The 57,671-nt window shown below is 58.6% G+C and carries 52 protein-coding genes, 1 tRNA gene, 1 pseudogene and 1 riboswitch (2 of these 55 cut by a window edge); of the genes and pseudogenes, 37 read left to right on the top strand and 17 right to left on the bottom strand.

The genetic code is table 11. The annotated features are described in order from the left end of the window. From H8K20_RS05605 to H8K20_RS05590, 4 genes are all read right to left on the bottom strand, one after another. Positions 1-232, bottom strand: the start of a protein-coding gene (locus H8K20_RS05605) for an EamA family transporter (RefSeq protein WP_186487725.1). 662 nt of this gene lie to the left of the window's left edge; the window shows 232 of its 894 coding nt (coding positions 1-232); its start codon is at positions 230-232; its stop codon lies beyond the left edge, outside the window. Positions 233-1,752: 1,520 nt separating this feature from the next. Then, positions 1,753-2,448: a putative ABC transporter permease gene (locus tag H8K20_RS05600; RefSeq protein WP_186487724.1), complete on the bottom strand. Its 696-nt coding sequence runs from the start codon at positions 2,446-2,448 to the stop codon at positions 1,753-1,755. 584 nt (positions 2,449-3,032) lie between these two features. Next, positions 3,033-4,385, bottom strand: a complete 1,353-nt coding sequence (gene mgtE / locus H8K20_RS05595; RefSeq protein ID WP_186487723.1) for a magnesium transporter — start codon at positions 4,383-4,385, stop codon at positions 3,033-3,035. A 408-nt stretch (positions 4,386-4,793) separates the two neighbouring features. Continuing rightward, positions 4,794-5,414 carry a trimeric intracellular cation channel family protein gene (locus tag H8K20_RS05590; RefSeq protein ID WP_164998149.1) on the bottom strand — a complete coding sequence of 207 codons (621 nt, stop codon included), beginning with the start codon at positions 5,412-5,414 and terminating at the stop codon, positions 4,794-4,796. A gap of 298 nt (positions 5,415-5,712) precedes the next feature. Here H8K20_RS05590 and H8K20_RS05585 point away from each other — a divergent pair, with 298 nt between their 5' ends. Further along, positions 5,713-6,951, top strand: a complete 1,239-nt coding sequence (locus H8K20_RS05585; protein ID WP_186487722.1) for a uracil-xanthine permease family protein — start codon at positions 5,713-5,715, stop codon at positions 6,949-6,951. A 59-nt stretch (positions 6,952-7,010) separates the two neighbouring features. Here the strand turns inward: H8K20_RS05585 and H8K20_RS05580 are convergent, their stop codons facing one another. Continuing rightward, on the bottom strand, positions 7,011-7,988 hold the full coding sequence (locus H8K20_RS05580) for an RluA family pseudouridine synthase (RefSeq protein WP_186487721.1): 978 nt from the start codon (positions 7,986-7,988) through the stop codon (positions 7,011-7,013). Between the two features lie 262 nt (positions 7,989-8,250). Between H8K20_RS05580 and H8K20_RS05575 the strand changes: the two genes are divergently transcribed. From H8K20_RS05575 to cls, 3 genes are all read left to right on the top strand, one after another. Further along, a complete protein-coding gene (locus H8K20_RS05575) occupies positions 8,251-9,291 on the top strand; it encodes a lipid II:glycine glycyltransferase FemX (protein WP_186487720.1) in 1,041 nt (346 codons plus the stop codon). A 99-nt stretch (positions 9,292-9,390) separates the two neighbouring features. Further along, complete coding sequence (locus H8K20_RS05570; protein ID WP_186487719.1) at positions 9,391-10,827, top strand: M20/M25/M40 family metallo-hydrolase; 1,437 nt, start codon at positions 9,391-9,393, stop codon at positions 10,825-10,827. Between the two features lie 173 nt (positions 10,828-11,000). Then, the gene (cls, locus tag H8K20_RS05565) at positions 11,001-12,536 is read left to right on the top strand and encodes a cardiolipin synthase (RefSeq protein ID WP_105204382.1); all 1,536 of its coding nucleotides are present in this window, start codon (positions 11,001-11,003) and stop codon (positions 12,534-12,536) included. Between the two features lie 661 nt (positions 12,537-13,197). On the opposite strand, the gene H8K20_RS05560 is transcribed toward cls, so the two are convergent. Continuing rightward, positions 13,198-14,712 carry a S41 family peptidase gene (locus H8K20_RS05560; RefSeq protein WP_186487718.1) on the bottom strand — a complete coding sequence of 505 codons (1,515 nt, stop codon included), beginning with the start codon at positions 14,710-14,712 and terminating at the stop codon, positions 13,198-13,200. Positions 14,713-14,946: 234 nt separating this feature from the next. On the opposite strand from H8K20_RS05560, the gene udk reads away from it, so the two are divergent. The 10 genes and pseudogenes from udk to H8K20_RS05510 all read left to right on the top strand — a co-directional run bounded on the left by udk (position 14,947) and on the right by H8K20_RS05510 (position 23,109). After that, entirely contained in the window at positions 14,947-15,567 is a 621-nt protein-coding gene (gene udk, locus H8K20_RS05555) for a uridine kinase (protein WP_186487717.1), read from the top strand. Positions 15,568-15,597: 30 nt separating this feature from the next. After that, positions 15,598-16,773: a M20 metallopeptidase family protein gene (locus tag H8K20_RS05550; protein ID WP_186487716.1), complete on the top strand. Its 1,176-nt coding sequence runs from the start codon at positions 15,598-15,600 to the stop codon at positions 16,771-16,773. A gap of 10 nt (positions 16,774-16,783) precedes the next feature. Continuing rightward, positions 16,784-17,377, top strand: a complete 594-nt coding sequence (locus H8K20_RS05545) for an HD domain-containing protein (protein WP_186488209.1) — start codon at positions 16,784-16,786, stop codon at positions 17,375-17,377. Between the two features lie 22 nt (positions 17,378-17,399). After that, a complete protein-coding gene (locus H8K20_RS05540) occupies positions 17,400-18,047 on the top strand; it encodes an HAD family hydrolase (protein WP_186487715.1) in 648 nt (215 codons plus the stop codon). 55 nt (positions 18,048-18,102) lie between these two features. Then, positions 18,103-18,291, top strand: coding sequence for a DUF6440 family protein (locus H8K20_RS05535; RefSeq protein WP_105204388.1), 189 nt, complete (start codon positions 18,103-18,105; stop codon positions 18,289-18,291). 43 nt (positions 18,292-18,334) lie between these two features. Next, positions 18,335-18,883: a nucleoside 2-deoxyribosyltransferase gene (locus H8K20_RS05530; RefSeq protein ID WP_154865406.1), complete on the top strand. Its 549-nt coding sequence runs from the start codon at positions 18,335-18,337 to the stop codon at positions 18,881-18,883. 288 nt (positions 18,884-19,171) lie between these two features. Beyond that, positions 19,172-20,563: an MATE family efflux transporter gene (locus H8K20_RS05525; RefSeq protein ID WP_341480820.1), complete on the top strand. Its 1,392-nt coding sequence runs from the start codon at positions 19,172-19,174 to the stop codon at positions 20,561-20,563. 943 nt (positions 20,564-21,506) lie between these two features. Continuing rightward, positions 21,507-22,079, top strand: a complete 573-nt coding sequence (locus H8K20_RS05520) for a DUF3793 family protein (protein ID WP_186487714.1) — start codon at positions 21,507-21,509, stop codon at positions 22,077-22,079. 56 nt (positions 22,080-22,135) lie between these two features. Next, a pseudogene (locus H8K20_RS05515) lies at positions 22,136-22,567 on the top strand (flavodoxin). 296 nt (positions 22,568-22,863) lie between these two features. Beyond that, positions 22,864-23,109, top strand: coding sequence for a glycine zipper domain-containing protein (locus tag H8K20_RS05510; protein WP_105204392.1), 246 nt, complete (start codon positions 22,864-22,866; stop codon positions 23,107-23,109). Between the two features lie 145 nt (positions 23,110-23,254). On the opposite strand, the gene H8K20_RS05505 is transcribed toward H8K20_RS05510, so the two are convergent. Then, positions 23,255-24,025, bottom strand: coding sequence for a sulfite exporter TauE/SafE family protein (locus tag H8K20_RS05505; RefSeq protein WP_186487713.1), 771 nt, complete (start codon positions 24,023-24,025; stop codon positions 23,255-23,257). A 284-nt stretch (positions 24,026-24,309) separates the two neighbouring features. Further along, positions 24,310-25,476 carry an iron-containing alcohol dehydrogenase gene (locus tag H8K20_RS05500; RefSeq protein WP_105204394.1) on the bottom strand — a complete coding sequence of 389 codons (1,167 nt, stop codon included), beginning with the start codon at positions 25,474-25,476 and terminating at the stop codon, positions 24,310-24,312. Positions 25,477-25,943: 467 nt separating this feature from the next. Between H8K20_RS05500 and H8K20_RS05495 the strand changes: the two genes are divergently transcribed. Together H8K20_RS05495 and H8K20_RS05490 are read left to right on the top strand one after the other, a co-directional pair. Further along, positions 25,944-26,321: a CidA/LrgA family protein gene (locus tag H8K20_RS05495; protein WP_186487712.1), complete on the top strand. Its 378-nt coding sequence runs from the start codon at positions 25,944-25,946 to the stop codon at positions 26,319-26,321. Continuing rightward, positions 26,318-26,998 carry an LrgB family protein gene (locus H8K20_RS05490; protein WP_341480819.1) on the top strand — a complete coding sequence of 227 codons (681 nt, stop codon included), beginning with the start codon at positions 26,318-26,320 and terminating at the stop codon, positions 26,996-26,998. The genes H8K20_RS05495 and H8K20_RS05490 overlap by 4 nt, the downstream gene beginning before the upstream one ends. 77 nt (positions 26,999-27,075) lie before the next feature. On the opposite strand, the gene H8K20_RS05485 is transcribed toward H8K20_RS05490, so the two are convergent. Then, positions 27,076-27,702, bottom strand: coding sequence for a flavin reductase family protein (locus H8K20_RS05485; protein ID WP_186487711.1), 627 nt, complete (start codon positions 27,700-27,702; stop codon positions 27,076-27,078). A 199-nt stretch (positions 27,703-27,901) separates the two neighbouring features. Between H8K20_RS05485 and H8K20_RS05480 the strand changes: the two genes are divergently transcribed. The 3 genes from H8K20_RS05480 (at position 27,902) to H8K20_RS05470 (ending at position 30,175) form a co-directional block, all read left to right on the top strand. Beyond that, the gene (locus tag H8K20_RS05480) at positions 27,902-28,216 is read left to right on the top strand and encodes a hypothetical protein (protein ID WP_154865409.1); all 315 of its coding nucleotides are present in this window, start codon (positions 27,902-27,904) and stop codon (positions 28,214-28,216) included. Next, complete coding sequence (locus H8K20_RS05475) at positions 28,206-28,643, top strand: HEPN domain-containing protein (protein WP_105204398.1); 438 nt, start codon at positions 28,206-28,208, stop codon at positions 28,641-28,643. Before H8K20_RS05480 ends, H8K20_RS05475 begins: the two co-directional genes overlap by 11 nt. A 197-nt stretch (positions 28,644-28,840) precedes the next feature. After that, positions 28,841-30,175, top strand: coding sequence for a DNA recombination protein RmuC (locus H8K20_RS05470; protein WP_186487710.1), 1,335 nt, complete (start codon positions 28,841-28,843; stop codon positions 30,173-30,175). A gap of 116 nt (positions 30,176-30,291) precedes the next feature. Here the strand turns inward: H8K20_RS05470 and H8K20_RS05465 are convergent, their stop codons facing one another. Beyond that, a complete protein-coding gene (locus H8K20_RS05465) occupies positions 30,292-30,717 on the bottom strand; it encodes a hypothetical protein (RefSeq protein ID WP_105204399.1) in 426 nt (141 codons plus the stop codon). Between the two features lie 206 nt (positions 30,718-30,923). Between H8K20_RS05465 and H8K20_RS05460 the strand changes: the two genes are divergently transcribed. The 3 genes from H8K20_RS05460 (at position 30,924) to H8K20_RS05450 (ending at position 33,290) form a co-directional block, all read left to right on the top strand. Further along, positions 30,924-31,015, top strand: a tRNA-Ser gene (locus tag H8K20_RS05460). Between the two features lie 264 nt (positions 31,016-31,279). Continuing rightward, positions 31,280-32,398 carry a C45 family autoproteolytic acyltransferase/hydrolase gene (locus H8K20_RS05455; protein ID WP_186487709.1) on the top strand — a complete coding sequence of 373 codons (1,119 nt, stop codon included), beginning with the start codon at positions 31,280-31,282 and terminating at the stop codon, positions 32,396-32,398. 16 nt (positions 32,399-32,414) lie between these two features. Beyond that, entirely contained in the window at positions 32,415-33,290 is an 876-nt protein-coding gene (locus tag H8K20_RS05450; RefSeq protein WP_186487708.1) for an effector binding domain-containing protein, read from the top strand. A 231-nt stretch (positions 33,291-33,521) separates the two neighbouring features. On the opposite strand, the gene H8K20_RS05445 is transcribed toward H8K20_RS05450, so the two are convergent. Beyond that, positions 33,522-33,944 carry a pyridoxamine 5'-phosphate oxidase family protein gene (locus tag H8K20_RS05445; protein WP_186487707.1) on the bottom strand — a complete coding sequence of 141 codons (423 nt, stop codon included), beginning with the start codon at positions 33,942-33,944 and terminating at the stop codon, positions 33,522-33,524. Between the two features lie 669 nt (positions 33,945-34,613). Further along, a riboswitch (purine riboswitch) is annotated at positions 34,614-34,717 on the top strand. A 195-nt stretch (positions 34,718-34,912) separates the two neighbouring features. Here H8K20_RS05445 and H8K20_RS05440 point away from each other — a divergent pair. The 6 genes from H8K20_RS05440 to H8K20_RS05415 all read left to right on the top strand — a co-directional run bounded on the left by H8K20_RS05440 (position 34,913) and on the right by H8K20_RS05415 (position 41,215). Next, the gene (locus tag H8K20_RS05440) at positions 34,913-35,785 is read left to right on the top strand and encodes an MTAP family purine nucleoside phosphorylase (protein ID WP_186487706.1); all 873 of its coding nucleotides are present in this window, start codon (positions 34,913-34,915) and stop codon (positions 35,783-35,785) included. A 79-nt stretch (positions 35,786-35,864) separates the two neighbouring features. Then, complete coding sequence (locus H8K20_RS05435; RefSeq protein WP_154865415.1) at positions 35,865-36,902, top strand: BMP family lipoprotein; 1,038 nt, start codon at positions 35,865-35,867, stop codon at positions 36,900-36,902. A gap of 101 nt (positions 36,903-37,003) precedes the next feature. Further along, the gene (locus H8K20_RS05430; protein ID WP_154865416.1) at positions 37,004-38,572 is read left to right on the top strand and encodes an ABC transporter ATP-binding protein; all 1,569 of its coding nucleotides are present in this window, start codon (positions 37,004-37,006) and stop codon (positions 38,570-38,572) included. Continuing rightward, a complete protein-coding gene (locus tag H8K20_RS05425; RefSeq protein ID WP_154865417.1) occupies positions 38,533-39,642 on the top strand; it encodes an ABC transporter permease in 1,110 nt (369 codons plus the stop codon). The genes H8K20_RS05430 and H8K20_RS05425 overlap by 40 nt, the downstream gene beginning before the upstream one ends. Positions 39,643-39,644: 2 nt before the next feature. Then, complete coding sequence (locus H8K20_RS05420) at positions 39,645-40,580, top strand: ABC transporter permease (protein ID WP_105204406.1); 936 nt, start codon at positions 39,645-39,647, stop codon at positions 40,578-40,580. A gap of 14 nt (positions 40,581-40,594) precedes the next feature. Further along, the gene (locus H8K20_RS05415; RefSeq protein ID WP_243206183.1) at positions 40,595-41,215 is read left to right on the top strand and encodes a V4R domain-containing protein; all 621 of its coding nucleotides are present in this window, start codon (positions 40,595-40,597) and stop codon (positions 41,213-41,215) included. 100 nt (positions 41,216-41,315) lie between these two features. Here H8K20_RS05415 and H8K20_RS05410 read toward each other — a convergent pair whose 3' ends face one another. From H8K20_RS05410 to H8K20_RS05400, 3 genes are all read right to left on the bottom strand, one after another. Next, entirely contained in the window at positions 41,316-41,519 is a 204-nt protein-coding gene (locus tag H8K20_RS05410; RefSeq protein WP_129589398.1) for a hypothetical protein, read from the bottom strand. Between the two features lie 546 nt (positions 41,520-42,065). Continuing rightward, the gene (locus H8K20_RS05405) at positions 42,066-42,746 is read right to left on the bottom strand and encodes a TIGR00266 family protein (RefSeq protein ID WP_105204408.1); all 681 of its coding nucleotides are present in this window, start codon (positions 42,744-42,746) and stop codon (positions 42,066-42,068) included. Between the two features lie 163 nt (positions 42,747-42,909). Beyond that, positions 42,910-44,175, bottom strand: coding sequence for a saccharopine dehydrogenase family protein (locus H8K20_RS05400; RefSeq protein WP_186487705.1), 1,266 nt, complete (start codon positions 44,173-44,175; stop codon positions 42,910-42,912). 435 nt (positions 44,176-44,610) lie between these two features. On the opposite strand from H8K20_RS05400, the gene H8K20_RS05395 reads away from it, so the two are divergent. Continuing rightward, positions 44,611-44,877 carry a DUF1905 domain-containing protein gene (locus H8K20_RS05395; RefSeq protein ID WP_186487704.1) on the top strand — a complete coding sequence of 89 codons (267 nt, stop codon included), beginning with the start codon at positions 44,611-44,613 and terminating at the stop codon, positions 44,875-44,877. A 461-nt stretch (positions 44,878-45,338) separates the two neighbouring features. Here the strand turns inward: H8K20_RS05395 and gltA are convergent, their stop codons facing one another. Further along, positions 45,339-46,727 carry an NADPH-dependent glutamate synthase gene (gene gltA, locus H8K20_RS05390; protein ID WP_186487703.1) on the bottom strand — a complete coding sequence of 463 codons (1,389 nt, stop codon included), beginning with the start codon at positions 46,725-46,727 and terminating at the stop codon, positions 45,339-45,341. 2 nt (positions 46,728-46,729) lie between these two features. Then, on the bottom strand, positions 46,730-47,572 hold the full coding sequence (locus tag H8K20_RS05385) for a sulfide/dihydroorotate dehydrogenase-like FAD/NAD-binding protein (RefSeq protein WP_154865421.1): 843 nt from the start codon (positions 47,570-47,572) through the stop codon (positions 46,730-46,732). A 415-nt stretch (positions 47,573-47,987) separates the two neighbouring features. Here H8K20_RS05385 and htpG point away from each other — a divergent pair, with 415 nt between their 5' ends. From htpG to H8K20_RS05365, 5 genes are all read left to right on the top strand, one after another. Continuing rightward, the gene (gene htpG, locus H8K20_RS05380) at positions 47,988-49,886 is read left to right on the top strand and encodes a molecular chaperone HtpG (protein WP_186487702.1); all 1,899 of its coding nucleotides are present in this window, start codon (positions 47,988-47,990) and stop codon (positions 49,884-49,886) included. Between the two features lie 47 nt (positions 49,887-49,933). Continuing rightward, entirely contained in the window at positions 49,934-50,779 is an 846-nt protein-coding gene (gene mutM / locus H8K20_RS05375) for a bifunctional DNA-formamidopyrimidine glycosylase/DNA-(apurinic or apyrimidinic site) lyase (protein WP_186487701.1), read from the top strand. A 245-nt stretch (positions 50,780-51,024) separates the two neighbouring features. After that, a complete protein-coding gene (locus H8K20_RS05370; protein WP_186487700.1) occupies positions 51,025-53,040 on the top strand; it encodes an N-acetylmuramoyl-L-alanine amidase family protein in 2,016 nt (671 codons plus the stop codon). Positions 53,041-53,083: 43 nt separating this feature from the next. Next, complete coding sequence (locus H8K20_RS14020; RefSeq protein ID WP_279287419.1) at positions 53,084-53,209, top strand: hypothetical protein; 126 nt, start codon at positions 53,084-53,086, stop codon at positions 53,207-53,209. Positions 53,210-53,408: 199 nt separating this feature from the next. Beyond that, positions 53,409-54,176: a GNAT family N-acetyltransferase gene (locus tag H8K20_RS05365; protein WP_186487699.1), complete on the top strand. Its 768-nt coding sequence runs from the start codon at positions 53,409-53,411 to the stop codon at positions 54,174-54,176. A 103-nt stretch (positions 54,177-54,279) separates the two neighbouring features. Here H8K20_RS05365 and H8K20_RS05360 read toward each other — a convergent pair whose 3' ends face one another. Continuing rightward, a complete protein-coding gene (locus tag H8K20_RS05360; protein WP_186487698.1) occupies positions 54,280-54,960 on the bottom strand; it encodes a nitroreductase family protein in 681 nt (226 codons plus the stop codon). 249 nt (positions 54,961-55,209) lie between these two features. Here H8K20_RS05360 and H8K20_RS14015 point away from each other — a divergent pair, with 249 nt between their 5' ends. From H8K20_RS14015 to H8K20_RS05345, 3 genes are all read left to right on the top strand, one after another. Then, entirely contained in the window at positions 55,210-56,184 is a 975-nt protein-coding gene (locus tag H8K20_RS14015; protein ID WP_186487697.1) for a peptidoglycan DD-metalloendopeptidase family protein, read from the top strand. After that, positions 56,181-56,783: a site-2 protease family protein gene (locus H8K20_RS05350; RefSeq protein WP_105204419.1), complete on the top strand. Its 603-nt coding sequence runs from the start codon at positions 56,181-56,183 to the stop codon at positions 56,781-56,783. Before H8K20_RS14015 ends, H8K20_RS05350 begins: the two co-directional genes overlap by 4 nt. Before the next feature lie 211 nt (positions 56,784-56,994). Beyond that, positions 56,995-57,671, top strand: the 5' portion of a protein-coding gene (locus H8K20_RS05345; protein WP_186487696.1) for an EAL domain-containing protein. It continues 1,054 nt past the right edge of the window; 677 of the gene's 1,731 nt are visible here — the first part of the coding sequence; the start codon lies at positions 56,995-56,997; its stop codon lies beyond the right edge, outside the window.

The raw sequence follows: 57,671 nt of genomic DNA, 5'->3' as shown, positions 1-57,671 counted from the left end.
CCATAGCCAAAATATACAGCAGCGAGGCAGGCAGGTAGGTGATGATGTCCCCCAGGTGAAACGGGGTGCCGGTGGCCACCATGTAAATGCCGTGCAGGCCCATCACCAGGCCTACCGCCATCACCATCTTCCAGTGGCTGTAGGTGTCGTCGGGCTTTGAGCCTATTTTGGAAAACAAATCCGAGCCGCTCCAGAATAAGATCGAGAGCAGCGAAAAAATAAACCAGGTCATAAGTAGATAGCGTCCTTTTCTCTATTTGATCTTCCCCTAAAAAAAGCCGCAGATGAAAGCGGGGAGCGCGCGTCCAGCTGCCGTGTGGTGCAGCTGCGCGCGCGGGGGCGGACGCCGGGGGAACCGGTGCGCTACGCTGTCCCAGCAGTGGCACGGTATATGGGGCGCAGTGGTGGTCGTGTGGCGCACAGGTCCTCCTCCTCTCGGTGCAAAATAGCGGGCCCGGCCCGCAACATCTCAAAAAACAATTTATTCTAGCACATATCGCCCCCGCTGGCAAGAAAAAACAGTTTTCTCCCACCCCCGGTACCGCCAACGCCCCACTCGCGCTGCCTTTCACGCTCATCTCGCTTTTTTCTGTGTACATGCCCGTCCCCACACCGGGCGCACCGCCGGCACCTCAGCCACCCATCTCGCTCAAGCCCCGCCGCCCATCACCCCCCAGCACCTCCCACCGTACATTTTCCCATCCGTCCTGCTATCCCCGCTACTATCCCCACCACCAACCGTGCCCCCGGCCCACCATAGCGTCCCATACCCAGCCACCCAGCTGCCTTTCCTGCTCTATTTCATCAGCGACATTCCCAGTGTCTCACTACCGGCAATATACCCCCATCTATAACGCTCCAGCCCACCACAGCACCCCACAAAATCCCCAGCGCCTCCCACCGTATATTTTCCTGCCCGTCCCGCTACCGCTACTATCCCCGCCACCAACCGCGCCCCCAGCCCACCATAGCGCCCCATACCCAGCCATCCGGCTGCCTTTTCTGCTCTATTTCGTCGGCGACATTCCCAGTGTCCCACTCACCGACAATATACCCCCATCTATAACGCTCCAGCCCACCACAGCACCCCCACAAAATCCCCAGCACCTCCCACCGTGCATGTTCTTGCCCGTCCCTCTACCCGCTACTATCCCCACCACCAACCGCACCCCCAGCCCGCCATAGCGCCCCACACCCACCCGCCTTTTTTACTCTATTTCGTCAGCGACATTCCCAGTGTCCCACTACCGGCAATATATCCCCATCTATAACGCTCCAGCCCACCACAGCACCCCCGCAAAATTTCCAGCACCTCCCACCGTGCATGTTCCTGCCCGTCCCTCTACCCGTTACTATCCCCACCACCAACCGCGCTCCCAGACCACCGTAGCAGCCCTATACCCAGTCGACCAGCTGCCTTTCTTGCACCGCCTCAGTAGTACCGCTATCCGTGCCCCACCCATCGGCAACATCCTCACTGATAACATTCCCAGCCCACCAAAGCCCACCAAAGCCACCCACAGTACACCCATAAACCACCTCAGCACCTCCCACCGTGCAGTTTTCCTGCCAACTCCTGCGCCGAAAATATCCCCACTATCTACCGTTCCGCCACCCCACGCCCAACCAATTCTCTTTCGTCAACACTCAAAGCCCCACCACCCGGCTCTGCGATCGCCCCCCACCGCCCACGGTACATAAAAAGGCCGGGGCGCTGCATCGCGCTCCAGCCTTTTTGTCGTAGTATGTCGTTTAAATAAACTTCATATTGGGGTATACTTCTTTTAAGTAGTCGTCGGGGTAGGTCTGGTCTAAAAACACGGCAAAGCCCCCCTCTGGCGCCACCCCCTGCCGCCGCTGGCCGCTGCGCCACACCGCCGCCGCCGAGAGGGCCATGTCCACCGCTAAAAATACCGCCACCACCGAGGTCAGCGGCACCGCCCAGCGGGTGGGTATGTGCCGTATCAGGTCACAAAACCAGGGGTAGATGGCCCGCAAAAACACCAGCCCCAGCAGCCCCCAAAATATGGCGTACTTTATGTTGGTGCGGCCGCCCAAGTTCAGCGGCGAGCCGGTATAATCCCACGAGACCGAGCCGAACACTAGCTCCTGCACCAGCGAGCACACAAACTCAAACACGGCGCCGAACACGGCGCTCACCCCAAATATCACCAAGTTGTGGCAGCGCTCAAAACGGCCCAATATCGCGCTCAGCGCCGCTGCCCCCAGCCCGTATATCTGCGAAAAGGGGCCGTATAAAAGCCCCTGCCGGCTCTCAAAGCTGCCGTGGCGCACAAAATAAAAAAGCATCTCCACCACATAGCCCAAAATGCTGGCGATCACAAATATCCAAAACAGCTGGTACAGGCTGGGGGCGCCGGGGTGGCGCCGGGCGGCAGCCGCCTTCTGTTGGGTCTGGCCGTCGATGGGGGCAGAGCTAGCTTGCATAGTCAGGTACCTCGTTTCCGTTGTGCTCTCCGTGTAAAAAACAGAGTATACACCCCAGTATAAGACGATCTGTCTTTAAATGCCACCGGTTTTCGGGTCATCGGGGCAGGTTTAAGAAATTTGTCATTTTTTCTGGTATTTGATTTTTTTGTTACCGCCTCGGGTCAAGCCGGTGAACTGTCCTCAGGCCGGCAGCCGATGTTCGCGCAGAACTTGTGCGGCACCGGCAGGGGCGAGTGCCCCGTCCGCCAGTTCAGCCATGCACCAGTCCGCCACTCCACCCAGCCGCCGCAGCGCATACGGCACCTCTCTTCTATTTCACCGGGGCCGGGCAGGTGCCCGGGCGTTCACTATAGTCTGTCCGCGCTATGCCCCGCCCATGCCCCCTATCGGCCCAAACATGCCAAATCGTGCTCAAACAGCGCCCAATACCTACTAATTTACAATTTCGTAACAATTTCCAGGCGCTACATTTGTCGCCATACCGCCGTTTTCTCGTTTCTCAGCTGCCTGGGGCACCAAAAAACGGACCGCCCCTTTTTGGTGGGCGGCCCGCGTCAAGATCGCACTGGCTAAACCGTGTTTTAGTGGATGTGCAGGATGGTGGTGGCCAAAACAAAGTAGATCATCAGCGACACCGCATCCACGATGGTGGTGATCAGCGGGCTGGCCATAATGGCCGGGTCCATTTTCAGCTTCTGGGCAATAATGGGCAGCAGTCCACCGCAGATCTTGGCGATGATCACGGTGCAAAACAGGCTGGCGCAGATGGTCACGGCCACCAGCACCCCCACCCGGTCAAAGAGCAGCAGCTTGCCAAAGTTCACCACCGCCAGCACCGAGCCGGTCAGCAGGCTCACGGCAAATTCCTTGCGCAGCACCACAAGGGCGTCTTTGGGGGCGATATCGCCCAGGGCCAAGCTGCGTATCACCATGGTCGCCGACTGGCTGCCGGCGTTGCCGCCGGTGTCCATCAGCTGGGGGATGTAGGCCGCCAGCAGCACCATAGAAGAGAGTACTTCGTCAAAGCGGCGGATGATGGCCCCGGTGATTGAGGCCGAGATCATCAGCACCAGCAACCACACGATGCGGTGCTTGGCCAGAGTCAGGGCACTGGTCTTCAGGTAGCTGTCGTCGGCAGGGGAGACGGCGTTCATCTTGTAGATGTCCTCGGTGGCCTGCTCCTCCATCACATCTACCACGTCGTCCAGGGTGATCACGCCCACCAACCGGCCCTCCCGGTCTACAACGGGCAGCGTGTACAGGTCGTATTTCTTAAATACCTCTACCACCTGTTCCTCGTCGTCCAGCGTGCCCACCTTGCAGATCTCGGGGTCGGCCAGCTCAATGATCTTGGTGCTGTCGTCGGCCAGCAGAATGTCCTGCAGAGCCACCGACCCCTCCAGCAGCTTGGTGGGGGAGGTGACAAAGCAGGTCTCGATGGTCTCTTTTTTATCGCGGCTGCCGCGGATGTCGGCGATGGCCTCGGCCACCGTCTCGTCCCGCCGAAGCTCCATAAACTCCAGCGTCATCAGGCTGCCGGCCGACCCCTCGGGGTACTGCAGCAGCTGATTGATCTGGCTGCGGGTAGCCGAGTCGGTGGCCGCCAGCACCCGCTTTACGATGCCGGCCGGCATCTCTTCGATAAAGTCGATGGTATCGTCAAAAAACAACTCGTCAACGATGGTGGCGAGCTCTTTGTCGGTGATGCCCTCAACGATGCGCTGCTGTACGTCGCTGTCCAGGTGCGAGAACACCTCGGCCGCCACCTCTTTGGGCAACACGCGAAACAACAGCACCAGCGCGGCGTCGGGCAGCTCAGAAAACAGCTCCGCCACATCGGCGGGGTTGCAGGCCAGCAAAAAGGCGCGGGCCGCGGCAAACTGCTTTTCCTCCACCAGCTGGCACAGCGCGTCGATGGTGATGAATTTGCTCATAATATTTTCCCTCCTCGCGGTAAATTTGGGCAACAAAAAAGACCACAAGTCTCTCGCTGCGGTCTAGTACAGGTGCCGAATATTACCGGGAGAAAGTGCACACATCCCCCCGCGGGGGCAAACGCGCGCCCTACAGGGAAGTGCCGGGTGACAAAGAGAGCGGAACAGACATCTCCTCCCGCTGCGGCACGTCACCTGCGCATTCAGCCCGGGTATTCGCACCTCTACTACTGCCAGCGTCCATTGTCTGTCCACCTCCTAAAAAGTCAAATCTGTGAGTCTTTTACACAGCCCCGGGCAGCGCACATGCCGCCTTTTGGGCCACACCCATTGTATAGCCCGCCCCCCAAAAAGTCAAGCAAAATCGCCCGCCTGCCGCCGGGCCGCAACACCCCGGGCCCGGACCGGTCAGCTCCTGGCCTGCGGCGGCTTAACGGTGGGTAGTGCCAGCCGAAAACGCATGCACAAAAGGCGGGTGAAAAAGGTCAGCGCAATACAGATGTAGGCCGCCACCTGCAGGTCGATGAGCTGTCGCAAAAACCAAAAGCATACGCTGCCGCCTACCGCCGCCACCGCGTAGATCTCCCGCGGGCGCAAAATGTGGGGGATCTCGCGGGCGAACAGGTCGCGGATGATGCCGCCGCCCACCGCCGTGATGAACGATACAAAGCAGAAGGTGATAAAGTTGAGCTCCATCGAGATAGCGGTGATGCCCGCCTCGATAGCAAAGGTAGCCAGCCCCAGCGCGTCAAAAATGTCCAGCGCAAAGCTCCAGCGTATCTGCCCCTTGGTCAGTATCACAAAGGCGGTGGTCAGCAGGATGAGCAAACTGTACTCGTAGCGCTCAAAAAATATGGGCAGCGAGTCGCGGCGGATGATGATGTCCCGTATCACGCCGCCGCCAATAGCCGTCACCCCAGCCATGATGAGAATGCCCAGGTAGTCCATCCGTTTTTTAATGGCCGTGCTGGCCCCCGAAATAGCAAACGCCACGATGCCGATATAGTCCAAATAGTCGATGATCCCCACAGCCAGCCACCCTTTTTTCCACAGCGGTCGCGGCACCCGTCACCGGGTGTCGCTGTGCCCAATGCGGCCCGCCACATGGACAGGCCTTTTGCTGTGCCCATTATAGTAGATTATCGGCGGCAGTTCAATAATAATTACCAAGTATAATAGAGCGGGGTTTTTGCCGGTCTGCGATCCGTCTTTACAAGCCGAATAAAATCGTGTATGCTGATGCAGGCGCAAAAAAAGCCCCCACGCTATCGTCGGGGCTTTTTTTGTGCCGTAAAAGAGGAAGAAAAACAGGAGAAAGGAAGATATTATGGGAGAAACTGCCAACCTGACCACCTCCAAAAAAGTGGTGTTGGGCGTCCAGCACCTGTTTGCCATGTTCGGCGCCACCGTGCTGGTGCCGTCGCTCACCGGCCTCAACGTGTCGGTGGCGCTGATCTGCGCCGGTCTGGGCACGCTGCTTTTCCACCTGGTCACCAGCCACAAGGTGCCGGTGTTCTTGGGTTCCAGCTTTGCCTACATCGGCGCGCTGCAGATCGTCATCGGCGGCAACAGCAAAAACATCCCCAAAGCCCAGTCGGGCATCATCGCCGCCGGGCTCATCTACATACTGGTGGCCCTCATCGTCAAATACGTGGGGGTCGATGTCATCCGCAAGACCTTCCCGCCGGTGGTCACCGGCCCGGTCATCGTGGTCATCGGCCTGACACTGGCCCCCACCGGCATCTCGATGGCGCAGGTAAACTGGCCGGTGGCGCTGTTCACGCTGGCAGTCATCATCGCCGTGTCGGTTTTTACCAAAGGCTTTTTCAAGCTGGTGCCCATCCTCATCGGCCTCGTCAGCGGGTACCTGCTCTGCGTGGGCCTCGATCTGAGCGGGGTGCTGGGGGCTAAACTCATCGATACCAGCCTCATTACCGGCGCCCCCTGGATCAGCCCCTTTTGGGACTTTGGCGGCAAGTTTTTTACGCTGCCCCAGTTTGACCTGCACGCCATAACCCTCATCGCCCCGGTGGCGCTGGTCACCTTTATGGAACACATCGGCGACATCACCACCAACGGCTCGGTCATCGGCAAAGACCTGCTCAAAGATCCCGGCCTGCACCGCACGCTGCTGGGCGATGGGCTGGCCACCTCACTGGCCGGCCTGCTGGGCGGCCCGGCCAACACCACCTATTCCGAAAATACCGGCGTGCTGGCTGTCACCAAGGTGTACGATACCGGCGTGCTGAAGATCGCCGGCTGCTTTGCCATCTTTTTGGGGGTGTTCGGCAAGTTCGGCGGTGTGCTGGCCAGCATCCCCGACCCGGTCAAAGGCGGTATGTCCATCATGCTCTTTGGCATGATCGCCGCCGTCGGCCTGCGCACCATCGCCGAGGCCCAGCTCGACTTTTCCCACAGCCGCAACCTCATCACCGTGGGGCTGATCCTGGTGTTCGGTCTGGGCATGTCGGCGGGCATCCAGATCGGCGAGTTCACCGTCTCCGGCCTGTTCATCGCCGTGGTGGTGGGCGTGCTGGCCAACAAGATCCTGCCGCAAAACGTCTAAAAGAGCGTCCAGATGGGCATAAAGAGAGAGCCGCGCTGCCAACATGCAGCGCGGCTCTCTCACTGTCCGCCGGCGGTCTTACACGGTGCGAACAGCTGACAAAATGCCGGCTTTTGGGTGGTAAAAGAGCGGCCCCGCAGGTAGTCCAGCGGCCCGCCCTCCGCCGGCCAGTCAAACTGTACCCGGTACGAGCACAGCGCCTGGCTCTTCATGCGGTAGCGGCGGTTGACGCTGTTTTCACCGTATTTGCTGTCGCCCAACAGCGGGTGCCCGCTGGCGGCAAACTGGGCCCGAATCTGGTGGGTGCGCCCGGTCAGCAGCCGGGCCTCGACCAAACTCAGCTGCGGCGTCTCATCCAGCACCTGCCAATGGGTAATGGCCCGTTTGGCGCCGGGCTGCGGGTTTTGGCGCACATATACCCGGCTCTGGCGGGCGTCTTTAAACAGGTAGTTGTCAAATTTGCCGCGCGCTGCCGGCATGTGTCCCACCACAGCGCACAGGTAGCTCTTGTGGATCTGCCGCTGCCGTATGCGCAGCAGCAGCTCCTGTTCGGCGGCGGCCGTTTTGGCCGCCAGCACGATGCCGCTGGTGCCGCGGTCGATGCGGTTGCACAACGCCGGGGCAAAGTCCTGCCCCGGCCGGTATCCGCCCTGCTCTTGCAGGTAGTGGCGCAGCTGATTTTGCAGGTTGTTCTGCTCGCCGTTTTGGCCCGGCAAAACCAGCAGCCCGGCCGGCTTGTCGGCCAGCAGCACGTGGTCGTCCTCGTACACCACGGCAAAGGTGGGCCCGGCCGGTACGGGGGCGGGAACGCCGCCGCTCTCGGCCGCCCCCGGCAGGTACTGGGGCTCCAGGTACAGCCGCAGCGTATCGCCGGCCTGCACCCGGTACGAGATCTCGCGGCGGCGGCCATTTATCTTGATGTTGCCCCGCTTGAGCGCCCGGTAAAAGGCGCTGCCGGGCAGATCGGGGCAGATAGAAAATACCAGTTTATCCAGTCGCTGACCGGCCTGTTTGGCCCCTATCTGACAGATGTACATCGCTACTCCTCCCGGGTGCCGCGGGCCGAATAATGGCCCACCGCTATTTTGCCCCCGTATTGTAACACGATTTGGCAAAAAGGTAAATTACTGCCGGTCAAAAGGTGCATACTGTCTAAAACTGTGCTATACTAATACCGGTAAGCAAACGGTAAAAAACGGGGCTGTATAACGGTCGATAGCGCCTGTGCCGGTGGGCTTTGGGCCCTGCCGCCAGCGGGTCGGCCGCCGCCCTAAAAATATAGTCAGAGGAGCGTTTACTTTGGAGATTTTAGAGCCAGCGCACTACGGCGAGTACGAGGAATTCGTGCTGCACCACCAAAACGGCACCTTTACCCAGTCCACCCACTGGCCCCAGGTCAAAGAGGGGTGGGGCCACGGGGTCATCGTCTCCCGCGGGGCCGACGGCGCCATCCGCGGCGGCATGGTGGTGCTCACCAAAAAGGTGCCCGGCCTCAACCGCAACTTTCTGTACGCCCCCCGCGGCCCCATCTGCGACTACCGCGACGAGGAGACCTTTGCCGATCTGGTCGAGGGTGCCAAGGCTTTTGCCAAAAAGGTGCGCGGCTTCACCTTTAAGATGGACCCTATGGTAGGGGCCGACGACCGCACCTTTATCGAGATGGCCAAAAAGTACGGCTTTACCTATAAAGAGGACCAGACCGACGACGACACCATCCAGCGGCGCAACAACTACATGCTCGACCTCACCGGAAAGACCGCCGACGAACTGCTGGCCAGCTTTCACCAGAAGTGGCGCTACAACATCCGCCTGGCCGCCCGCAAAGGGGTCGAGGTGCGGGTGTGCGGCAAGGAGTCGCTGCCCGATTTTATGAAGATCTATCAGGTCACCGGGGCCCGCGATGGCTTCAACACCCGCCCCCAGGCGTATTTCGAGCGCATGCTCGACGCCTTTGGCGAGCACATCCGGCTGTATATCTGCTACTACCAGGGTCAGCCGGTCTCGGGGGCCATCACCACCAACTTTGCCGGCAAGACCTGCTATGTGTACGGCGCATCCGACAACAACTTCCGCAATGTAATGCCCAACCACGCCATGCAGTGGGCCATGATCCAGTGGGCGATCGAGACTGGCTGTACCACCTACGACTTTCAGGGCATCCCGCTCGATCTCTCGGGCGAGGATCACATGCACGGGGTATACCTGTTTAAAAAGGGCTTTAACGGCCAGGTGGTCACCTTTACCGGCGAGTACGATATGGTTTTTGCCCCCTGGGTGCAAAAGTTCGTAGATACCTCAGAAAAGGTGCTGCTCAAGCTGCGCCGAACAGGGAAGAAATAGCCGCTTTGGCAGTGGGTGCCCCGGCGCGGCAGCCGGTGCAGGACGCTGCCCTGCCGTCTGGCGGCATGCCGGGCGCATTGTGTGAGGAGGATGAGATTTATGTTGGCACTGTATATCCTATTGGCGCTTTTGTTGTTGCTGGTGCTCGTTTTGGTGGTCAATACGCTGCGCTGCGGCACCAAGACCGGGGGCGGCCAGCCCGGTGCGCTGCCGACGCGCGAGAAGGTCGATCACTACGCCGACACGCTGTCGCAGATGATCGCCTGCAATACCGTCACAGTGCAGCCCGGCGGCGATATGTCGCCCATCTACGCCATGCACCAAAAGCTGGAGGAACTCTTCCCCCTCATCCACCAAAAGTTAGAAAAGCACGATATAGATGGGGCGCTGCTCTTTAAGTGGGCCGGCAAAGACCCATCCCGCCCGCCCATCCTGCTCATGTCCCACATGGATGTAGTGCCGGCCACCGGCGACTGGAAGTACCCGCCTTTTGCCGGCACCATCGCCGAGGGCAAGATCTGGGGCCGCGGTGCGGTAGACACCAAGGGTTCGCTGTGCGGCATCTTAAACGCGGTGGAGGAGCTGCTGGGCGAGGATTTTGCCCCCGCCGGCGACGTGTACATAGCTTCCTCCTGCAACGAGGAGATCAGCGGCTATGGCGCCCCCAAAACAGTGGCCTACCTCAAAGAACAGGGAGTGCATCTGGGCCTGGTGATGGATGAGGGGGGCGCGGTGGTCGATCCGCCGCTGCCGGGCATACAGAACAAGTTCTGTATGCTGGGGCTGATGGAAAAAGGTATGGCCAACCTGCGCTTTACCGCCCGTTCCCACGGCGGCCACGCCAGTACTCCGCCCAAAAACACCCCCCTGGCCCGGCTGGCGGCCATGGTGGACTACGTCGAGAAAAAAGAGCCTTTTACCAAGAGGTTCACCCCACCGGTCGAGGGGATGTTCCGCGAGATGGCCCCCTATATGCCGTTTGGCTACAAGCTGGTCTTTGCAAACCTCTGGCTGTTTCGGCCGCTGTTGCTCAAAATATTGCCCAGAGCCAGCGCCCAGGCCGGGGCCATGCTGCAGACCACCTGCGCCTTTACCATGGCCAGCGGCTCCGATGCGCCCAACGTCATCCCCGAAACGGCCGGCATCACCGCCAATTTGCGCTACATGTCCCACGAGCCAGAGGCGCTGGCCATCAAAAAGGCACGGGACTTTGCCGCCAAGTTCGACTGTGAGGCCGAGGTGCTCACCTCCAGCGACTGCTCCGGCACCGCCGATATAAACAGCCCCTATTACGCCCATGTGTGCGACACGCTGCACACCGTGTTTCCCGAGGCGGGGGTGGCCCCCTACGTGATGCTGCAGGGCAGCGACAGCCGCCACTACGAGGCGATCTGCGACTGTGTGCTGCGCTTTGCCCCGCTGGATATCTCCAAACAGCAGTTAGGCAGCATCCACGGGCTGGATGAAAACCTGGATGTAGAGGCGCTGGCCCGGGCGGTGGCGTTTTACCGCACCCTGATCGAGACCTGCCGCTAAGACCCGGCGCGCTGTGCACTGGATGCGCCGCAGCGGTACCGGGGCCCACTGCCGGGCCCTCAAAAAAACGAAGAGCCCCTCACTTTATCTCACCGGGCAGTACCTGCCGCAAGAGGGGGGCCAAAGACCACACGGCAGCATGTTTGCAGCACGTTTAAAGGAAATATAGGTATATGAAAAAGCTCTTAAAATTTTTGCTCAGCCGGGTGGTGATCGTGGGCCTGCTGATCTTGTTGCAGGCGGTATTCTTCGTGGTGGCGCTGTGGATGCTCAACGAGAAATTTGCCTACCTGTACCCGTTCATGCTGGCGCTGAGCATCATCTGCGTCATCTGGATCGTGGGCAAGCAGTCAAACCCCGCCTACAAGATCCCCTGGATCATCATTATTTTGGCGCTGCCGATCTTCGGCGGTCTGTTTTACGTGTTTTTCGGCAACAACAAAGTCCCCAAGGCACTGCGGGGCCAAGTCGAGGTGATCTACGAAAAGACCGGCGACTTTCTGGTGTCCAACCAGGCAGTCACCCGCGAGATACAGGCCCAGAGCAAGCACACCGCCAAGCAGTCGCGCTATATCAGCACCCACTCCTACTACCCGGTATATAAAAACACCCAGACTACCTACCTCTCGCCGGGGGAGGAGCTCTTTGCCGCACTGGTGGAGGAGCTCAAAAAAGCCGAACACTTTATTTTTATGGAGTACTTCATCATCGAAGAAGGCGTGATGTTCGACACGGTGATGGATATCCTGGAGGAGAAGGCCCGTGCCGGGGTAGACGTGCGGATGATCTACGACGATGTGGGCTCGCTGATGACGGTGCCCAGCGGCTACTACAAAAAGATCCGCAGCCGCGGTATCAAGTGCTATGTGTTCAACGAGTTCAGGCCCCGGCTGCAGATGCAGCTCAACAACCGCGACCACCGCAAGATCACCGTGATCGACGGCCATGTGGGCTTTACCGGCGGCATTAACCTGGCCGATGAGTACATCAACGAAAAAGAGCGTTTTGGCCACTGGAAAGACGCCTCTATCATGCTAAAAGGCGATGCAGTGTGGAACCTGTCGGTGATGTTTTTACAGTTCTGGCAGTACTGCTCCAAACAGACCGAAGACTTCGAGAAGTTTCGCCCCGACTACTATCAGCACCGCGACTACGGCTTTGACGGCTACGTGCAGCCCTACGCCGACAGCCCGCTGGACGCCGAGATCGTGGGCGAGAACGTGTACCTCAACATCATCTCCAACGCCACCGAATACGTGTATATCAACACCCCCTACCTGATCGTAGACAACGAGACGCTGCAGGCGCTGAGCCTGGCGGCCAAGAGCGGTATCGACGTGCGCATCGTCACCCCGCACATCCCCGACAAGTGGTACGTGCACATGGTCACCCGCTCCTACTACCGCACGCTCATCGAGGCGGGGGTCAAGATCTACGAGTACACGCCGGGCTTTATTCACTCCAAGACCTTTGTGGCCGACGACGCGGTGGCGGTGGTGGGCACCACCAACCTCGACTTCCGCAGCCTGTACCTGCACTTTGAGTGCGGGGTGTGGATGTACAAGTCGCGGGCGGTGAGCCAGCTCAAGGCGGACTATCTGGCCACCCTCAAAAAGTGCGAGCAGATGACCTTGCAAAAGTGCGACAGCGAGCCACTGCCCAAACGCATGCTCACCAGCGTGCTCAAGGTGTTTTCACCGCTGATGTAGCCCGTTTACACCTATACCTCAGCACAAGAAAAAGAGCCGGCGCAGCCCTGGGAACAGATGATCTGTTCCCGGCTGCGCCGGCTCTTTTAAGTGTACCATGCAGTGCCCGGCTGTTGGCTGACGACGGTAGAGCCCGCCTTTTGCCGTCCTGGGTGCCGGATGAACAGACTGCCCCAACAGTCCCGATAGCCGCCCATCTGGGTGGGGCTTTTAAACGGGCCCGGCCCCGCTGTCGCAGGCGCTCATCAGCGCTTGGGATCGGCTGTACTGGAATGTAAAGATCAGGTTTGGCCTGTGCCAGACGACTCTCTGTCACAGACGTTGGCGAACACCGATTTCGAAAATTCAGTAAGACCGGTACGAGTCAGAGCAGGGAGAACGGGGACACGCGACAGGCGCTGGGGCGCGTTTTTTTGTGGTTCTGGATGCACGCTGCCGCGTGCTTTTTTGCTCTGGCAATGGCCGCGATGCCGGCGGCGTCCATGTCTGTCAGCGGCAGGGCAACATGTACAGCACAACACGCTGTCCTGCGTTGTGCCCAGGGAACTGAGCACCTGGGGCGGCGGTTTTCTACCATGGCCGCAAAATACGCGTGGCTCGCTCTCCCGTCGTCATCGGTGCCCAGGGACCCGGGGGGCAGACAGCCGCCCGAGACCGGTCGTCACTTCTGCTTTTTGACGTCCTCCCACACCGCCTGCAGGTGGCTGTCAGACTGGCTGGCGAGCTCTTGCGGGGTGATCTTAACCGCGATATCAGGGGTCAGCGCCGCCGCGTCCGAGTCGGCAAAGCGGGTGATCTTCTGGTGCGAGATACGGTAGCAGATGCCCGAATTTTTGAGCTGCCCGCTCACCGGTGCGCCGTAGCCGGTAGAGGCGGCGGCCGTATCGCTGCCCACCAGCTTGGCCGCGCCGCTGTCGTGCAGGGCGATGGCCAGATCATTGGCCGTACCGTATACCCCTTCATCGATCAGGCAGTATACTTGGCCGGTAAACAGCAGATCGCTCTGCCGCTCATTTTTTTGCAGCCCGATATCGGTGAGCGCACTGCCGGTGGTAAGACGGTACCCCAACTGGGCGGCGGCCAGATCGCTGTAACGGGTGACGGTGTTTGAAAATTGCTTGACGTTGTCCACATCGATGTAGGGCATCAGCAGGGCGGTCATGTCGCTGCCGCTGCCGCCGTTTTGCCGCAGGTCTACCACCAGCGTGTGTACCTTTTGCTGTTTGATGGCGCCAAAGGCCTCTTTTAAAAAGCTTGCCGCCTCTTTGCCGCTGTCGCAATAGGGCAGCACCAGCTGGCACACCCCGCTCTCGATGGTGTAAGAAAAACTCGGCGCCGCCGGGTCGGCCAGCGGGGCGGTGCAGGTCACCTGCTGTCCGCCGCGCTGTACTGCCACCGCCACCGTGCCGCTCGAGGTGTCTACCCCGGCGGCGTACAGAGTGCTCTCGCGCAGCAGGTCGTTTTCACAGGCCCGGTAGAACAGGCCGCTGTTTTTCACGGTGCCGCTGTCACTGCGGCCGGTCTCGGTGGGGGTAATGACTTTGAGCCGGCCGGTGATGCGGCTTATCGGCACACCGCCGATCGACACCAGCTCATCTCCCGGCTGCAGCTGACCGCCGTCGGCAGCGGCACTTTTGCCGCCGTCCTCTTCGTCTGTGGCGGGCTCTGCCTCCTCCTCATTTTCAGATCCCTCGCCGTTTTCGGCGGGCTGGGCCGGCTGTGGTGGGCTGTAGCTCTTTACATACAGCTTGTCCTCGATATAGCGCAGCTGGGCGGGTATCTGCCGGTCAGACAGGCGCACCGCGGCGGTGTGCCCGTCCTGCAAAGTGGCGGCCACCTGGTTTAAGATGGTGGTGAACTCCGATACCTTTTTGGGCGACTTTACCGACTTTTTGGCCTGCTCCAGCGCCGCCTTGGTCTCGTCGCTAAAACCGCCGGCAGTGGCCGGGTGTACCTGGGCCAGCTGTTTTTCAAAAGTGGCCAGGTCCTCTTTCATCTGGGCGGGGGTCAGCTGGGTCGCCAGCGGCAGCTCCTCCTTGGGGACAAAGGGCTTGCCCGCCCGCAGGTCGCGGTGCTGGTAACTGCTGTAGATAAAAATACCTGTCGCCAGCCCAACGAGCACCAGCGACGCCAACAGCTGCCGTCCGGCGTGATTTTTGCGTTTTGGCTTTTTCATAGCTTCTCGTGCTCCATATCGTAAAAATAGGTGGTGCCGCCGGTACCCGAGCACCGCCGACATATACTGACAATATATCACAAAACCCATGTGCTGGTAAACTGCCGGCCCGGCGGGAGATTTGCGGGTAGCATTTTTGTCCTGTTTCTATTATAATCAAAGCAGGTATAAAATGTGGTTCGGCGGGCCCTGCGGCGCCGCCGACCTTTGCGCTAGCAGACAGGGGGCAACACAATGCAACAGACCACCATCATCGGTATCGCCGGCGGCACCGGTTCGGGTAAGACCACGCTGGCCAAAAAGTTAAAGACCGCCTTCAGCGACGAGGACGTCATCATCCTCTGCCACGACTACTACTACCGCGCCCACGACGAGCTGAGCTACGAGGAGCGCACCCGCCTGGACTACGATCACCCCGATGCCTTCGAGACCACTCTGCTCATCGACCACCTGAAAAAGTTGCGGCAGGGTAAGACCATCTACCGCCCGGTATACTCGTTTTCCGACTACAACCGCACCGGCGACGTAGTGGAGGTGAAGCCGGCGCGGGTCATCATCCTCGAGGGCATCATGATCTTCGAGGATCGGGCGCTGCGCGAGCTGATGGATATGAAAGTATTTGTAGACACCGACGCCGACGTGCGCATCCTGCGCCGGCTGGTGCGCGATGTAAAAGAGCGCGGCCGCAGTCTCGACTCGGTGGTGCGCCAGTACCTCGAGACGGTAAAACCCATGCACGAGCAGTTCGTAGAGCCCAGCAAAAAGTACGCCGATATCATCATTCCCCGGGGCGGTCACAATCAGGTGGCGCTGAATATGCTCATCAATCGGGTGCGCAGCCTGCTGGACGAGTAGCCCCGCGCATTAAAAAAAGGAGAGATCATTTTGAATACACTGCTACAGGAAGCAAAAGAACTAGAACAGCAGCTCATCGCCGACCGGCGCTATCTGCACCAAAACCCCGAGCTGGGTTTTGAGCTGCCCATCACCACCGCCTATGTAAAAAAACGCCTGGGCGAGATGGGCTACCAGATAAAAGATATCTGCCCCTGCGGCTTTACCGCCACCATCGGCGACCCCGCCGGCAAAACCATTCTGCTGCGGGCCGACATGGACGCGCTGCCGGTAAAAGAGGAGACCGACGAGCCCTTTAAAAGCGAAAACGGCAACATGCACGCCTGCGGTCACGACACCCACACCGCCATGCAGCTGGGCGCGGCGCAGCTCTTAAAAGATCATGAAAAAGAGCTTAAGGGTCAGGTGGTGCTGTGTTTTCAGCCGGCTGAGGAGCCCATAAAAGGCGCCATCGCCATGATCGAAAACGGGGTGCTCGAGGGGGTGGACGCGGTGTTCGGCCTGCACACCTCCATCCCCCTGAAGGCCGGCAGTGTGCGGCTGCTGGCCGGGCCTATGCTGGCCTCCAGCGATATCTTTAAAATAGATATCCAGGGCAAAGGCGCCCACGGGGCGCTGCCCGAGACCGGTATCGACCCGGTGAACGTAGCCTCCCACATCAATATCGCCCTGCAGACTATCCTCACCCGCGAGGTATCGGCGCTGCAGCCGGTGGTGCTCACCTTCGGCTCTATCTGCGCCGGCGAGGCGGCCAACGTCATCCCCGAGAGCTGCCAGATGCAGGGCACCCTGCGCTGCTTTGACCCCGAGATCCGCCAGTTTGCCAAACAGCGCATGGAGGAGATCATCCATTCCACCGCCGCCACCTTCCGCGCTACCGCCACCGTCTCCTACCTGGCCGAGACGCCCCCCACCTATAACGACCCCACCTTTGCCCGGGAAATGCAGGGCTACATCCGCCAGACTATCGGCGAGGAAGATACCATCACCGAGGGGCCGCGCATCATGGGCAGCGACGACTTCTCGTATTACTCCGACCTAAGCACCGGAGCGATGTTCCACATCGGCATGGGCAGCCGCGAAGAGGGCTATACCTACGGTCTGCACAACCCCAAAGCAGTGTTTTCTGAAAAGTCACTGGCAGTGGGGGCGGCGGTATTTGCCGCCTGCAGCATAGAGTGGCTGCGGGCCCACCGCGATGACTGAGGGCCGCGAGATGGACTATAAAGAGGAATTTATCCGCATCTTTAATGAGCAGGTGACCCGCCCGGGGGCCGACCGGCTGCTCAACTGGTTGGAAAAAACCGACTTTTTCACCGCCCCGGCCTCGACGCGCTTTCACTGTGCCTGCCAGCAGGGGCTGGTGCGCCACAGTTTGAGCGTATACCAGGTGCTGATGGAAAAGCACTTTGTCGAGGGGGAGGACAACCCCGAGAGCTTTGCCATCTGCGGCCTGCTGCACGACCTGTGTAAGGCCCAATTTTACAAGGTGAGCACCCGCAACGTGAAAAACGAACAGACCGGCCAGTGGGAGAAGGTGCCTTTTTACCAGGTGGAGGACGTGTTCCCCTACGGCCACGGCGAAAAGTCGGTGTTTCTTATCGAGCGCTTTATGCGGCTCAAAACAGCCGAAGCTATGGCTATCCGCTGGCACATGGGCGGTTTCGACGAGAGCGTAAAGGGCGGCAGTTTTGCCATGTCGGGCGCCTTTCGGGCATATCCGCTGGCAGTAAAGATGCACCTGGCCGACTTAGAGAGCACCTACATCCGCGAGCGCGACACCTCTGATGTGCCAAACGAGCACCGATGAGCAGACTGTTAGGAGAGAGCATTTGAAAGCGATATTTGATATGGATGGAACTCTGACCTGTTCCACCTCTATCTGGGACGGGGTCAGCGAGGCGTATGTCCGCTCGCTGGGCTACGAGGTGCCCAGTGACTACCAGCAGCGCATCCGCGGCAAGAGCTTTAGCGGCGCGATGGAGTATATAATCGAACGCGACGGTATCACCGGCATCACCGCCGACGAGATGATCGCCGCCCAGTTCGAGATCGTGCGCCGAAAGTACCGCGCGGTGCCGCTGAAACCGTCGGTACAGGCATATCTCGAATACTTGCAGCAGCAGGGGATCGAGATGGCGGTGGCCACCCAGTCGCACGATTATATGGCCGCTGAGATCCTGCGCAGCCACGGTATCGAGCGCTATTTTTCACACATCGTCAGCGCCGAGGCCATGGGCACCCACAAGTCCAGCCCCGACGTGTATCTCGAGACAGCCCGCCGCCTGGGGGCTGCTCCGGGGGAATGTGTGGTGTTCGAGGACATGCTTTTTGCCCTCACTACCGCCCACAATGCCGGCTTTCGCACCGTGGGGGTGGCCGACGAGAAATCACTCGGTGACCGCGCAGCCATCTGCCGTATTACCGAGCGCTACATCACCAATTTTGCCCAACTTATCGCCGAGCCGCTGCCCCGGTAAACACTTTGCCTGCAATGCGGCTTTAGCAGGGCCTTACTAGGGAGGAAAAAACGACATGGCCAGAGCAGATGACCGCTTCGTTCGGGTGTATAAGCAGGGGACGATGACGATAACCGAGATATGGGTGGACCGGTATACCGGCGTCAACTACCTCTACCACGAGGATGGGTACTCTGGCGGGCTCACCCCGCTCTTAGACCGCGACGGCAAGCCGGTGGTTTCGCCGGTAAGCGGCAACCTGTAGCCGCCCGCCGCCGGTAGGATACTATTTTGACAGGAGGTCCCCTATGCCCAAGATCTTTTTGAGCGACAGCAATATTTTTTATAAAGACTGCCACCAGCGGGTGGAGCGGGCGGCAGCGTTGTGCGCCCAGTACGGGTTCGACTGCTTTCACCCCCTGCGCTCCAACTTCCACGCACAGGCGGGTATGGCTCCGCCCCAGATGGCGGCTGCGATTTGCCAGAACAACTTAAAAGAGCTGGATGCCTGCGATATTCTGTTGGCCCAGCTAGACCCTTTTCGCGGCCACGAACCCGACAGCGGCGCCGTGTTTGAATGCGGGTATATGTTCGCCAAGGGAAAGCCGGTATACGGCTATGTCGCCGACACCCAAAAGAGCTACTGCCAGCGCTACCCGGTCAAGACTTTTGACCGGGAAGACGGGGTGTACCGCGACGAGCAGGGGAGGCGCATCGAGGAATTCTCGCTGCCGGTGAACCTGATGCTGGGGGTGCCGGTGCATATCGTCACCGGCGGTATCGAGGATGCCCTGCGGCAGATCGCCGCCGATTGGAAAGCACAAGGTATTGATGGCAATGCAGACTGTGTAAAGTGAAATAACATTACACTATAAAAGCCGCTGGCCCGTGCAGGGCAGCGGCTTTTTGTGCGATCATGACGCATCTGCAAAGATCTGCATGAGTACTGTAAAGTCTAATCACATTACAGCAAAAAACAGGACCTGTATAGAGAATTTTAACGCACTGCGTATCGAGCTGCTGCCCAGCTGTCAGGTAGCGACAAAAGCTGTCTCATTTTGTGGCATATACCTTTACGAAAGATAAAAAAGGTGTATAATGCAGGTATGAACATATTATGAATAATGTAAAGCTGGTGTAAACAAGTGCAGTTTTTTAAGGCAGAAAAGTTGCTACACGGCATGGGCCGGTTGGGGGAGATCCCCAGCGAACAAAAGATCTTCAAGACCACCTTCAACATCGCCTGGCCCTCGATCCTCGAGTCGTTTCTCATCAGCCTGGTGGGCATGGTCGACACGGTGATGGTCAGTTCGCTGGGGTCCTATGCGATCGCGGCGGTGGGGCTCACCACCCAACCCAAATTCATCGCCCTGGCGGTGTTTCTGTCGCTGAACGTGGCCATCTCGGCCATCGTGGCCCGACGCCGCGGCGAAGGCGACCGTGAGAGCGCCAACAAGGTGCTCATGCAGGCACTGGCTATCTCGGTGGTGCTCACGGTCATCATCTCGGCGGCATCGGTTGTTTTTGCCGATCCTATCATTCACCTGTGCGGTTCGGCGCCCGATACCCATAAAGATGCGGTGGGCTACCTGCGCATCATTCAGGGGGGCATGATCTTCAATGTGCTCTCAATGGTCATCAACGCCGCCCAGCGCGGCGCCGGCAACACCAAGATCGCCATGCGCACCAACATCGTATCCAACGGTGTAAACATCGTGTTCAACTACCTGCTCATCGGCGGCCATTTCGGCTTTCCCAAACTGGGGGTCCAGGGGGCGGCCATCGCCACCGTGCTGGGCAGCATCTGCGCCTGTGCCATGAGCATCTTTTCGGTGCTGCACCCCGACCAGTTCATCTGCCTGCGCCACCACTTTACGCTCTCGTTTGATAAGCGCAATATCTCCGCCATCGTCAACATCGGCTCCAGCACCTTGGCTGAACAGGTGTTTTTGCGCATCGGCTTTCTCATCTACGCGATACTGGTAGCCAAACTGGGCACTACCGCCTTTGCCGCCCACCAGATCGGCATGAACATCATGAACATCTCCTTCTCGTTCGGCGACGGTCTGTCGGTAGCTGCTATCGCGCTGGTGGGCCGCAGTCTGGGCGAGAAGCGGCAGGATATGGCCAAGATCTACGGCGGCGTTTGTCAGCGCATGGGGGTGGTGTTCTCCCTCATGCTCTCGATCATCTGTGTGGTGTTGGGCAAGCCGATCTTTATGCTGTTTTCCCGCGAAAAAGCCATTTTAAATTACGGCGAGATGATCATGGTCCTCATGGCGGCCATCACCTTTTTGCAGATCGCTCAGGTGGTGTTCTCAGGCTGTCTGCGCGGTGCCGGCGACACCAAGTTTACCGCGTTCGTCTCGCTCATCAGCGTCACCTGTATACGCCCAGGGCTGGGCTATCTGTTCTGCTATCCACTGGGGCTGGGGCTGTTGGGGGCCTGGTTGGGCCTGGCCTTTGACCAGCTGGTGCGCTTTTTCCTTACCTGGCTGCGCTTTAAAAGCGGTAAGTGGACGACTTATAAGGTGTGAGTACCTCTGTAAAGACGTAAAAGAGCGGGGAATCCCGCTCTTTTTTGTTGCAGGAGGGGGCGGAGATATTTGCAGACAGGGGAGAGATCAGCTTCGCGGTCGGTATAGACCATATCTTCTCGGTCCGGTGGCCGCTTCTGGGTTTTTAAAGACCATGTAGATGCCGGTTGCCAATAGCGCTCTCTACTAAAATATTCGTGCGCAGCACACGCTGTAGGCAGATGTTTGGTCAAGTGATCAGTCACAAAAGAGCAGAGATCAGATGCAGTAGAGCGCGGCGGCCCTCCAGAGACTTGCCGACTGGAAGATCGGTGTTCCGGTCATCCACAGAATAGCTGGCCGGCAGATATGCCGATCTTTTATAGGTGTGCCAGCTTGCTCGCGGAACACCGGTGATCGTTATTTGTCCACCCATAAAAAGCAGATGGGCGTAGTACTGCAGACAAAAAAGATGATCCTACGGCCAAGTACAAAGCTTGTTGGCTCCCGGCCGGTACCCGCGTACGTAATATTAGCCGTGTCAAGGCGTCTGTCAGGTGCGGTACTTGACGGCCCAGAGTTCATATTTTGCTGTCCTGCACTGTGGGCCGGTCAAAAGAGACGGTAGCGCGCCTATATAGAATAGAAAGTGAGCGTCAAGAGCTGGCAAAAGAGTGGACGGGTCAGGTGATTATTGGGCGAAGTTTATTAAAAAATATTTGCGAGCTCTGACAAAAACACCGATAGACCGCATGAATATCCCATTTTTACAGTTGTAAAAAATTTGCTATTCCCCATTGACAAATTCAGAGAGGAATGGTATAGTATAGCCATGGTTAGCGATAACTAACCATCAAAGATCAACCGGCCCTGAAGATCAGGGCGTTTTTGATCCACTATAGTTAGCTATTGCTAATTACAATTTCGGCTCGCTCCCCCGATGAGCGACTGTGAGGAGGACCGTATGGAGAGCACGCACCCCTGCCGCGCCGAACAGCTGCTGGCCTTTCACTGTGCGCCGGCGCTGGCCGGCATCAAACCGGCCAATCTGCTGTGTTGCAAAACAGATGACTTCGCGCGGGTGCGCACCCAGTTTCGCAATCTGGCCCGTCAACTCAGCGGGACCGATATCTGCATTCAGGTGCTCTGCCGCTGCCAAAAGCGGGTGCTCATCCTGGTATACCGCCGCCATAAGCTGGCGGCCCACCTGGACCAGCCCGACTATCACACCTACCTGAAAAAGCAGGGGTATCCAGTGGGGCAGGGGCTCAATACTGTGCTGCAACATCTGGCCCGTGCCATACAAAACGAGTGCGGCTTTCCCCACGAGATCGGGGCCTTTTTGGGATATCCCCTCGAAGATATCCAGGGCTTTATCCGCCACCGGGGGCAAAATTACCGGCTGTGTGGGTACTGGAAGGTATACGGCGACCCAGACCGGGCACAGCTGCTATTTGCCCGATACACCAGCTGTCGCAACGGGCTGTGCCGTCAGCTGGCACGCGGAAAACACATGGCACAGCTATTTGTCGCTTAAAGGCAAACCGTTCTCTGCGGCCGGTCACGGCCGCCGTCAGATAAGGAGGCAATATTTTGGATCAGATCGCAGTCATCTACTGGAGCCAGACCGGCAACACAGAGGCTATGGCACAGGCTGTCGCCGCAGGGATCGACGGTGCTGGGGCCAAGGCAGAGCTCTTTTAGGTATCGTCCATCACCCCCGAACAGGCTGCCGGTTACGATAAGTTGGCACTGGGGTGCCCAGCCATGGGCGCCGAAGTACTGGAAGAGGATTTTTTCGAACCGTTTTTTGCCGAGCTCGAGCCCAAACTGGCGGGCAAAAAGGTCGCATTGTTCGGCTCATACGGCTGGGGTGACGGTGAGTGGATGCGCGACTGGCAAGACCGCACCCAAAATGACGGCGCCACCCTGTGCGGTGACCAGGGTCTCATGATCAACGAAGCCCCCGATGATGAGGGGCTACAACAGTGCAGACAGCTGGGGGCCGACCTGGCGGCACTGTAAAACTTCGGTGCATCCGCGGCGCAAGTCGCGTTTACACATATACACCTCTTGGGAAGGGTTCTATCTACTCCTTTTTACAAAACTTCTTTCACTTGTGTGCAGCGTGCTCAGTGGGTAGAGTGCGCTGCGGCAAAAATGGGGCTGTGCAGACAGTCCCTTTTTTGCGCCTATAACGCAACAGGTGTTTGTTGACAGGAGCCCGCAAGCCGGCGTATAGTATCAATATGCGGGCGGCACGATCCGGCCCGCACGCTGCCGCGGTCACCGCGATGGCACATAAAGGAGGCAGCACGATTATGGAGCCACAGGATAAAGACGAGCAGCAGCCCCAGGATCAGGGGGAAAACAAACCAGATTTTGCTCCCGATGATGCGCCTTCACAGCCGGAGGAAGAGAACTACCAGTCGCTGGGTATTGCTCTGGGTCTCTGTTTTGGTGTGTCGCTGGGCCAACTGTTGTTTAAAAACATGGCCATTGGTATCAGCTTAGGGCTCTGCATAGGGCTGGCCGTCGGCACCAGTATCAAAAAGAAAAAGAGCTGAATCGGGCCCGGCGACAGGTTCGGGATCCAAAAAGTAAAATGCAGGTGGTGGGGCAAAAGATTCACCGCCAACACGCAAAAAAGGAGGGCGGCTCTGCTGCTCTCCTTTTTTGCGTATTCGCGTGTAAAAATATTTATACGGGCGGTTACTTAAAGAGGTTGACCAGCAAGATAGCAGCTCCCAACACTGTTAAGATCAGGCCGGTGATACGGTTTAGGGTGCGGGGAGCCGCTTTATTGGCAAAGCGAGCGGCCAATCTGGCCCAGAGCAGGGTAAACAGCATGCACAGCGCCAACAGCAGCAGGTCTGGTGCGTCGCCGATGACAAAGTGCGATACCGCCCCGGTCAGCGCCGTAAAAGTCATGATAAATACGCTGGTGCCCACCGCCGTTTTTAGCTCGTAGCCAAGTACCGAGGTCAGGATGAGCAGCATCATCATACCGCCGCCAGCCCCCACGAACCCGCAGATAAAACCCACTGCCGTACCGCACAGCAGCGACTGGAAAAACCGCTTTTGCGGGGAGATATGACCCATGGCCTCTTTGGTGGTCATCACCGGGCGCACGATAAACTTAATGCCCAACAGCAGCGTCATCACGGTAGAAAAGCCGCCCATCGTAGTGTTGGGCACCAAACTCGAGGTATAGCTGCCCACCAGTGTGAACACCAGTACGACCCCCATCATCACCAGCCCGTTTTTTATGTCCAGGTTTTTATGTTTGCCGTATGTGTAGGCCGACACTGCACTGGCCAGTACATCCGAGGCCAGCGCGATGCCCACCGCCGAGTAGGCCGGCACCCCCAAAAAGGTAATGAGCATGGGGCTGATGACCGCCGCCGCGCTCATACCAGCTAGCCCGGTGCCCAATCCAGCCCCCATACCCGCCAAAAAGCAGACCACGATCTTTAAAGCCATTTTACCATCTCTCCTGTCACTTTTCGCCCCTCCGTCGCAAACTATCGCGCCGAGAGCGCTCTTTTTCAGTGGGCTGGGCGGCCTTCTTATCGGCAGCTCCCAATGCTCTGCCGATAAGGCCGATTTTTCGACCTGAGGGAGCAGTGGCTCTGCCGCCGGTTACGGGGCCGCGGGGTATAGAGCCATCTGTCAGAGACGGCACCGCCGCATAACCCTGTGAAAAGGCGCAGATAAGGAGCCGGGCGATTCTGCCCGGCTCCTTATTTTGCGCGGTATAAAAATACTTATTTGGCCAGTTCGAAGATGGCGATGATATCCTCTTTGTCCAGCTTGGCAAAGAAGCCGGTGGTGGCTCCGCCGTCCAGTGCGCGCAGGGCCATCTCCTCGTAGCGGTCGTCGGTGATGCCCACATCGTGCAGGGTGGTGGGCATACCGATGGATTTGAAGAAGTTCTCCAGCCGGCGGATACCCTCCAGAGCGATCTCCTCCTGGTGCTCAAAGGCGATGTCTACATCCATCACCCGCACTGCGAACTGCACGAACCGCTGCAGGTTCTGCTTGTACACATGTTTCATCCAGGCCGGGGTCACCACCGCCAGACCGGCGCCGTGGGTCACATCATATAGAGCCGAGAGCTCGTGCTCGATGTTGTGGCAGGCCCAGTCTTCCTGACGGCCCATGCCCAAAAGGTCGTTGTGGGCCACGTTGCCCACGAACATGATCTCGGCGCGGTAGTTGTAGTTGGTGGGGTCGCGCAGTACTCTGGGGGTCACGTTGAGCATGGTGCGCAGGGCGGCCTCCAGCAGGCGGTCGGTGAAATCCACATTCTCGGTCTGGGTAAAGTAGCGCTCCATCACGTGGCTCATGATGTCGGTGCAGCCGGCAGCCGTCTGGTAGGCGGGCAGGGTATAGGTGGTCTCGGGGTTTAAGATGGCAAATTTGGGCAGGATGAGGGGCGAGGAGATCATCCGTTTCTGGTGACCCTCGTCTTTGGTGACCACACAGGCTTTGGACGACTCCGAGCCAGAGGCTGGCAAAGTCAGTACGACACCTACCGGCAGAGCCGCTTTTACCGTATCGTGGCCCAGGAAGGTCTCCCACAGGTCGCCTTCGTACAGCACGCCGGCAGCCACGGCTTTTGCGGTATCGATGGCGCTGCCGCCGCCCACGGCCAGCACGAAGTCCACATCATTTTTGCGGCACAGATCGATGCAGGTCTGCACGCCCGACAGGCGCGGGTTGGGCACTACGCCGTCGAACTCCAAAAAGCTGATGCCGCTCTCGGTCAGCGAATTCTCGATGCGGTCCAGCAGGCCGTTCTTTTTCAGGTAGTCGCCGCCGTAGCAGATCAGCGCTTTGGTGCCGTACTCTTTTACGAAACCGCCCACGTCGTTTTCGCGACCTTTGCCGAAGATGATCCTGGCAGGATTGTGATACTCAAAATTTTGCATCGTGTTTCACCTTGCTCTTTCTTATTGATTATCCGGCCCGAGGGGGCCGACTTTTTAGGCGCGGTCCTTTTCTCGATAGGAGGACCTGTTACATTAACTTTATTATAGAACGAAACGCACAACAAGTCAACGAAGATATTGTGAAAAACGTGGTCATTCTTTGTTAAAAATCCAACATATTTGTATATTGCGCATAGTATGTCTGGGTTTTATTATGCAAAAAGCGGTATTCTGCAAAGTCGCTGCACATTTGCGGCTCATGTGGCGATTTGTCTGTGTCAAAGCACTTAGCCGGCGTTCAGCGCTCGCAAAAACAGGGCACTGCCCGCGACGGACCCGCTTACAGAGCGGCCGGCAGCTACTTTGTGTAATTTTTCTCTCCGTTGCGCCAGTTGACTGTTTGTGTTATGGTTATGTCTGAAAAAAATAAATGTGCACTCTACACAAATATGATCGAGGAGCGCTGTATGAAAATACTCAAACAAATCTCTATCCTGCTGGGTGTCTGTATCGCCGGCAGCATCGTCACCCGTTTTTTGCCGGTACCTTTTCCAGCCAGTGTCGCGGCGATGATCCTGCTGCTCATTTTGCTGGGCACCGGCCTGCTCAAGCTGCACCAGATCGAGCAGACCGCTGATTTTTTGCTGCAGAACATGGCCTTTTTCTTTATCCCGGCAGCAGTGGGCATCGCCGCTGATTTTGGCCTATTTAAAAACTATCTGCTGCAGCTGGCGGTGGTGTTGGTGATCACCACTCTGCTCACCTTTGCCGCTACAGCGTTTACTGTCAGCGCTGTCATCCGCCTCACCGAGCGCCGCCGCCAAAGAAAGGGGCAACAGCCGTGATCCGCGAGATCTTAACGAGTCCGTTAGGGGCCATCTTTCTCAGCGCGGTGTGCTTTGTTTTGGGCAGCTGGCTGCAGAGAAAGGTCCGCTCACCGCTGCTCAACCCGCTGCTGGTGGCGGTGGCGCTCATTATTCTGGCTCTGCAGCTCACCGGCGTACCGCCACAGGCCTTTACCGATGCCACTCAAGTTATCGCTATGTTACTGGGGCCGGCCACTGCCGTGCTGGCAGTATCGATCTACCGGCAGATACAGGTGCTCAAACGGCACTTTCTACCGGTCGTGCTGGGCTGTCTGGTCGGGGTGCTCACCTCGGTGGGCAGCGCCTACCTCCTGTGCTCGCTGCTGGGGCTCGATCGGGCGCTCACCGCCTCGATGCTGCCCAAATCGGTGACCACCGCGATCTCGATGGAGCTTTCGCGCCAGCAGGGGGGCATCGTGGCGGTAACGGTGGCCGTTACGGTGTGTACCGGCATTTTGGGGGCTGTACTGGCCCCACTGCTGGTGCGGTTGTTGCGCATCCGCCACCCGGTGGCCGCAGGGGTGGCTATCGGGGCCAGCAGCCATGCTATCGGCACCTCTAAAGCGCTGGAACTGGGGGAGGTAGAAGGAGCTATGAGCGGGGTGGCCATCGGTGTCTCGGGCCTGCTCACGGTGCTGATTTTCTTATTTTTGTAACTTATCAAGTAGGTGAAGTGAAAAGGCGGTACCTCGTGTAGAAGTACCGCCTTTTTGCGTGCCGGCAACTGCTGCGATCAGCGCTGACCGCCGGATTGCGTAGGTGCTTTAGGGGGCACAAAACGCCGCGTCTTTTTGCGCTTGCCCGGCTTTCTCACCGAGTAGCCGAAGCTGCCCAACTTCTGCCCCAAAGCGAAGTACTCGCCATGGGCATAAGCGGCCAGGTCGGCCCGGTCCAGCTGCAGCCGACCGCTGTCGTCGATCAGCGACTCATCCACATCCACCGCCACGATTTCGGCCAAAAACATCTCGTGAGTGCCCAGTGGCAGTATCTGCTGTACTCGGCACTCCAGCGCCAGCGGGCTCTCGGCGATCAGCGGTGCCGAGACCTGGCTGGCCTTTCCGGCGTGCAGGCCCATCAGGGCAAATTTATCCGTGTCGCGGCCTGAGCGCACCCCGCAAAAATCGGCCGCCCGCACCAATTTTCGGGTGGTGAGATTGATGCAAAATGCACCGCTGTCTTTTATGAGACTGTAGGAGTGCCGCTGTGGCCGCAGCGAGATATAGGTCATGGCCGGGTGGGTGCATACGATACCGGTCCAGCCCACCGTCAAAGCGTTGGGGGCGTCGACCGTGCCGCAGCTGACCAGGGCCGGTGGCACCGGCGCCAGCAGCGCGCCTGGGCGCCAGATCTGTCTAGCCATTTAAGGTATCCTTTCCGGTGCCGGTCCGTCGCCTGGCACCCGCTTTTTTTCTATCATAACACACAATGACCGCCGGCAAAAGTGTTGCCGGGCAGATTGCAGCTGAGGCTAAAAAGGGGTATGATAGGAATAGAGACAGATGAAAAAAGCGCCCTGATACCGCCACCGGCGGTGCGGCGCTCTAGAGGAGGTTACCGCTGTGTCAACACAGGATATGCGCGACGAGATGCGGGAAGTGGTGGCGGATATCGTCAGGCTCATCCACCCGGAAAAGATCATTCTCTTCAGCCAAAAGCACTCGCTGCAGGGTGAGATGGTTAGCTTTAAATTGTGCGTAGTAGCTGACTGTGCCGATAAGGCCCAAACAGAGCGGCAGTTGTATCTCGAGATCGACAGCCCGGTTCCGTTCGATGTGGTGCTGTATACCCCCGAGGAGTTTGCGCAGTTAAAGGCGCTGCGCGGGACCTTTGCCTCAAAGGTGCGGGCGAAAGGCAAGGTGCTCTATGAGGCGTAGACATGGCGGCAACGACAGCCGCCGCTATTACGACTGGATCGATAGAGCGCAGGAGGACCTGCAGACTACCGAGGTACTGCTGCTGGCCGACAAGTGCTATTTTAGCTGCGCCTTCCACTGCCAGCAGGCCATTGAAAAAGCGCTAAAAGCTTACCTGCTGGTAAAGAGCGGCGACCTGGTCGACGGCCACAACCTGACCTGGCTCTGCAAGCAGGCCATGCGCCACGAGCGCGATTTTGACCAGTGGCTGGATGAGAGCGCCGCACTCAACCGCTGCTACATCGAGACCCGCTACCCCACCGACATCCCCTACAATCTGTCGCACAAGCGGGTGCGCCGTTTTTACCAGATGGCCAAAGATATGTTCGAGTTCATCGACGACGCAGTAGACCGCGAGCTGGAGCGCAGAGAGGCTGGCCGCGCCTGACAGGCGCTCTGCCAGCAGGCACAGCACCCGCATGGGTGCTGTATGTTACATTGTATAGGCCCTGTTGGCCCCGCTGCCGGCAGGGCCCTACTGCGCGTTGGGGCTTGTACTGCCGGGCGCGGCTGTGCTACAATAGTAAACAAAAGTTCTTGCCGGTGCTGGGCCGGCAAAATCACAGTAAAGGACGGTTCACTTTTATGGAGACCTTACTGCTGGGCCTGCTGACCCTCAATACGCTGCTGCTGGCGCTGCTCATATTTTTCACACTGCGCAAAAAGTCGGGTACCGGGGGCGACGAACGCGCTCTGCAGGCCCTGCGAGAGGCCCTGCTGGAAGACGCCCGCGCCAACCGCGCCGACAGCCAGCAGATGGTACAGAGCAGCGTAAATGGTTTGGGCAGCGTGCTGGCCCAGTCGCAGCAGCAATTTACCGGCGTGCTCAACGAGCGCCTGCGGGAGCTCAATACTCAGTTGACCATCCGCCAAGACAGTCTGCAGCAGTCGGTAAGTGCCATGATGAAAAATACCGACAAGCGCATGAGCGATTTCACGGCTCAAAACTACCGCCAGATGGAGGATATGCGCGATACCATCCAGCGCTCGGTGCGCGCACTGCAGCAGGACAATGCCCAGCAGCTGGATAAGATCCGCGGCACGGTGGATGAAAAGCTTCAAAAAACGCTGGAGGAGCGTATCGGCCGCTCGTTTGCGCTGGTCAGCGATCGTCTGGAACAGGTGTACAAAGGCCTGGGCGAGATGCAGAATCTGGCCGCCGGGGTGGGGGACTTAAAAAAAGTGCTGGCCGGGGTAAAAACGCGCGGGATATTGGGCGAAGTGCAGCTGGGCGCTATTTTAGAGCAGGTGCTGGCCCCCGAGCAGTACGCCCAAAACGTAGCTACCCGCCCGGGCAGTAAAAATGTGGTGGAGTTCGCCGTAAAGCTGCCCGGCGATGGCCAGCAGCCGGTGTACCTGCCTATCGACGCCAAATTTCCCTACGACGCCTACGCTCAACTACAGGAGGCCTATGACGCCGGCGACAAGGGGCAGATCGACCTGCTGGGCAAAGAGCTGGAACGCCGCATCCGCAGTTTTGCCAAAGATATACGCGACAAGTATGTAGAGCCGCCCTATACCACCGATTTTGCCATTTTGTTTTTGCCGGTAGAGGGGCTGTATGCCGAGGCGGTGCGCCGGGGCCTGGTCGAGGTGCTGCAGCGCGATTACAAGGTCAATCTGGCTGGCCCCACAACCATGGCCGCGCTGCTCAACAGCCTGCAGATGGGCTTTAAAACACTGGCGATCCAAAAGCGCTCGGGCGAGGTGTGGCAGGTGTTGGGGGCGGTAAAGACCGAGTTTGCCAAATTCGAGCAGGCTCTCACCGCCACCCGGCAGCGGCTGGAACAGGCCGGCAACGAGCTCGACAATCTGGTGGGGGTGCGCACCCGCCAGATACGCCGCAAGCTAAAAGATGTCAGCACGCTGGGCGAGGACGAAGCAGCCCGCATCCTGCCCGCCGGCGATCTGCCGGAATAGCCGCTGCCGCCAGCACGGCAGTTCAGTAAGTAAATACCGCCCGCACCGCTCAGGCTTCATCAGCGCATGGGGCGGTGCGGGCGGTATGGAAACAGGCAGCTTCTGCCGTACTTGACCTACTCGCCTAAAAACGACTTCATGGTCTCGATGTTATCCTGCTCGGTCTCGATCAGGCGTTGGGTGAGCGCGCGCACTTCTTCATCGGCGCCGGCCTGTTCTTTTAAGTGTTTGGTGGCCTGCACTACGCCCATCGTGCTGCCCTGGATCATCATCTGGGCAATATGGGATGGGGACTGATCGGCGATGGTCTTCATCTCGATCATCATGTAGGCCGAGAACTTGGCCATGGTCCCGTTTTCGCCCAAGTCGGTACCGGCCATTCGCTCGGCCTCATCGGCGATATTGCGGTACTCCTCTTTCTGGGTCATCAGCGCCACCTTAAAGCGGTCGTCGTCGACGATATCCAGCAGGTGGGCGATCGTGTCAATCCCCATTTTTACGTTTTTGTGTACAAAGTTGAGCAGTTCGGTATTTTGATCCATAATAGAAAGACCTCCTTTTCTCTACCTGTAGTATGGGGCGCAAAAGGGCTGTTTAGTCGCCGGCGCGCCCGCCAGATAGTTGCTTTTTTTGCCCGATAACAGCGGAGAGAACTCTTTGCAGAAAGTAGCAAAATACTACTTGACTTTTACTGGTCGGATCAGTATACTATAAAAGTACTCGCTGCGAAAACGGCGAGTATCTGTATGGAAAGATGGCTGAGCTGGTCGAAGGCGCACGACTGGAACTCGTGTAGGCGGTGATACCGTCTCGAGGGTTCGAATCCCTCTCTTTCCGCCAAGAGAAAAGCTGCTTTTTAAGTGGCTTTTCTTTTTTTGTCTCTGCATTTTATAGGGGGTCCCGCCACATCAGTTCGGGACCTCTTTTTCTTTTGGAGCGGCAGCTCTTAAAAACAGCAGGAAATATCATGTCGCTGTAATGATCGCCTGCTAAACTGTAAAGAGCAGCTGCATAAGTTCCCGGCAGGGCGCTGACCGTTGGCCGGTACAGCTGCGCTGCCCAGGTCAACTACATTTTACACACCGAGACAGGGAGACAAAAATTATGCCCACGATACAGACACACACGCTATCTCTCAGCGGCACCAGTTACGAAGTCGGGCTCCAGCTGGGGCACGTGATACGCCAAGACCCGGCGCTGCTGTCAAACCACACCGCCGGTATGAGCGGGTTTGGCCCCGCGCAGGTGGCCGAGGCGGCAGCGCTGTTTGACCGCTGGTGCCCAGGTCTAAACGAGGAGCTGGCCGGTTTGGCCGATGCGCTGGCTGTACGGCCAGAAAAGCTCTTTTATTACAGCATGACCTATCTGCTGCCCCGGTGCAGTCATGTGGCGCTGTTGTCGGCCGTCACCGCCGACGGCAAACCACTGCTGGCCCGTAACTACGAGTTTAGTCATCAGGCAGAGGATTTTTGCCTGGTACGCACCGCTGTAACGGGGAAATACGCCCATCTGGGGACCAGCGTGCTCCACCTGGGGCGGGATGACGGCATCAATGAGCATGGGCTGGCAGTGACCATCAGCTCCTGCGGGTTCCCAGTCGGGGCGCTCCCCTACATGCGCGCCCCCAAAAATAAAGGATTACAATTTTGGGCGGTGACCCGTGCGCTGCTGGAAAATTGCCGCGACGTCAGCGAGGCACTGGCCTGTTTAGAGGGTATGCCCATCGCCTATAATCTCAATCTGATCCTGCTGGATCGCAGCGGCCGCGCCGCACTGTTCGAGACGCTGGATGGCCGCCGCGCGCAAAAGGTGATAGAGCCCGACAGCGCCCAGCAGATGTTGTGGGCCACCAACCACGCGGTGCTGCCCCAGCTGGCTGCGATCGAGCCCCAGGTAATGGCCCACTCGGCCAGACGGTACGATTATATCGGTCAGCAGCTGAGCGGCAAGACCGGCATCACGGTGCCGGCGCTCAAAAATATGCTGTTGGCCGAATATCCAAATGGGTTGTGCTGCCACTATTTCGACGAGTTTTTCGGCACCACCAAAAGTATGCTCCTCTCACCGGCCGACGGCACTGTAGAGCTCTGTTGGGGCGGGGAAGCGGCAAACGGTTGGCGGACCTACAGCGTGGCTCAGCCGCTGACAGATAGCGCCGCCACAGCGTCTATCCAGCTCAAAAAAGCAGTGCCCGGCACCTACGACTGGTTGCCGCTGGGCTGACAGAAAGGGGCGAACAGTGGACTATAAAAAAGCGCTGGAACAGGCGATCGTGTACATCGAGAGCCGTTTGGGAGAAGATATTCGGGTAGAGGAAGTGGCCCGTGCCGTCGGGTACTCCTACTATCATCTAAACCGGCAGTTCTCGGCAGTTTTGGGGGAGAGCGTGGGCAGCTATATCAAAAAACGCCGTCTGGCCGACGCCGCCCAAAAGCTGCTCTACAGCAATAAAAAAGTCATTGATATCGCCATCGAGAGTGGCTTTGACTCTCCCGAGGCATTTAGCCGCGCCTTTAAGGTTTCTTTTCATGCCAGCCCGCAGTCCTACCGGCGGCAGCGGCTAAATACCTTTGTCAGCGCCAAGTGGCAGCTGGATACCGAGCGGCTGGACCACCTGGCCAGCAATGTGACGGTACACCCCCAGATCGTGACGCTGCCGCCGATCAAGGTGGCTGGTCTGCGCGGCAAGACCACTCTGCACGATAACCGCCTGCGACAGCTGTGGGAGCGGGTCAATGCCGTTTATGCGCAGATCCCCAACCGGCTGCCCAGCGCCCGCGGGTTCGGCATCTGTGAGGCCTGTCACGAAAACACCGTCTACACCATGAATGACCAGGTGCTGTTCAGTGAGGTAGCCGGCATGGAAGTGTCTTCTTTTGTGGGGCTGCCAGAGCCATTTGTGCGCAAAGAGCTGCCCGGTGGGCGGTATGCGGTGTTCACCCACCGCGGCTCGCTGCGCCGCCTGCCACAGACCTTTGCCTATATCTGGGGCACCTGGTTTTTAAACACCAGAGAACAGCTGGACGACCGAGAGGATTTTGAGCTTTACGATCGGCGCTTTCTGGGGTATGATCACCCCGATTCAGAGGTAGACCTGTACATCCCTGTGCGGTAGATATGTCACGAAACATCGCGGGCATATGTTTTCGCGGATGGCCATATCATACAGATGGGGATCACCGCGACCGCGACCTGTTTTATACATTCAGCCCGGCCACCGCGGCCGTAAAGATCGGCGCTGGCTACCTGCAGCCTTGTAAGATTGAACACAAAAATAGAGAGAGCAGACCCTATTGTGCGGGGTCTGCTCTCTCTGTCATTTACAGATGGTACGCACTGCGCCGCTCTATTCCACTGTAAAATCTTCCGAGGAAAAATTGCGATAATAGCGGCCGCGCTGCGCTAAAAAGCGCAGTACACAGTAGTCGGGGTCGGTCACCCCCTGTGGGTAGTAAAGCGTATCGCCGTCCTGCCAAATGCGCTGTTTGCTCTCGCTGTCCTCCAGTACCTCTACAGTGCCCAGAAGCATCACACCGCGAAAAAAGCGGCGGTCGCAAAAATAGATACAGGCCTTGGGTTCGCGCCGATACTGGGCCACCCGCATGGAGGAGGTGTTGGTGGTAAAATAAAAGGTCTTTAGCCCCTCCCGCAGCCGGGGTTTTAACATGGCCTTGATATTGGGGTAGCCATCTTCAGATACTGAACCCAAAAACGCTACCGTCTGTTTGTCGATCAGGTTGCCAATGGTCTTTTCTACGTCTCTCATCATGTTCTCCTCTGTGCAGTAGCAGTTAGCCGGCCCGGAACCGGCAGCCTGATACAGCTGAATGTCTGCCCAGGTCTGCCCGTTCCCACTGCATTTTGCAGATTATTTGATGCGGTGATCCGTCTACTCAGCCTGCTCTGGCAGTACATGTTTGGCCCAATGTGTACTGGCCGGACCGTATCGAGAAGGTTGCTGCCTGGCGAAATACGTAATGTATAGGGGGCTAAAGTGCCGCTTTCATTTGGATCTATCTCACAGTATACGCCGTTTGCCGGCCAAAGAAAAGGTGATCCTGTGCAGCATATACCAAAAAATGGGAGAAAGTAGAGTGTGGCAAACTACATAAACAGAAGGAGAGATACCTGTACAGTTTACACAAGTGTAGGTAAAGTTAGGTATATGACCGGGTAGAGTAGGTCAGAAAGCCCAGTCAAAACCATCCTTATACGGTATAAGCTGGGCAGGATATCTAAACAGACCGGTATTTTGCGTGTGGTCTAGCTACCGCCAAGCGCCCTCAAACCACGGCCGAAAGCACGTTTTATTGTGAAAGATGCTATTGTTGAATACTACTAAGCATCGACAATATTTTTTATAAAGTTTGGATGTTTAGCCGTATTTCAAAAAGGGAATTGCGCTTTTTGAACGGTGGTGTTATGCTAAAGGCGTCAACTGAATACCGAGATCAGCATTCGTATAAGCCTGCGAATACGGCGCAGGAGTATCTACGGGACAACCGGAAATTGTCGTACGCTATGAATGTGTTTTTTCAGCTATTTCTAAAAATCGAGATAGCTCTATTCGAGTTCGCTTTTTTGCGCTCGCAGAGATTGAACACATTCGTGTACATCTTCTGCGGGCGCTTTTTACGTTGACAGAGATCGCTTTTTACAGGGGACGCCCCTGTAGGGATATTTGGGACAGGCGTTCTGGCCACCGCGGCCAGAACACGGCAAAAGTGGAGGTAGACAATGATCGTAAACGAGATCCCCAAGGTCACATATGCCATTATCGGCGGCTCGGGCACCTGGGCTGGTGAGTTCCCCGAAACGGTGGGGCTCGACGGCGTGCGCGTCCTGCAAAAAGACATGGAGTTCGAGACGCCTTTCGGCACGACCATGCCCATGAAGCTCATCGAGCTCGACGGCTCTATCACCGCCGACGGCAAAGCCCGCCAGCTGCTCACCGTTCCGTTCCACGGCTTCCACGGGCTGGCCCCTGAGGGCTGTCCCAGCGAGCAGATATTCTGGGTCTTCCAGCAGGCCGGGGTCAAATACATCGTGGCTGAAGGCAGTGGCGGCAGTGCCAACCCGCTGATGGACCCGGGCGATATCATTATTCCCCACGACCTGTTCGACTTTACCAAACGCCCCTCGAACATCCATAAATTCACCCGCAACATCGTGCGCATGCAGTCGCCGCTGTGCCCCGACCTGCGCGAGCTGCTCATCAAATTTGCCCGTGAGCAGTACGACCGGGTGTTCCCCCGCGGCGTGTACGCCAACACCGAGCCCCCGCGCTTCGAGACCGAGACCGAGATCAAATTCCTGCAGTCGGTGGGCTGTGATATCTCCGGTCATACCATCGTGCCGGAGTGCTACCTGGCCCGGGCCATCGGCGCCTGCTACGCCTCCTGCTACATCGTCTCCAACTACGCCGAAGGGGTAGAGAGCACCAACTGGGCCGGCTCCTCCATCTTCGACTGGTATCGGGGCTGCGGCCAGAAAATGGGCACCATCACGCTGAAGACCATCGCCGCCATCGTGCCCGACGAGAAACACTGCCACTGCGCCGACTACCTCATCGAGGTGCCCGAGAACGTGCGCGAGCGCATCGGCCAGTAAAATTTGGGTAGACCCTCTATATAAAAGAGGTCACTGATAAAAAAACAGAGTGGGATACAGAGGAAAAAAGGAGAAGAGTATGCGCAAAAAATGGCTTGCCTTGGTTTTGAGTGTGGTCATGGGTCTTCTGGTGTTTGCCGGCTGCGGTTCAGACGGGAAAGACAGCGGCAGTAAATCTGACAAGAGCGGCCCCAGCGTGGCGCTGGTGCTGGGCACCGGCGGTCTGGGCGACCAGTCGTTTAACGACAGCGCCTACAAAGGCCTGCAAAAAGCCGCCGACGAGCTGGATGCCGACGTGCAGTATGTCGAGCCCAAAGAGATCGCCGAGTTCGAGGGTCACTTCCGCGACTTCGCCAAATCCAAAAAGTACGATCTGATCCTGGGCATCGGCTTCGACCAGGCCGACGCCGTCACCGCTGTGGCCGCCGAGTTCCCCGACCAGAAGTTCGTCATTATCGACGGTTCGGCCGAGGGCGACAACGTCACCAGCATCAACTTTAAAGACGAAGAGAAAGCCTACGTGCTGGGCACCATCGCCGCTATGACCACCAAGACTGGCAAGGTCGGTATTCTGGGCGGTATGGATGTCCCCTCCATCAACGTGTTTGTAGAGGGCTTTAAAGCCGGGGCCATCGCCCACAACAAAGATGTAGAGATCATGGTAAAATACGTGGGCGCTTTTAACGACGCCAACACCGGTAAAGAGCTGGCCCTGTCGATGTACGACGCCGGTGCCGATATCGTGATGCAGGCTGCCGGCGGCTCGGGCCTGGGCGTGTTCAGCGCCGGTGCTGAGCGCGGCAAACTGGCTATCGGTGCCGACGTGAACCAGATCCCCATCGACCCCGATGTGATCATCGCCAGCGGTATGCGCACCCTGGATAACGTGGTGTTCGACCAGGTGAAAGCAGTAAAAGAAGGTACGCTCAAATCCGGCGATGTGATGCTGGGCTTTAAAGACGGCGGTGTGGACTACACCACCGAAGGCACCAAAAAAATGCCCAGCCAGGAGGCGCTGGACGCCGCTGCCGCCGCCAAGCAGGATATCGTCGACGGCAAGATCACCCCGCCCCGCACCGCCGAGGAGTACGACGCTTTCGTCAAAAATTTGAAGTAAATACAAAAGGCGCTGACACAGCGCAGGGAGAGACCATCCCCAAATTCAGGTAGGCGGCTTTTGGCCGCTTATCTGCTTTTTGGGTACAGGGGGGAGGACCCATGGATTTTGTGCAGATGAGGGGCATCACAAAGATTTTTGGTAAAGTGGTGGCCAACGACCGGGTGGATTTTTCGGTAAAAAAAGGGGAGATACACTCGCTGCTGGGTGAAAACGGTGCCGGCAAGACCACGCTGATGCGCATGCTTTACGGCATGTCGGTCCCCGATGAGGGGAGCATCATCCTCAACGGCAGCCCGGTGACATTAAAGAGCCCCAGCAGCGCCATCGAGCAGGGCATCAGCATGGTGCATCAGCATTTTATGCTGGCTGATCCCATGACCGTGACCGAGAACATCGTGCTGGGCTACGAGCCGCGTAAGGGTCCCTTTTTTGACCGCAAAAAAGCCGAGCAGCAGGTCGCCGAACTGTCGGCCCGCTACGGCCTGCAGATAGATCCCAAAGCTACCGTGGGCGATCTGTCGGTGGGCAACAAACAGCGCGTCGAGATCCTCAAGGCGCTTTACCGCAAATGCGACCTGCTCATTTTAGACGAGCCCACCGCCGTGCTCACCCCGCTGGAGGTAAAAGACCTGTTCGCGGTGCTGCGCTCTTTAAAGGAAGACGGCAAGACCATCATCATCATCACCCACAAATTAAAAGAGATCCTCGAAATCTCTGACCGGGTGACCATCCTGCGGGCCGGCAAGCTCATCACCACCAAAAATACCGCCGAGACCGACGCTGCCGAGCTGGCCCGCCTGATGGTGGGCCGCCAGGTGCAGTTCGAAGTGCAGGGGGCCAAGCCGGTAGCTGCAGACGCGCCGGTGCTGCTGGAGGTAAAAGACGCCGAGCTGCGCCGCCGGGGCATGCAGCTGCTCAGCGGTCTGTCGCTGCAGGTACATGCCGGCGAGATATTTGGCATTTGCGGGGTAGAGGGGAACGGCCAGACCGAGCTCATCGAGGCCATCACCGGTATCGGCCAGCTGTCTGCCGGCCAGGTGCTGCTAAACGGTCAGCCGGTGCACAAGCCCACCCCCACTAAAATGGCCGATCGCGGTCTGGCCCATATCCCCGAAGACCGTGGCCTGCGCGGGCTGGTAGCCGACTTCTCTATCCGCGACAACTCCATCCTGGGCTATCAGCGCAGCCGCCGCTTTAGCCGCCGTGGGGTGCTGGACAAAAAAGCCATCGAGATGCACACCCGGCAGATCGTCTCCGACTACAGGGTCAAGGTGGGCAGCATCGACGACACCGCCGCCTCTCTCTCCGGCGGCAACCAGCAAAAGGTGGTCATCGGGCGGGCGCTGTCGCAAGACCCCGATGTCATCATCGCCGCCCAGCCCACCCGCGGGGTGGATATCGGCGCCATCGAGTACATCCACCAAAAACTCATCGAGATGAAAAATGCCGGTAAGGCTATCCTGCTCATCTCGGCCGAGCTCGACGAGGTGCTGGGTCTGTCAGATCAGGTGGGGGTACTGTACCGCGGCCGCATCGTAGCCACCGGCGCCCCGGCCGATTTTGACGAGCAGACCCTGGGCCTGCTCATGACCGGCTATCACAAAGATACCGAGAAGGAGGAGCGCCCATGCTTGGAAACGCTGCACAGCGCGTTTGCAAAGTCCTAAAAAGCAAAAAACTGCAGACTTCGCTGCTGGCTCTGGTCGGTGCTATCGTGGTCAGCGGCCTGATACTGGCTCTGTCGGGCTACAGCCCCTTCGTGGCCTACGGGGCCATGTTCTCCGGCGCCTTTGGCGGGGCGGCCAACATTGCCGATACGCTGGGCACCGCCACCCCACTCATCTTTACCGGTCTGGCTGTAGCCATTGCCATGAAGGGCGGTGCAGTGAATATCGGCGCCGAGGGCCAGCTGTATATGGGCGCCTTCGCCGCGGCACTGGCCGGCGCTTACGGCAAAGATCTGCCCATGGTCCTGCACATAGCCCTGTGTCTGCTGGCCGCCTTTATCGCCGGCGGACTGTGGGCGGTGCTGGCCGGAGGGTTAAAGATCAAGCTGGGCGTCAGCGAGGTCATCATCACCATCATGCTCAACTACATCGCCACCTACCTGACCGATTATCTCACCACCTATCACTTTAAGGCCGAAGGGATGGTCGTAAAGACCGAGCGGGTGGCCGAGAGTGCTATGTTGCCCACGCTGTACCCCCACTCCCGCCTTACAGTGGGCTTTCTTATCGCCATCCTGGCCGCTGTCATTCTGGTCTGGGTGCTGCGGCGCACCGTGTTCGGCTACGAGCTGCAGGCAGTGGGACTCAACCCTTTTGCCGCCGAGAGCGGCGGGGTGAAAAAGGGCCGCCAGTTTTTGCTGACCATGCTCATTTCCGGCGGCTTGGCCGGTCTGGCCGGTGCCTGTGAGGTGCTGGGCGTACACGGTTACTTTATGAAAGGCTTTTCGCCGGGCTACGGCTTCGACGGTCTGGCCATCGCAGTACTGGGCCAAAATAACCCGCTGGGTGTCACGCTGTCGGCGATCCTGTACGGGGCGCTGCGCTCGGGCGCTACCATGATGGACCGCATGACCAAGATCCCCCAGGACTTCGTGGGCATCATGCAGGCGCTCATCATCATCTTTGTAGCCACCCCCGGCCTGGTGTATTTTTACCGGCGCAAAAAGAAAAAAACGGCCGCCATACATAAGGGGTCCGAAACGGCTCCTGCCACGACCGAGGAGGTGTAGATATGGCCCTGACTGAAACGCTGCAATTTGCCGGGACCATGTTTTCCGGTGCGATGCGCATCGCCATCCCCATCTGTTTTGGTGCGCTGGGCTCCACCATCTGCGAGCGGGCCGGCATCGTCAATATCGGTATCGAGGGCATGATGCTGGCCGGCTCCTTTGGCGGCGTGGTCGGTGCGCTGGTGACCGGTTCTCCCTGGATAGGGCTGCTGTTTGCCATGGTCGCCGGCATGCTCTTCTCGCTTCTGCACGGGGTGCTTACCATTCACTACGGCACCGGCCATATCATCAGCGGCCTGGGGGTCAACCTGCTGGCCAGCGGGGTGACTACGGTGCTGCTGGTGGCCATATGGCAAAACCGCGGCAAGAGCGAGATGGTCGGCACACTGCCCACCATCGAACTGACCTTTTTAAAGAAGATCCCCTTCATCGGCCAGGCTTTCGGCAGCTTTTCGCCGCTGTTTTTGCTGCTGCTGGCGGCGGTGGCGCTGCTGTGGGTGTTCCTCTATAAGACCACCTTCGGCCTGCGGGCGCGCATCGTGGGCGAGAGCCCGCAAACAGCCGATGCCGCCGGTATCTCGGTGCCCAAGATGCAGTATATCTGTGTGCTGCTGTGCGGTCTGCTGTGCGGCCTGGGCGGCGCCTATCTCTCCATCGGCGACATCGGCATGTTCTCGCGCGATATGGTGGCCGGCCGCGGTTACATCGCCATGGCCGTCACCATCTTCGGCGCCTGGAACCCCATCGGGGCGCTGGGCGGCGGTCTGCTGTTCGGCTTGGCCCAGAGCCTGCAATTTCGCCTGCAGCAGAGCGGCATACCGGTGCAGCTCATTCAAATGCTGCCCTATGTCATCACCATTTTGGTCCTGCTGCTGGTGCGCCGCAAAGGCGGCGGCCCGGCGGCGGCAGGCAAGACCTTCGACCGTGAAAAACACTAGAGGAGTTACAGGATATGCAGGATGAAAAACTGTTTGCGGGACTCGATACGCTGTCGGCTTACCGCCAGACGATCGCCGAAAAACTGTGCATCGACGACCGCGCCTACCGCGAGATGGGTCAGGTCATCGACCGCAGCCCCGAGCTGGTGGCCCGTATCCAGGAGCACTACCGCATGCTCGATGAGCACCGGCCGCTGCGGCCCACACTGGGAAACGACATGCAGATCTTCTACATGCGCGACCGGCAGACCTTTACTTTTTTGATGTTCCCCGAGCTGCTGGATATGGCCTACCAGACTGCGCGTATCATCGGTGAGAAGTTTATCGCCCCGTATCTGACCGGTAAAACTCTGCCCGAGATCATGCTCAGCAATCAGCCCATCGCCGCCCAGCACGGCTACGCCATTCAGGAGATCGTGGAGTGTCGGGAAGACTTTGCCATCTACCGCAACTACGAATGTGCCGACTGTTACGGTATGCCCAATATCGGCATGAAGATCTGTGCCTACGAGGCGGGCACCGCCGCCGGCTGTTTCGAGACTCCGCTGGGTCGCCCGGTAGAGGTGCGCGAGACCAAGTGCTGTGCTAACGGCGACGACTACTGCGAGTTTGAGGTGCGGGTCTTAGATAAATAGCGCCCCGAAAACAGCAGTTGTATCGAGTAAAATAAAAAAGAGCGGACCTGAGAGATAGCTCTCGGGTCCGCTCTTTTTGGTGCCCTGACGGGGTGCGGATCTACTGTTTGTCTTCCATATCCAACACGTCGTCTTTTGACAGAGGGATATCGTAGATCTCGCTGTAGGCGCTCACTTCCGGGTTGGTCACCGGCGGAGTGGGCACCAGGCCCGTGCACTCGGTGCTCGAGGCCACGGCCATCATCTCCTCATACAGCTCCTCCTCGTCATAGGGGTCAACAGGCATATTCGGTGTTTCACGCATTGCCGTCTCAGCTCCTTTCAGGCACCCATAGTATGCCCTGAAATGTGCCGGGCATGTGGCCGCCACCCAATCGGCCACCAGAGCAGTTTTATATGATGTCGGCGAGCACCTGGCACATCTGATCCGGCGGCTCGGCGCCGCCGGCATTCAGCGAGCGCTCGACCAGCCGAAAGCCATCGTTCAAAATTATAAACGGGACAGATATGCCGCCACCGACTGATGCCTATAATGAACCTATAGATACCGCTTTTTGCGATGGTTCGATGATGGTACCGGTACGAACCGTTTTATCCTACCGGGTGTGTGTCAGAACCTCCTGTAAGATCCGGTCAAATAAAAGGCCTACTGTGCAAGCTGGTATGGAGGTATCTATAGTGGTTTTGATAAAGGTGTCCCATCTGCCGCTAAAGGTGTTTTATCCGTATAAAAGCAGTGATCTTATGGGCACGGGCATCATAACAGGTACAAAAAATGCCCGTCGGCACCGTGCCCAGCGGACATTTTTGCCATTGGGGCGGGGGATAGGAGCTGGCGGCAGTAACAGGATCAGTTGCTGCCGGAATTGAAAAACGGGGCCAATGCCTGGGCCACTCCGCTGACCGGCATGGTCTGTAAGGTCACCTTGCCCGGCCCGGTCACAACGGTGTTAAAAAATCCCTCGCCGCCCAAAAACTTGTTTTTAATGCCTTTTACCGTCTGTATCTCCATGGTGCAGGTGGCATCCATCATGGCCAGATTGCCGGTATCTACGACCATGCTCTGGCCGGGCTGCAAGTCGTACTCGACGGCATAGCCGTCGATCTCGACAAAGGCCGTACCACTGCCCGACAGCCGCTGCATAATAAACCCCTCACCGCCAAAAAAGCCGGCGCCCAATTTTTTCTGGAAATGCAGCGAGAGCTGTACCCCCGATTCCGAGGCCAAAAAACCGGTCTTCTGCACGATGACCGGGTGCTCGGGCGAGATAGAGATCGCGCGGATAGAACCGGGGAAACTGGAGGCGAAGGCGATAAGTCCAGGACCGCCCTGGGCGGTATAGATGTTTTGGAACATGGCCTCACCCGAGAACATGCGGCCAAAAGCCTTGCCGATACCGCCGGCCGAGGTCTGCATATCCATATTGGGCGACATCCAAGCCATCGACCCCTTTTCGGTGATCATTGACTCGCCGGCGGCGAGCGAACAGGTGACGACCGGCATGGGCTCGCCGATGATTTGATACTGCATGGTAAATCCTCCTCTAAATAGGTCATACGGCTAAAAACGAGCTGTAGCGGTCTCTGGGCCATCTCCGCTGCACACAGATGACGATCGCAGCGGCCCCTCTTACCGGCTACCTCTTTACTATACAGGACCAACGGGCTATTTGGCAACAAGAAACCGTCCCAGTCTACAGCTGCTGTGGCGTCAGCTCCACACAGTGCCAGTCAAATCCGGCCTGATCCATGAGTGCTAAATAGGGCAGGGGGTCAAAATATTCCGGCGAAAACACGCCGCTGTCGCGCCACACCCCAGTGGCGATCAGCTCAAGGGCCAGCGCGGCGCCAAAACCAGTCTGGGCCACTACAGCCTGCATGTCCCAATCGGCCATAGCTCTGGTATTTTCATAGGTCTGGTACAAAAACACCTCTTTGCGCCGCCCGTCTTTTTGGCCGATACAGTGCACCCCTACACACATGCTGCCGGTCATCTCGCGGCCGATATCTCTGGGCTGGGGCGCGCAGGCCGCCACCACATCTCGGGGGACCACCTGTACACCCCCCACGTCTACCGGCTTTAAACTGCGCAGCCCCAATGCATCCAGCGTCTTTAGCGCGGTTATCAAATTGGGGTCCAGTGCGATCTTAAAAGTGGCCCGCTTTAGTCCGTAGCGCGCCAGGTAGCGGGGCATCGTCACCACCTCTTCATGCTCCACCTTTACCAGGTGGTTGGGGCCGATGCCGTCGGGCATCACAAAGGTCTCGCCGCCGGTCAGGGCGGGTTCCACGATCAGCCCGCCCCGGTCGCGGTCATACTCCACGTTGGGGTTCATGCACTCATCGAGCACCGTCCACACATTAAAGCCAAAGGCGATCTGGTCCGGTCCCGCCCCGGGGATAGACAGGTCACCGCCATCTTTTACGTGCACCTCCTCCAGCGTGTCAAACAGGTACTGTGCGGCGTAGCGGGCAAATACGTTCACTACTCCCGGGTCTATACCCAGGCAGATGCAGGCCATCCGGCCGCGCTGCTGCCACTCCTCATGGCGGCTAAAGTTGTAAGCGGTCATCGGGCGGTCGTAACTGTTTTCGATCCCCGGTCCGTAGGCCGGTCTCTGGCTGGGGATCGACCAGGTGCCCATGTTGGCGTAGTCGGCCCCGGCTAAAAAGGCGGCGTCAAAAATGTTATCAGCTACAAACGGTGCTGCCGCATCCATGATCAGGTCGATCTGGTGCGCCTGTGCCAGGTCGGCGATAGCCTGGGTGCTGCGGGCGTCCAGCGCCGCCACGGTACAGCGTTCAGGAAAGGGGAGCCTTGCTACCACCTGCCGTGCCCGCGCGATATCGATATCGCAGACCAGCGCCCCGGTAAACCAGTGCCCCTCTCGGTCGCGTGTCTGCATGACCTTCAAAATACACTCCCCGACCGCTCCGGCCCCCACCAACATCATCTTCATTTTCAGTTCCTCCACCAATTTGTATTTTGTCCCAACAGCCATACACAGGCGCGAATGTGTCCAGATCACACGGTCTTACCGGCAGTGGTATCTACACCAAAAAAGAGAGAGCCGGCGCGCCAAATGCGCACATGCTCTCTCTGTCCTTTTGCCAGTTGGTTATTGCCACGTAGGCGGCAGCCGCAGCCGCTCTCTTCAGAGGTCCGTCTGGCTACCTTCCTTTTTGCCTGTCAGTTTCTGCCGCCGGGGAAATGTGCGCCCCGGGCGGTTTGCTTCTTCGGCCCCGGCGTCTCATCGCGCCGATGTCTAGGGTCGCCATCCACCGTATATGCTGTTTTCTGTATCCATCTTACCGAAAAAAGATGATTTGTCAAGTGTTTCAAGGGCAGCTTTGTGGGGCTATAATAAAGGGAGAAAAGTAGGAGAGAGGACAGAATGAAAAATAAAGGTGTTTACCGCTTTCGAGCCGAGATCAGAAAAGTTCCGGATATCGATGGCGCCTATGTAGAGATTCCTTTTGATGTGCGGGCAGAATTTGGCCGCGGCCGGGTCCCGGTACATGCCACCTTCGACGGCTGCCCTTATGACGGCAGTCTGGTGCGCATGAAAACGCCCGGCCATATATTGGGTCTGCGCAAAGATATTCGCGCAAAGATTGGCAAACAGCCAGGCGATCAAGTAGAGGTCTGCCTGTGGGAGTGAAAATAAGCATGTAAATGTAATTAGCTTTACACACAAATACGGCAAGATCTGACAAAGATCCCTGTATTACAGGGGTTTTTGCATATGTAAAGTGAAAACACATTACAATCAAGGCAAAGCGGTACAGCAAAAATAAGCGGGGAGAACTGGCGACTGGCAGCAAAATGAACCGCCACAGTATTCACGGACCCCGCTTTACAGGGTGGCTATTTGCCGGTGTTGTTCGCTGATGGCCAAAAGAGTGCAGTGGACGGCAGGCACCGCTTTGTGGATGTGCTCACTCAGTACGCCCCCGCGGCCGGCCCGTCGCTTTCCGCCGCCGGCAGCCATTAGCTGTGCCTGCACGTGTAAGCGTGGGCAAATAAAAGAAGTTCCAGATATGACCGGAGAAGTTTATCCGGATGCCAAAGAGGGGGCCGCAGCTTTTAAAGCTGTGGTCCCCTCTTAAGTGGAAATCTTTTTTACTTCTCCTGCAGATAGTGGTCAATGGCCTGGGCCGCCTTTTTACCGGCGCCCATGGCCAGGATCACCGTTGCCGCCCCGGTCACCGTGTCGCCGCCGGCGTAAACACCTTGGCGAGAGGTGAGCCCGGTATCCTCCTCGGCAATGATACAGCCGCGGCGGTCGGTTTGCAGCCCCTCGGTAGTGTTGCGGATCAGGGGGTTGGGGGAGGTGCCGATCGCCATGATCACACAGTCTACCTCCATGGTAAAGGCCGAACCCTCTTTGACCACCGGCCGCCGCCGGCCCGATTCGTCGGGTTCGCCCAGTTCCATCTTCATGCAGGTCATGCCGTTTACAAATTTGTGCTCGTCGCCCAGTATCTTGGTGGGGTTGGTGAGCGTATCAAAAATGACCCCTTCCTCTTTGGCGTGCTCGATCTCCTCCCGGCGGGCGGGCATCTCGGCATCGCTGCGGCGGTAAACGATATGTACCTCTTCGGCGCCCAACCGCAGCGCGCAGCGCGCAGCGTCCATAGCCACGTTGCCGCCGCCAACCACCGCCACTTTTTTGGCGCGGGAGATGGGGGTATCGCTGCCGGGCAGGTAGGCCTTCATCAGGTTGGTGCGGGTCAAAAACTCGTTGGCCGAGTACACGCCTTTTAGGTTTTCCCCGGGAATACCCATAAACCGGGGCAGCCCAGCGCCAGAGCCTACGAACACCGCCTCGTATCCCTGCTCAAACAGCTCGTCTACGGTGACCGTTTTGCCAACTACCACATTGGTCTGCACATCTACACCCAGCGCTTTCAGGGTGTCTATCTCTTTTTGTACGATGGCTTTGGGCAGGCGAAACTCGGGGATGCCGTACACCAGCACGCCGCCGGCGGTGTGCAGCGCCTCGAAAACCGTCACCTGATAGCCGGCCTTTTGCAGGTCGCCGGCACAGGTCAGGCCAGAGGGGCCCGCCCCCACCACCGCCACCCGGTGGCCGTTAGGCGCCGGTCTCTGCGGGGCAGCGGTGGCATTTTGCATGTGCCAGTCAGCCACAAAGCGCTCCAGTCGACCAATGGCCACCGGCTCGCCCTTGATGCCGCGCACGCATTTTTGCTCACACTGGGTCTCCTGCGGGCACACCCGTCCGCACACCGCCGGCAGAGAGGACTGGGCCTGCAGCACCTGGTAAGCGCCCTCAAAGTCCCGCTCCTTTATCTTGGAGATAAAGCCGGGTATGTCGATCGACACCGGGCATCCGCCCACACAGGGCTTGTTCTTGCAGTTCAGGCAGCGCATGGCCTCGTCTACGGCCTGCTGCTCGCTATAGCCCAGCGCTACCTCATCAAAATTGTGGCGGCGCACCTCAGGGGCCTGCAGGGGCATCTCGTTTTTGTGTAAAGACATGTTGGGCACAGTTACTCTACCTCCTTACTGAGGAGGTTGCAGGTCTCCTCGTACTGGTGGCGCTCAAAATCGCGGTACATGGCCCCGCGCTCCATAGCTTCGTCAAAATCCACCAGGTGGCCGTCAAAATCCGGCCCGTCTACACAGGCAAATTTGGTCTCGCCGCCCACCGTCAGGCGGCAGCCGCCGCACATGCCGGTGCCGTCTATCATGATGGGGTTCATGCTGACGACGGTCTTGATGCCGTAGCTCTCGGTCAGCTTGCAGACAAACTTCATCATGATCAGCGGGCCGATGGCGATGACCTCATCGTACTGCTCGCCGGCTTTGATCAGGTCTTCCAGGGCGTTGGTCACCAGCCCCTTTTGCCCGTAAGAGCCGTCGTCAGACATGATGATCAGCTTGTCGCTGACCGCCCGAAACTCGTCCTCTAAGATGACCAGATCCCGGTTGCGAAAGCCCACGATGGTATGTACCTCGGCCCCCAGCTGATGCAGCTTTTTCGCTACTGGGTAGGCGATCGCACTGCCCACGCCGCCGCCGATCACGGCCACCTTTTTAAGCCCCTCCAGGTGACTCGGGGTGCCCAGCGGCCCCACAAAGTCGTGCAGGCATTGGCCCTCGTTCAGGGCGCCCAGCTTGGCGGTGGTGGCGCCCACGATCTGAAAGATAATGGTCACCGTGCCTGCCGCGGGGTCAAAATCGGCAATAGTCAGGGGGATGCGCTCCCCATTTTCATCTACCCGCAAAATGATGAACTGGCCCGGCTGGGCCTTGGCGGCCACCAGTGGGGCCTGTATCTCCATTAAGGTAACGGTGGGGTTGAGCACCTTTTTTCGCTTTATCTCGTACATGGCAACTCCTCTACTCCTGTCTGTGCACAGCCGGGGCGTCTTGGCAGCCGGCTGTCGGTCGCAGTTAAAAAAGGGACGGGGCGCCGCCCCGACCAGGCTTTTAGTATAGCCTATAAACACCGCTTTTGTCTACTGCTGTCGCCCCATCAGATGTACCAAACTTTGGCTCTGTAAGGCCACAGGTTCTGCTGCTTGCGGACTGTGGGGGCAGATTGCCTGCCCGCCAAAGACAGCGCTTTCAGCATCGGTACAGCCCGCTGTAGCTCTTAGATGAATGGCTGTATAAACAGAGACTGTTTTTGTATAAATGGCACAATTTACAAATTGTTCATTGAAATAAAAAAGGGATTGCGGTATTCTCTAATTAGCACTCTAATTACTCGAGTGCTAATTTTGCGAGAGGGAGATCGTTTCCATGGCTAAAAAACAATTCAAAGCAGAGTCTAAACGGCTGCTCGATTTGATGATCCATTCCATCTACTCCAATCGGGAGATATTCCTGCGCGAGATCTTGTCAAACGCCTCCGACGCCATCGACAAGCTGTGTTACCGCGGCCTGACCGACAGGGAAGTGGGCCTTTCGAGAGACGACTTTTATATCGAGATACTGCCGGATAGAGAGGCGCGCACCATCACCGTGCGCGACAACGGTATCGGCATGGACCGGCAGTCGCTAGAAGAAAACCTGGGTACCATCGCCAGCAGCGGTTCGCTGCAGTTTAAAAAAGAGATTGCCGGCCAAGAAGGAGCTGATGACACCGATATCATCGGCCAGTTCGGCGTCGGCTTTTACTCGGCCTTTATCGTCAGTGACAAGGTCACCGTCATCACCCGCCCCTACGGCAGCGACGTGGCCTATAAATGGGTCTCCTCCGGCGCCGACGGCTACACCATTACCGAGTGCGCCCGCGACACTGCCGGCACCGACGTCATCATGCACCTCAAAGAGGACACCGAAGACGACAAGTACAGCGAGTTTTTAGAGGAGTACCGGCTGCGCAGTCTGGTGAAAAAGTACTCCGACTACATCCGCTGGCCCATCAAAATGATGGTCACCAAGTCGCGCCCGGTCGAAGTCGGTGAAGGGGAGGACAAAAAGACCGAGTACGAGCAGTACAGCGAGGTCGATACCCTCAACAGCATGGTCCCCATCTGGCACCGCCCCAAGAGCGAAGTCACCAGCGAGGAGTACGCCGATTTCTACCGCGAGAAGTGCGGCGACTTCGAGGCCCCGCTCACCACCATCCGGGTCAGCACCGAGGGCCTCACCTCCTACGAGGCGCTGCTGTTCATCCCGGCGCGCACCCCCTACAATTACTATTCAAACGACTACCAGAAAGGCCTGCAGCTCTACTCCAGCGGCGTGCTCATCATGGAGAACTGCGCCGATCTGCTGCCCGAGCACTTCCGCTTTGTCAAAGGTGTGGTCGACTCGCCCGATGTGTCGCTGAACATCTCCCGCGAGATGTTGCAGCAGGACCGGCAGGTGCGCACCATCGCCACCAATATCGAAAAGAAGATCCGCCGCGAGCTGGAGAAGCTGCTCGAGAGCGACCGCGAGAAATACGAGAGCTTCTTTGCCCAGTTTGGCCTGCAGCTCAAATACGGTACGGTCGGCGATTACGGCGCCCACAAAGATCAGCTGCGCGACCTGCTGCTGTTCTACTCCTCCACCCAGGAAAAGCCGGTCACTTTAAAAGAGTATGTCGCCCGCATGCCCGAGGATCAAAAGGAGATCTATTATGCCTGCGGCGATTCGGTGCAGAAGATCGCCAATCTCCCCCAGACCGAGGCCATCCGCGACCGCGGCTGGGAGATCCTCTACCTCACCGACGAAGTGGACGAGTTCGTGATGCAGATCCTGCACGACCAGGACGGCAAGGAGCTCAAAAACGTCAATGCCGCCGAGCTGCCCGAGAGCGAAGAGGAGAAAAAGGCGGCGAAAGAAAAAGAGGAGCAGAGCGGCGAGCTGCTGGCCTTCTTAAAAGAGACGCTCAAAGACAAAGTCAGCGACGTACAGATATCCTCTAAGCTCAAAAGCCACCCGGTATTTCTCTCCAGCACCGGCGAAGTCACGCTGGAGATGGAAAAGTACTTCGCCCAGATGAAGATGGAGGACGCGCCCAAAGCCCAGCGAGTGCTCGAGCTGGGGGCTGACCACCCCATGTTTAATAAGCTGCAGCAGGCCTTTAGCGGCGACCGGGACCGCGCCGCCAAGCTGGCCCAGCTGCTCTATCAGCAGGCCAGCCTGATCGCGGGCTTTGCCATCGAGGACCCCACCGCCTACACCGATCTGGTCTGCGAGCTGCTCTAAACAGCCGCCGCCAGAAGAGAGCGACCACATAGGTCAAGGAGATACCCATGCCGGAACTGCCCGAAGTAGAGACGTTGCGCCAGGCGATCGAGCCCTGTATCGTGGGGCGCAAGATCGTCGATACAGCCGTGCTCAAGCAAAAGATCATCGCCCGCCCCCAAGCCGAGACTTTCTGCAGCGCTTTGGCCGGTTGTACCATCACCGCCATGGGTCGCCGCGGCAAATTTCTGACCCTGCAGATGGACAGCGGTGATACAGTGATCCTGCACCTGCGCATGACCGGCAACCTGTTGGCCGTCCCGGCCGACTGGCCCCAGGAAAAACACACCCACGTAGTGTTTTCGCTCAGTGACGGCACGCAGCTGCGGTATGTAGACTCCCGTGGGTTTGGCCGCTTCTGGCTGCAGACGGCAGGTGAACAAGACGATTTCAGCGGTATGGCCAAACTGGGCCCCGAGCCTTTTGACCCCACCTTCACAGCCGGGTACCTGCAAAAGAGCCAGCAAAGTCGGCGCCGTTCCATCAAGGAATGCCTGCTAGACCAGAGCGTGGTGGCGGGCATCGGCAACATCTACGCCGACGAGATCCTGTTTGCCGCCGGTATCTGTCCCACCAGCCCGGCCAGCACGCTGCGCCCCAAAGACTGGAGGGCCATAGCGGCGCTCACCCCGCAGATCTTGCAGCAGGGGATAAGCTACAAGCGCCGCACCGCCCGGCAGCACCTGGAGGGAACCGGTAAAAAGTACAGTGAAGAGGCCTTTTTGCAGGCCTATGGCCGCGCCGGTCAGCCGTGTACGCGCTGCGGTACACCCATTGAGCGCACGGTCATCGGCGGGCGCTCCAGCTGTTACTGCCCCCACTGCCAGCCGGTGCCCGGCCGCCCTAAAAAATAGTACATAGCACACACAATACTCTTATATAGGAGCACCGCGGACCCCGGCGTTTTGCCGGGTATTGGCGGTGCTCTTTTTTGGCAGCCCCCGTTTGCATACCAGGAAGCCCCCTTAATAAGTACACCGTATGCACAAAAAGATCTTCAAATGTTTAGCACAGTGCAGTTTTTCGACAAAAATGTTGTTATTTTGTCGAAAAATAGATACCATGTACTTATTACAGGCAGGTAGAACGGGGAGATCTTATGAAAAACAGAGAGCAAAGCCAAAACAGTCCCACCGATCGTCGCGCGGCGATCGATCCGATGTCCGGCCGAGAGCAGTCGCCGGCGCATCGCCCGCAAAAACTGTTGCGGCTGCTGGCCGGCTGCCTGGGGTGTCTGCTTCTGGTGGCGGGGGCTATTCTGCTGGGGAGATATCTGGGTCAGCGGCAACACGTTCATCAGGTCACCGGCTTCCCCCAGGCGCCTGCGATCAGCGGCGAACCGCTCGATGTAGGTGACGGCGTGACGGCCGCGCTGTTGGGCGGGTACCGGCAGCTGGGCCTCGATGATCCGCTCCCAGCCGGGCTGGATATAAAAAATCCGGCGCAGCCCTATACCGTCACCGAGGCTGATACCATCCATTTTTACGGCACCGCCAGCCCAAAAGTCACGCTCAAAATAAACGGGGTCAAGGTGCTGTGCAACGCGCGCGGACAGTTCTCGGTCACCGGCCGGCTGTCGCCGGGGCCCAACGCCTTTCACATCGTGTACAAAGACGAGCCGGAACGCCTGTATGTGGTGGTGTGCGACCAGCGCCTTTTGCGTGGGGTGTCACCGGCACAAGACCTGCAGCTCTCTGCCGGCAGCGGTATTTTGGTAGAGGTGCAGGCTAGCGCCAAGGCGGCGGTTACTGCTCGGCTGCTGGGGGAGGAGATCACGCTCTCTCAGGTACAGCAGCCCGCTGGCGACGAAGAGCGGTCGGCGGCCGGCAGTACCTTTGTGGGCATGCTCTTTGTGCCCGATGATCTGCAGCCGGGCAGCGAAGTGGGCCGTATTCAGATACGGGCCACTGCCGGTGGGCGCACCGAAGAGATGCAGGGCGGCCTGGTCACCGTAGCCGAAAATGGGCCCCAGGCCCTGCCTGCGCCCCCGGCCGACAGCTATCTGCCGCCGGCGGTCGACCCGGGGCAGGATCTGTACCCCGACTACAGTGGCAGCGCGGTGGCTATCCAGGCCGGTCCGGGCGGGGCCGCCGGCTATGCTGTCGGCCAAATGACCAACCTGCCCAGCCCCACGATCTTTCCACTTGCTACCGGTACCATCGATTTTATCGAGGCCGGCCCCTTGGTCTGCAGCGATCTGGGGTATACCGACCAGTACTACCTGCTGCGCTCCGGCACTAGAGTGCTGGCACGAGAGGTGGCGCTGCTCGGCGAGGAGCAGATACCGGCCAACCACATCGAAGAGATCACCGCACAGCTGGATGGAAAAGACCTGCAGCTCCGCATAAAACAGTCTTGGCGCGCCCCATACCGCATAGAGTGGAGTGAGGGGGGCCTGCTGCTCCACTTTTACTGTCAGGATGGGGCTCGCCCGCTGGTAGAGCTGCCAGTCAACAGCGTGTTTGCCAGTGCCAGCTGGCTGACCGGCGAGGAGCAGGGGAGCCAAACGCTGGCGCTCACCTTTGGCAGTACCGGCCAGTTTCGCGGTGTCAGCAGCAGCTATGACGGCCAGGACCTGGTGCTGCGCTTTGCACCGGTGGTGCGCTCGCTCGCCGGTGCGCGGGTCTACCTCGACCTCAGCTACAGCGGCTTGTCGCTGGGCGGCGTCACCGATGCGGAGGTGCTGCGCGGCATCGCTGCCGAGACCAAGGCCCAGCTGGAGACCCGCGGTGCCCAGGTGTGTATCGGCGACGGGTCACTGCCGCCAGATCAGCGGGTACAGGCCTGTCGCGACTGGGGCGGAACGCTGTTTTTGCAGCTGCGGCTGGCGAGCGCTGGCCAGTCTGCCGCCAGCGGCTGCACGGCCAGTTACTTTACCCCCTACTCGGCGCGGCTGGCGGGCAACCTCACAGCGGCGCTGTCGTCGGCGACTCCCCTGCGCGACCTGGGCGCCGCCCAGGGGTATCTCTCCGTTACCCGCCAGTTTACCTGCCCGGCAGTAGCGCTCTCCTGCGGCCATCTGAGCGACCCTGACGACCTGGATTATCTGTCCAGCACACCGGGCAAAAAGCAGGTGGCAGCGGCCATTGCCGACGGTATCTACGCCGGGTCGTGACTCGTACCACAGGGCACATCACCGCCGACGGCGACCCTGCAAAATGTTCTGGGATCAGCAGATCCTGGACCAGTCGTATATCAAAAAGCCGCAGATCGGCCAGCTGGCCAACATGCTGGACCTTAATGGCCAGATCCTCTACTGCGACGAGCTGGTCGCGCGCCTGTAAACTGGGGCAGAGGCGTGCCCATTCAACACTGCGCTTTTATTAAAAACAGCCGGCAGCGGGTCCGGCTGTTTTTTAGTGGGAAAAAGTTGACACACTGCTGTCAGCTTCGCTGTGCTATGATAGCAGTAGTAAACAGGGGCAGGCAGCTTAAAAAGGAACCGAAGTACCAAAGCCCCTGGATCAAGAGAGGGTAGACCAGATGGGATTTATCACCGTAGATCAGCACAATATCGACACCGAACACATCTGTTGCGCCATCGCCGATAAAAAAGGCGAGCACTGTGTGTCCTCCAAAAAGATGTGGATGAAACAGCGCTTTGCCGATGGGCTCACCTTTGTCAAACTCGACCAGCGCGGCAAGGTGTTCATCGAGTACCTGCCGGCTCAAAGCGCCTGGTACCCCATACAGGCCAGCGGGTATATGCACATCGACTGCCTGTGGGTGGCGGGCAAGTTCAAAGGTCAGGGGTACGCCAGCGAACTGCTGGACCGCTGTATCGCCGATGCCGAGCAGCGGGGATTTTGCGGGCTCACAGTGCTGTCATCAGCAAAAAAGCGCCCCTTTTTAAGCGACCCCGGCTATCTTAAGCACCGGGGATTTGCAGTGGCCGATACCGCACAGCCCTATTTTCAACTCTGGTACCTGCCGTTTACCAGCGGTGCACCGGTGCCCCAGTTTCGCAGCTGCGCCCGCTCCGGCCAGATCAAAGAGCAGGGCCTGGTGCTCTACTACACCAATCAGTGCCCCCACACCGAAAAATATGCGCCGCTCATTTGCCAGCTGGCGGCAGACCACGGCCTGCAGCTGTCGCTGCGCAAGCTGCAAACTACCCGGCAGGCACAGGCGGCCCCCACGGCTTCTCCCACCTACAGCCTGTTTTACGGCGGCCACCTGGTGACCAGCGAGATCCTGTCGCCGGCCAAGTTCGAGAAGTTTTTACAAAAACAGGGCCTTATACCGCTGTGACTATCTCACTTGTAAAACCGTATATGGCCGTTTTCCTCCGGCGGCGCCACAGGTAAAAAAAGCCCGGCACCTCACAGCAAGGTGCCGGGCTTTTAACAAGTTTTTAGCACACCGCCTGTATCTGCGACAAAAAGCAGGTCTGGCCGGCGCCACACTCAAACTGGTATTTGACGATACCCACGTTCACCTCGGCACAGCTGCCGCCGGTGGCGTGTACCTGCACCGCTCCGTCGGCCAGCGACACGATGAACTTCTGCTGATTCATAGCTGTGGGCGCCAGCATGGCCGCCTCCATCCCGGCGCGAAACCAGTCGGGCATCGGGCCATTTACGCGGCACAGCGCCGAGAGCGGCTTGCTCTTGTGGGCGATGCCCTGCGTGGTCCCATGCCCCAAAGCGATCACGCACACCAGCTTTTGCCCTTCTTTCAGCACCGCCGCGCACCTGTTTTTGCGATAGGTACCGGCCACCCAGCAGCTGTTTAGCCCCAGCTGTCCGGCGCGCAGAGCAAGGCGCTGGCCAAAATAGCCGGCGCGCTGTGGTAGGTCGGGTGTGTCCTCACCCGCCAGGAGCAGGTAGTTGCGCACACCGCGAAACCCGCTGCAGCGGGCCATCAGGCTGCCAAAGGCCTCCGGCTCGTCGGTGACGAGCTGTATGTCCAGACCCCCCTGTCCGTTGCAGGCGGCTATCTCCTCCCGCAGCGCCTGCAAAACAGGTTCCTCGATCTTTTGGTCGGTGTAGCTGCGCACCGCATGGCGGTCGCGCAGCGCCTGCATCAGGTCCATATTTGCCCCTTTCTGTGCAGCGGCCTGGGCCGGCTGCAAATGTTTCGGCACGCACCCGCATACATAAAAGCAGCGGGGCATCTACTCTACTATTATAGCACACCGCCGCCAACAGGTGTGCGGGCCGACAAAAGAGGGCAAACCGTACGGCGCCAGGCCTGTCCGGCGGTCTTTTCTGGCATTTTTGGACATAGACTTTACAAAAAGTGCCTGGCAAGACAGGATGCGTAATGCGTGGGAGGGAGAACGGTGAGAAACGACAGGGATTACCGGACTTATAGCAGGGATACACGTCCATCGCGGCGGGAGGAGCGCACAAACAGCGGGCTCGTCACCTTGGTGCAGATCGGGCTTACCGCTCTGCTGGTGGGGGGGATAGCGCTCACTCAGTGGGTAAAGCCAACCTTTTTCAAAGATGTGCGAAAAGATTTTAAAGCCGTCATCTACCGTGAAGAGGACCTGTCCGAGGCACAGGATGTGCTGTGGCAGGTGTACGATAAGCTCGGCGGCAAAGAGAGCGAACAAAAAGATAGCAGTCGACAGAGCTCCTCGGCCGATGCTTCGTCTGGCAGCCAGTCCAGCGGCAGCGGTACCGGTACCAGCAGCACTGCCGACAGCGCCGCCCAGTCCTCCAGCGCGCAGGCCACCGCCAGTCAGGGCGCCACTACCACCACAGCGCTGGCGGCGCCGGGCACGCTGGTGCGTCAGGGCGAGGCGCTGGGTCAGGGCGGCGGTCAGGAGGTGGATCAGTCGGTGCTGGCCACCGCCCAGAGCGGTGAGGCGCTGGCCCCGCCGGAAAATGCCAGCTACGAGCCTTTTTCGCTCACCCAGCAGCCCACACTGCCGGTCAAAGACCCCACCGTCACCTCGCCGTTTGGCTACCGCGATCACCCGCTGACCGGCAAGCTGGATTTCCACACCGGTATCGATCTGGCAGTGCCTATGGATACCCGTATCGCCGCCACGCTGTGCGGGGTAGTAAAAGAGGCGGGCCAGTCAGAGGTGTACGGCAACTACCTGCTCATCGACCACGGCGATGGGCTGCAGAGCTTTTACGGGCACTGCAACAGTCTGCTGGTCTCGGCCGGCACTGTGGTCCGTCAGGGCGAGACCATTGCTCGGGTGGGCACTACCGGCTGGTCCACCGGCCCCCATCTGCACTTTGAATTTCGCATAAACGGGGTGCGGCTCAACCCAACTTGGGCCTTCCCGCAACTGGCATGAGATTTGCCCTAAAAGGGACCGAGATCGCCGTCAGCCCGCTGTATCTTTTTCTGCTGCTGTGCATCTCGGTGTTCGACTATACGGGTATCGTGCGCACCGCCCTGGTGGCCAGCCTGCTGCACGAAGCCGGGCACCTGGCAGTGCTCCTGTTACAGCGCCAAAAAATATACGGTCTCTATTTTTCCCCCGCCGGTATCCGGCTCGACCGCGGCGGCGATTACCTGCCGGGCCTGCGCGATATACCGGTATTTTTGGCGGGCCCGGCGGTCAATCTGCTCTGCGGTCTGGCGGCGCTGGCAGCGCTGCAGCAGCGCTTTCAGGTAGATGTGCTCATCTTCTGTCTGGTGCACCTGCTGCTGGGCGGCTTTAACCTGCTGCCGGTCTCGGTGCTCGACGGCGGCCAGGTGCTCTACCTGCTGTTGTGGCGCGCCTTTGGCCGCCGCCGGGCCGATGTGGCCAGCGCGCTTTTGTCCTATGCGGTACTGGGTCTGCTCTGTCTGGCCGGCGCCTGGCTGTTGCTGCACACCGGCGGCAACCCCACGCTGCTTATCGCCGGGCTGTATCTGCTCTGGGCCCAGCGCCGGCAGGGAAGCGGCTGAGCAGAGCACATCAGATCTTTAGAGGAGCTGGCTGATGGCCGGCTCCTCTTTTGCCGCGCTCACAGCAAAACGATTGGCAACGAGCGGGGAGCGCAACCGGGAGATCGAGCTGCCGATTTGCTTTTATCGGTAAAAGCGCGGTATAATCAGGTCAGAGTAAAATAAAAAATGGTCCCTCTGCACCGCCAGATGTGACCGGGGAGGTGTGCGCATGCGCAGTGTAGAGGCAGAACAGATAGCACAGAGGTTCATCCAGTGCTATTTGCGCCGGGATCTGGACGGGATAGGGGAGCTCTTGGCCCAGCCGCTGTTTTGGATAGGCGCAGAAAAGAGCGATGTGTTTTACAGCTTTGAGGATGTGTGCGCCCACATGCGCCAGCTGCACGGCGACCCGAAGGTGCAGCTCCTGCTGGAAAACATGCAGGTCGAGAGCTTTTCCTCCGGCCGCGACACCACTACCGTGCTGGCTTTTCTGCGGCTGGGCGTAGAGGCAGAGAGCGGCGCCTCTATGCTCACGGTGCGCATGACGCTGCAGCTGCGCTCTCTGCCGCAGGGGTGGCGCATCTGCTGCATCCACTCCTCGGTGCCCTATTTTCCGCCTCAAGACACCTCCGCCGTCCAGGTGACCCGGCGGCAGCTGGAAGAGCTGCGCCTGCGCGATGCGCTCACCGGCATCTACAATATGGAGGGCTTTGTCGCCGCCGCCGACCAGCTGCGCCGCCGGTGGCCGCAAAACACCTATGTCTTTTTAAAGTTCGGCATCAACGGCTTTCGCTACATCAACCGCACCAGCGGCTTTGTGGTGGGCGACCAGGTGCTGCGGCACATCGCCGGCCACCTGCAGGCCAGCTGTAGCGAGCAGGAGACCTGCGGCCGGGTAGAAAAAGA

It is taken from the genome of Neobittarella massiliensis (ex Bilen et al. 2018) (assembly GCF_014269355.1).
GTDB lineage: Bacteria > Bacillota > Clostridia > Oscillospirales > Ruminococcaceae > Neobittarella > Neobittarella massiliensis.
This window is presented reverse-complemented; position numbering and strand designations above follow the sequence as displayed.

Coding starts and splice junctions, on each gene's coding strand:
- H8K20_RS05600 (WP_186487724.1), bottom strand. CDS start 2,448: ATGCAAGCTAGCTCTGCCCCCATCGACGGCCAGACCCAACAGAAGGCG.
- mgtE (WP_186487723.1), bottom strand. CDS start 4,385: ATGAGCAAATTCATCACCATCGACGCGCTGTGCCAGCTGGTGGAGGAA.
- H8K20_RS05585 (WP_186487722.1), top strand. CDS start 5,713: ATGGGAGAAACTGCCAACCTGACCACCTCCAAAAAAGTGGTGTTGGGC.
- H8K20_RS05580 (WP_186487721.1), bottom strand. CDS start 7,988: ATGTACATCTGTCAGATAGGGGCCAAACAGGCCGGTCAGCGACTGGAT.
- H8K20_RS05570 (WP_186487719.1), top strand. CDS start 9,391: ATGTTGGCACTGTATATCCTATTGGCGCTTTTGTTGTTGCTGGTGCTC.
- cls (WP_105204382.1), top strand. CDS start 11,001: ATGAAAAAGCTCTTAAAATTTTTGCTCAGCCGGGTGGTGATCGTGGGC.
- H8K20_RS05560 (WP_186487718.1), bottom strand. CDS start 14,712: ATGAAAAAGCCAAAACGCAAAAATCACGCCGGACGGCAGCTGTTGGCG.
- udk (WP_186487717.1), top strand. CDS start 14,947: ATGCAACAGACCACCATCATCGGTATCGCCGGCGGCACCGGTTCGGGT.
- H8K20_RS05545 (WP_186488209.1), top strand. CDS start 16,784: ATGGACTATAAAGAGGAATTTATCCGCATCTTTAATGAGCAGGTGACC.
- H8K20_RS05535 (WP_105204388.1), top strand. CDS start 18,103: ATGGCCAGAGCAGATGACCGCTTCGTTCGGGTGTATAAGCAGGGGACG.
- H8K20_RS05530 (WP_154865406.1), top strand. CDS start 18,335: ATGCCCAAGATCTTTTTGAGCGACAGCAATATTTTTTATAAAGACTGC.
- H8K20_RS05520 (WP_186487714.1), top strand. CDS start 21,507: ATGGAGAGCACGCACCCCTGCCGCGCCGAACAGCTGCTGGCCTTTCAC.
- H8K20_RS05510 (WP_105204392.1), top strand. CDS start 22,864: ATGGAGCCACAGGATAAAGACGAGCAGCAGCCCCAGGATCAGGGGGAA.
- H8K20_RS05505 (WP_186487713.1), bottom strand. CDS start 24,025: ATGGCTTTAAAGATCGTGGTCTGCTTTTTGGCGGGTATGGGGGCTGGA.
- H8K20_RS05500 (WP_105204394.1), bottom strand. CDS start 25,476: ATGCAAAATTTTGAGTATCACAATCCTGCCAGGATCATCTTCGGCAAA.
- H8K20_RS05495 (WP_186487712.1), top strand. CDS start 25,944: ATGAAAATACTCAAACAAATCTCTATCCTGCTGGGTGTCTGTATCGCC.
- H8K20_RS05485 (WP_186487711.1), bottom strand. CDS start 27,702: ATGGCTAGACAGATCTGGCGCCCAGGCGCGCTGCTGGCGCCGGTGCCA.
- H8K20_RS05475 (WP_105204398.1), top strand. CDS start 28,206: ATGAGGCGTAGACATGGCGGCAACGACAGCCGCCGCTATTACGACTGG.
- H8K20_RS05470 (WP_186487710.1), top strand. CDS start 28,841: ATGGAGACCTTACTGCTGGGCCTGCTGACCCTCAATACGCTGCTGCTG.
- H8K20_RS05465 (WP_105204399.1), bottom strand. CDS start 30,717: ATGGATCAAAATACCGAACTGCTCAACTTTGTACACAAAAACGTAAAA.
- H8K20_RS05455 (WP_186487709.1), top strand. CDS start 31,280: ATGCCCACGATACAGACACACACGCTATCTCTCAGCGGCACCAGTTAC.
- H8K20_RS05445 (WP_186487707.1), bottom strand. CDS start 33,944: ATGATGAGAGACGTAGAAAAGACCATTGGCAACCTGATCGACAAACAG.
- H8K20_RS05440 (WP_186487706.1), top strand. CDS start 34,913: ATGATCGTAAACGAGATCCCCAAGGTCACATATGCCATTATCGGCGGC.
- H8K20_RS05435 (WP_154865415.1), top strand. CDS start 35,865: ATGCGCAAAAAATGGCTTGCCTTGGTTTTGAGTGTGGTCATGGGTCTT.
- H8K20_RS05430 (WP_154865416.1), top strand. CDS start 37,004: ATGGATTTTGTGCAGATGAGGGGCATCACAAAGATTTTTGGTAAAGTG.
- H8K20_RS05425 (WP_154865417.1), top strand. CDS start 38,533: ATGCTTGGAAACGCTGCACAGCGCGTTTGCAAAGTCCTAAAAAGCAAA.
- H8K20_RS05420 (WP_105204406.1), top strand. CDS start 39,645: ATGGCCCTGACTGAAACGCTGCAATTTGCCGGGACCATGTTTTCCGGT.
- H8K20_RS05415 (WP_243206183.1), top strand. CDS start 40,595: ATGCAGGATGAAAAACTGTTTGCGGGACTCGATACGCTGTCGGCTTAC.
- H8K20_RS05410 (WP_129589398.1), bottom strand. CDS start 41,519: ATGCGTGAAACACCGAATATGCCTGTTGACCCCTATGACGAGGAGGAG.
- H8K20_RS05405 (WP_105204408.1), bottom strand. CDS start 42,746: ATGCAGTATCAAATCATCGGCGAGCCCATGCCGGTCGTCACCTGTTCG.
- H8K20_RS05400 (WP_186487705.1), bottom strand. CDS start 44,175: ATGAAGATGATGTTGGTGGGGGCCGGAGCGGTCGGGGAGTGTATTTTG.
- H8K20_RS05395 (WP_186487704.1), top strand. CDS start 44,611: ATGAAAAATAAAGGTGTTTACCGCTTTCGAGCCGAGATCAGAAAAGTT.
- H8K20_RS05385 (WP_154865421.1), bottom strand. CDS start 47,572: ATGTACGAGATAAAGCGAAAAAAGGTGCTCAACCCCACCGTTACCTTA.
- htpG (WP_186487702.1), top strand. CDS start 47,988: ATGGCTAAAAAACAATTCAAAGCAGAGTCTAAACGGCTGCTCGATTTG.
- mutM (WP_186487701.1), top strand. CDS start 49,934: ATGCCGGAACTGCCCGAAGTAGAGACGTTGCGCCAGGCGATCGAGCCC.
- H8K20_RS05370 (WP_186487700.1), top strand. CDS start 51,025: ATGAAAAACAGAGAGCAAAGCCAAAACAGTCCCACCGATCGTCGCGCG.
- H8K20_RS14020 (WP_279287419.1), top strand. CDS start 53,084: ATGTTCTGGGATCAGCAGATCCTGGACCAGTCGTATATCAAAAAGCCG.
- H8K20_RS05365 (WP_186487699.1), top strand. CDS start 53,409: ATGGGATTTATCACCGTAGATCAGCACAATATCGACACCGAACACATC.
- H8K20_RS05360 (WP_186487698.1), bottom strand. CDS start 54,960: ATGGACCTGATGCAGGCGCTGCGCGACCGCCATGCGGTGCGCAGCTAC.
- H8K20_RS05350 (WP_105204419.1), top strand. CDS start 56,181: ATGAGATTTGCCCTAAAAGGGACCGAGATCGCCGTCAGCCCGCTGTAT.